A 57,671-nucleotide genomic window follows, 5' to 3' on the forward strand; every position below is an offset into this window, starting at 1 on the left:
GTCGTGATGATGAACGAAGCCTGCGATTTCATTGACAAACACATTATTCCGTTGTGCACACAAACGTCCTAGCAAAAGGCCGAAACGAGATAGCTGAGTTTTTGAAAACGTGGCACAAACTAATTCCAGCGGTGTAAATAGCGGGCAGCTAACCCGCATGATTCACGCTACGGCGGAGGATTTTCAGTTTCCTGTCGCGAAGGTGATTGAATCGTGCATAACGTGTACAACGTACAAAGGCGTACACCGAGCTAGCGCCGTCTGATGCGGCGAAATCCCTGTGTCTTGATGCGATGCGAATTACTGGACTTGCCCTGCTTTTCGACGCCCATGTCGCCCAGATTAAGCAAGGTTTGTCTGGGTGATCCATAGCCAGAGCAAAATTACCAGGGTAAGTACAGCAATGAAGAGTGATAAGCCGCACCCGATGAAAAGTCTGGTTGGTTTCCTATTTTCTAATCTATTGTTTTCGGAATTAGGATATGGATTCTTCCCACTAATTTCTCGTAAAAATGGTAGAAAAGTTCCTGTTTTTAGCGGCAAAGAATAACCCTTAAGTCTAAACCAATATGTGATTATAAATAAAGAAATTGTAAAGAAAACTGCCGTTATTAATCGAGGTATTTTTTCTGCAACTAGCCAAAAATCCGGGAAAAAGATTGCACTTAGCAATCCTCCTGGAATTAAGCCGACGGTGAAAGAAAGAGTGAGTTCAAAAATGAAATACCAACCACCAAATGGATGGTTTTTCAATTCTTTCTCTCGTTCTTTTCGATAGATATAAAGGTAGAAAAAAGACGGAATTATCCCTAAGGATACGAAGATGGTGGGAAGAAAAGACATCTGGGTAATTTTGCTTTTTATTAGAAGGGGACGTTTGGCTTTAGTTCACGTTTTTCTCTTTAGAAGCGATTGTGCGACCTTTGCTCTCATTCGTCAATTTTTACATTTTGCGGCCCCGCAGCGTCTAATAATGCCGTATCCGCCGGACCGTCAATTACAGGCCCAAAAGTTGTATTGAGGGTGTACGGACAAGAATTCGCTTCAAGTATAGGTGGAGGTGTTGCGAAGTGAAAACGCTTACGTGGTAAAAACCGACATGAGGGTCGAACTATCGAAAAGTAATGAGGTTTGTGATTGGTTGAAAGGATGCAAGCTGGTTTCTTTGAACTGCGCTTGATGCTCTCAAACAGATTGATGATGGAACCTGCTACCACTGGAAGGTCGATTCTACGTACATCACAACTACTGCGGCAAAGGCAATTCATAAATGAAATCTCTCTGATTTTTCTTGGTCCTGTTAATGATTTGGTTAGGAACCCAAATCATTGTGTGGGGCTTCTCAGAAATAGTCCTGCAAGGCAGCAATCTAGAGCGTTCACTAAAACTTGACGCTTGACATACAGCCAGCGTAGAAGCATGATTGTCTGAGTCCAACATGTTGCGGCACGCTGATGCGAGCGAAGGTCATGGTGCTTGCGGTGGGTTTGAAGCCAGGCGTTGATAGTGCGTGCAGTAGAAATTAGGACGAAAAAGTGTGGCACAATAACGAAACACGCGGGCGTTCCTTTCAGTTTGATTTTCTTTTGACAAAAAACAACGCTGATAGATCTTTACGCGTGTCTTTCGTTATGGCACACCCGTCAAAGCCCCAAAACTACAGGTCAAAAATTCGCACACGTTTCCCCGGTGAGAAAACCTCAATGATGGGGGCGTACCGAGCTAGCGCCATTTCATGAGGCGAAATCCTTGTGGCTTGACCTGATGGAAATCGCTGGATTTGCTCTGCTTTTCGACGCACGTTTCGCGCAGATTAAGCAAAGTTTGTCTGGGTGATCCATAGCCAGAGCAAAATTACCAGAGTAAATACAGCAATGAAGAGTGATAAGCCGCACCCGATGAAAAGTCTGGTTGGTTTCCTATTTTCTAATCTATTGTTTTCGGAATTAGGATATGGATTCTTCCCACTAATTTCTCGTAAAAATGGTAGAAAAGTTCCTGTTTTTAGCGGCAAAGAATAACCATTAAATCTAAACCAATCCGCGATTATAAGTCCGGAAACCGTAAAGAAAACTGCCGTTATTAATCGAGGTATTTTTTCTGCAGCTAACCAAAAATCCGGGAAAAAGATTGCACTTAGCAATCCTCCTGGAATTAAGCCGACGGTGAAAGAAAGAGTGAGTTCAAAAATGAAATACCAACCACCAAATTGAAGGTTTTTTAGTTCTTCTTCTCTATGTTTTTGATAATGGTGGATGTAGAAAAAAGACGGAATTATACCCAAAAATACGAAGGTGATGGGTAGGAAAGACATTTGGGCAGTTGTCCTTTTATTAGATAAGGTATATTTGGCTTTAGTTCACGTTTTTCTCTTTAGAAGCGATTGTGCGTTGTTTGCTCTCATTCGTCAATTTTTTACAATTGCGCGACCCGTATCGTCTAGTAGTTCCGTATCCACAAAACCGCCAATTACAGTTCCAAAAGGCGTGTTGAGGGTATGTAGACGGAATTCGCTTCAGCCGCAGGTGAAGATGGTGCGAAGTTAGAATGTTTCTGTGATAGAAAACCGACGAGATGGGCGAACTATCGGAAGTTAATGAGGTCCGTGTCTGTCTGAAAGGATGCAAGCTGGTTTCTTTGAACTGCGCTTGATGCTCTCAAACAGATTGATGATGGAACCTGCTACCACTGGAAGGTCGATTCTACGTACATCACAACTACTGCGGCAAAGGCAATTCATAAATGAAATCTCTCTGATTTTTCTTGGTCCTGTTAATGATTTGGTTAGGAACCCAAATCATTGTGTGGGGCTTCTCAGAAATAGTCCTGCAAGGCAGCAATCTAGAGCGTTCACTAAAACTTGAAGACATGGAGCTCTACATCAAGGTTCTTGTCTATACGCTTTTCCCGTTGCCGCTTGCTGTTGTGCTTGCCCGTCGCCTGGTTGAAAAAATAAGACGTTGAATGTAGAGCATCCTGCACAGTTATAAGCGGCAAGGTTGCAGGCGGTAACAACGAGGGCGTTGTTATGGAATCAAGTGATTTTTTATGGCGCCAATCACATTGAAACCGCCAACGGTGTGCCGTCGAAAAGCAAAGGCTTAGGTAATCTCGGCAATGTCTGGGAACATTTACGGGCGATGACGTTCAGGTGCGCGTCTTTTATATTGAAACGCTGACGTTGTGGTGGTTTTGGCATTAAGGTAAAGGCGTCAATCGTTGAACAATGGAGTAGGTAATGGCGTGGTTTAATTCGAAATTGGAAAATCAAGCTTTAGAGGCATTTGACCAGGGTAATCTTGAGTCGGCAAGTGAATTGTATCTGCAGGCGATAAAAGAAAAGCCGCTACGGATCGATTTTTATTACATGGCTGGGTTGTGTTTTAAATATTTGCGGAAGTGGGAGGAATCCTTAACCTATAACCTTCAAGCAATTGAGCTGAACGACGAAATCGATGAGGCCGCCCACTGGAACGCAGCGATTGCGGCGACTGCCTTGGGGAAATGGGATATTGCCCGCAAGGTGTGGAATGCGGTTGGTATGCCGATCACCGAGGGCGAGGGGGAGATTGTTGAAAACTTTGGTTTCGCGGTTATCTATCTGAATCCGTGGGGTGCGGGCGAAACACTATTCGCGGAGCGTATCGACCCGGTGCGGGCACGCATTGTCAATGTTCCGTTCCCTAAAAGCGGGCACCGGTACGGCGATATCGTATTGCATGATGGTGCCCCGATTGGTCAGCGCGAAGCGCAGGGGCAGACGTTCACTATTTTCAATGAAATGCAGGTGCTGGAACGTTCACCGTATCTGACTTATAACGTCACAGTCACTGCTGAATCACCGGAGGATAGCGCTGCGCTCACAGAACTTGTGGAACCCACTGGGGGAATGGCGGAAGATTGGACCCGGACCACGTCTTATTTGTGTAAGAAGTGCAGTTATGGAGTGCCGCACGACGATGATGACCACGACCATGACTTGGCAGCGGAAGACCAGTGGGTTACAGAGCGCGAATTTGGCATTGGCATGGCAAGCCGCGAGAAACTCGACGAGATCCTTTTAGAGTGGGAAGCAAACGGCCCAGGCCGCCGCGTGATTGACATAACGCTTGAGGAGTATCCGCTTCCGGAGCCGGAAGATGGGCAAACTTGGTGGCTCGGGTTGGATGGGGAGCACTAGACATTTCTGGTGCTAATTAGGTTAACGCGGTGAAACGTGTGGACGGTTAGAAGCTTTTCGACACGTGGTGTGTAGGTGCCCGTCCGGGATACGTCGAAAAGCAAACCGCACCGATTGGTGCATCGGTGCGGTAGGGGTTATGTACCTTTCACGTTGAGGATCTGCCGCAGCTTGTGCTTGATCTCAACGAGGTCGGCGGAATCCGCCATGACCTGGTCGATATCCTTATAAGCGTCCGGGATCTCGTCGACCCATGCGTCGCCGTGGCGATACACGATTCCCTTCATTCGGGATTCAAGATCATCCACGTTAAAGCGACGCCGCGCCTCCGTGCGGGAGAACCGGCGACCCGCCCCGTGCGGTGCAGACCGCAGCGAACCGACATTTCCCTTGCCTTCCACAACGTAGGAGGCGGTTCCCATCGAACCGGGGATCAACGCATACCGGCCCTCATCGGCGCGAACTGCGCCTTTCCTAGTCAGCCACACCGTTCGGTTGCAGTGCTCTTCCCGTTCGGTGTAGTTGTGGTGGCAGTTGATCCGCTGAATTTCCTCCACCTTTTCACCCATGAATTCAGACAGGCAGGTGTTAAACCGGTCCATCATTTCTTCGCGGTTTTCAAAGGCAAAACGCTGTGCCCAGTGCAGATCCGTGATGTAGGAATCGAACTCGGGGGTGCCGGTGACGAAGTACGCCAAGTCGTTATTGGAAATCGGAATCCACCACTTAGCCATGAGTTCCTGAGCGATCTCAATGTGCTTACGGGCGATCTTATTTCCAACACCGCGGGAGCCGGAGTGCAGGAACATCCATACGTTATCCTCTTCGTCGAGGCACAACTCAATGAAGTGGTTACCACCACCAAGCGAGCCCAGTTGCAGCCGCCACTTAGGGGAGTGGGACAGATCGACGCCGGTATCTTCGGCCAGTTTTGCCAGCTCACGGCACCGCTTCTCGGCGGAGCCGCCCATCACCCAGCCGTTGTAGTTTCCAGGTGACAGTGGGATCGCCGCTTCGATCGCGTCGCGCAGCTTCACCAGGTCTTTGCCTTCTAAGTCGGCAGCGGTGAACTGGGTGCGTACCGCGATCATTCCGCATCCGATGTCCACACCCACAGCTGCGGGGATGACGGCGTCGATGGTGCCGAAGACGGTTCCCACCGAGGACCCCAAGCCGGTGTGTGCGTCCGGCATGAGTGCTACATGTGGGTAGATGAACGGCAGTTTTGCCAGTTCCTTTGCCTGCTCCATGGTGGAGTCTTCGATTTCGGAAGCGAAACACACCACGTTAGCTGGGGTGTCCTTCAAGTGACGGTTCAAGTAATTGGCATTGGGGCGTTTTGCGCCCTTACCACGATATTTGCGTGCCATTACACGCGTGCTCCTTTCAAGGAAAAAGTTTCAAGTTATCTGTCTGTCACGGCAAAGGCTTGAATAAGGCGTACAAAAAATCGCCGCGGACTACAGACGATGTGCAGTGTGCGGCGATAAATTCTTGCGCTTGACTGTGGCTAATGTGATTGATTCACCAAAGCTTTGGCAGCCACTTGCGGATTGGGTACACGCCGCGAGGGGGACGGGAGCGTCAACTGTTGTTGGCTCAAATGCTCATTGAATAGCTGTTTATGGTCTAACATGTCGTCCCTTCCTTTCTGGTTACTCGCGGGTTTAAAGTGTGCTCGATGCACAATTAAAAACTACTAGTGCAATATGGCATCAACGGCAAGGGCTTTACCCCCGGTGTGTGCCAGGTGTTTTTCGCTTGTCGACGCGCGCAACATGTGCGGCAACTGGGGAAATGCGGCGAAAAACATGAATGTGAGGAAAGCGAAAATTTGGGGCGACAAGGGGTAATTTTTGCGGCCAATTGGATGCTGCGGAAAGCATGACCAACTGCGGTGGCTAACCCCAAAAGGTGGTGTTGCGACCTGGGGCGGGTGGGGCGATGGTAATGTTTTTAACGCACTCAGAAGTGAGCTGGTGAAGCTGAATGTGTGTAAGGCTTCATGGGAATCCGGTGAAAAACCGGAACTGGCGCGCAGCGGTGAGTGGGGACCGCCCCATCCAAAGGCCACTGGCTTTTTACAAGCTGGGAAGGCGTTGGGGGATAAACGGGATGATCCACAAGTCCGAAGACCGACCAGCTCTGACCATCTTGTGGCCCTCGCGTCTAGGTGCTACCTGATTCTCGATGTGTGACTGTAACAAGTTTCGCGTTGAGGGGAGTGGGACGAATGCTTTCGCCCCGATTCACTCCATGCATCAGCATAGGTCCATTGCATTGGATGCCGTCTTGTGCGGTATCGGGTGTGGTGCTCCTGCGTGCTGCCTGTTCAAGTTGGGTGTTTAACGAGTAGCACTCGTCACCGACTGTCAGCTGTGACGATCGTCCCAGCACTCAACTTGTGGGTACCAGTGCGAATGCTTATACCTAACCAAATTTCACTTCAGGTGAGGGTTCGCCGCCAGTAAATACAAGAGTGCTTTTCCCACTCCCAAAGTATTCTTGTAGTGCGGTGAGTTCGTGAAATTTGAGGGAAAGACTCGCATATTAGATGCGCAATGCCCACCAAGGGTGCACAGCGTGGTGAATTGTGAGCGCCACGCCGTGCAGACCAAGGTGGGCATTGTTTTATACGATCGGCTTTTCGGTTATGCCAAAAGATCTGATGGTGGTGTGAAATTGATGGCCAGGGTGTAGTAGCCGGTTTCGTTATCGAAGCAGACTTCTTTGAAACCTACTCGGTTGTATAACTTGTGTGCGCGGGGATTATCTTGCCCCACGCACAACGAAATGCCGCGTGCACCGAGTTCCTTGGCCAACTCGATTGTGTTTAACAGGAGTTTTGTTCCTAGCCCTCTATTTCTAAAACGCTCTTCCACTGCGATGCACAGCTCGGGAACTCCCTCTAACACGTGGCCATAACCATGATTGGTGGCTGTTCCCCATCTAATCCACACCCCGCCGGCGGGGATACGGGTGGTGTCATAAGCGACGAATCCGCCGTTTTCTGGTTGCCACTCGTCGACGTAATAGCGGACATCATCTAAAAACCCCTCGCAGACTTCGGCGGTTTCATCCCCTCGAACATCGGTTATGTAATTCAGCCGTGCGATATAGGTTCGATCCGATTCAGTTGTTTCAACGATAGTGAAGTTTCTGCTGGTCATAATCACCTAGGGTATCTTAAAAATTGCTAAGTATGCAGTTGGTATTTACTCATAAATGTATGCCTATAAATACATCCATTTCCCACCGTATCCACTATTGCTTGCTGATCGATACAATGGGGGTAACCGATTGTTTAGGCTGCCTCACCAATTACATAAGGAGATTATGATGCCGATTCCGGCCAAAGTGCTTCAGAAAACCAGTCCCGACAGCCCATTTCAGGTAGCCACCATTTCCCGGCGTGATCCTCGGCCAGACGATGTAGTAATTGAAATTCGGGCGGCGGGTATTTGCCATTCAGATATTCACACCATCAGAAACGAATGGGGACCAGCCCATTTTCCGTTGACGGTCGGCCATGAGATCGCAGGCGTGGTTACTGCGGTAGGTGAGGACGTTACCCGCTGGTCAGTTGGCGACCGGGTCGGGGTTGGGTGCTTGGTTAACTCCTGTGGCACCTGCGCGGAATGTGAGGCGGATCAGGAACAAAACTGCCTCAACGGTGCGGTTGGAACATACAATTCTGAAGATGTTGATGGCACGATCACTCAAGGTGGCTATGCGCAAAACATCGTGGTGAACGAGAAATTCGTGTGTAAGCTTCCCGATACTCTCGATTTTGATGTTGCCGCTCCGTTGTTATGTGCCGGTATTACCACATATTCGCCGCTTGCTACGTGGGACATTAAACCTGGCGATAAAGTTGCCATCGTTGGTTTAGGTGGTTTGGGGCACATGGGGGTCAAGATTGCCAAGGCACGCGGTGCCGACGTAACAGTGCTGTCGCGTTCCTTGAAGAAAGCCGACGCCGCTGCAGCTCTTGGGGCTGATCGCATCTTGGCTACCACGGAGGAAGGATTTTTTAAGAAACACCGGGGTGAGTTTGATTTCATTCTGAACACGGTGAGTGCCACTTTGGATGTGAACGCTTATTTAGGATTGTTGAAACCGCGCGGGGTAATGGTTGTTGTTGGCTTGCCGCCGGAAAACCAGGAGCTGGGTTTTTATGCCTTGATTATTGGCCGAAAAGTGCTCACTGGCTCAAATATTGGTGGCATTAAAGAGACTCAGGAGATGTTGGATTTCTGTGGTGAACACGGTCTGGGAGCGGAGATAGAAAAGATCGGCGTTATGGATGTCGACGCCGCCTATGAGCGAGTTATCGCAGGGGATGTTCAATTCCGCTTTGTTATTGATACCAGCACCTTCGACGATATTGCTGCTGAATAACTAGATCCGTTAACAGTCGTAGCTGATAATAACTACCGGTTACGGCTGTCTTTTGTTTCTTGCGGTAGCTAGGCGGCCGATTAGCTACCACCATATTTATTTATTCTCTATTGTCGCTTAAAACGGCGGCCGCGACTGCGGTTGCAGCGGTGACAGTTAGAACGGCAGGCCAGGCTCCGATTTTCTTAGCTAATGGGTGGGATAGGCCGAATGCGGTGACGTAAGCGGTGGATAGGGCAGCGGTGAGTGGCACACCACCTTTGGCATACCAAGAGCGTCCCGCCCATGCGCCAGCGGCGGCAAGCACCGCGCCACCAAGTGGTCGAATTCCAGTTTCGCGGGCGCACAACCAGCCACCGATAAGGCCGGTTGCGACAACAGCTGAGGTGGTGACGTCTAACGCAGGTTTTAATTGAATGGTCATGCCATTAACGGTACCGCGTTTGCGGTGAGTGGTGGTTTTTGGTTCTATCCGGGGGCACGGGTATGGGGCATATGGAAGTAGTAATCGGCCAGAAAAGATTGGGTTATTGAAAAACATTTGTTTAGGCTTGTAGATGGGATAGGTTCAAAAGCTCCTATCCCATAAGTTCGTATAGCTAAAGACTTAAGGAGTGGTGTGAGCACACTAGGTCGCAAGCTCGCCGCCCCTGTGCTGTTTGTTGTGCTTCTTGCAGCGATTGCGGTGAGTTTTGTCATCTCCTTAACGTTTGGCTCAGTCGATTATTCCCGTGCGGCAGTTTGGGAAGTGGTGGTAGCGCACCTACAAGGTGGTAACGGGTCTGATCAGGCCGTTGATTCCATCGTGTGGGAATTGCGTGCGCCGCGCGGGATTTTGGCGATTATTGTTGGTGCGGGACTCGCGTTGGCGGGTGTCGCTATGCAAACACTGGTGCGTAACCCATTAGCGGATCCCTATTTATTAGGTGTTTCTTCGGGCGCATCGGTGGGCGCGACGGCAGTAATCACGTTTGGTATTTTCTCTTCCTTCGGCCTCTATTCGCTCTCTGTGGGCGCATTAATAGGCGCGTTGGTTGCCACCGCAACCGTGTATGGAATCACTATGGCTCAAGGCGGACTCACACCGCTTCGGCTGATTCTTACCGGTGTGGTGCTATCGGCAGCTTTTTCAGCATTGGCTAGTTTCCTGGTATTCAAAGGGCCAGATGCCCGCGCCGCTCAAGGCGTGATGTTTTGGATGTTGGGTTCTGTAGCTGGTGGGCAATGGAACAAGGTGTTATTGCCCAGCATTGTCGTCGTGGTTGCGTTCGCGGCCTTGATGTTTTTATCCAATCACCTAGACGCCCTAGCCGCAGGGCCGGATACCGCTGCGGCGCTCGGCGTGCGGGTGGGGGTTTTACGCCAAGTCCTGTTCTTCATCCAGGCGCTCCTGGTGGGTGCGATGGTTGCAGTGGCAGGCGGCATCGGTTTTGTCGGTTTGGTGATTCCGCACTTGGCTCGCATGATGGTGGGGTCGCTGCATAGGCGACTACTTCCGATTGCGATGGCAACGGGTTCACTGTTTTTGATCTGGGTGGATGTGATTGCCCGGATTGCTGCGCCGCCGCAAGAAATCCCGCTCGGTGTTGTCACTGGTGTGTTGGGAGCTCCGCTGTTTTTGCTGTTGATGGCTCGCGGCAAGTATTCCTTTGGAGGAAATACATGAGCCAACTGGAGATTACAGATGTGTCCGCTGGAATCGGGCACACAACTATCGTTCGTGACGTGAATTTTGAGGTTTCTCCTGGCACCATGACCGCCCTGGTGGGCATTAATGGTGCAGGTAAATCTACATTGTTGCGGGCGATTGCAGGGATCACTGCGCCGCATGGTGGCAGTGTGATGTTAGACGGCGTATCGGTTCATTCGATGCGGCCGCGCCACCGGGCTCAACAGTTAACGCTGGTTGGGCAAGAGGAAAGCCCTCCGGGTGATCTGACAGTTTCCGAAATGGTGGCTTTGGGTCGACTCCCGCACCTGAAATCTTGGGAGATCGGCGGCAAGAAAGAGCAGAAAATCGTCATGGATTCCTTGGCGTTAGTCGGTTTGACCGAGGTTGCTGATCGTCCATGTGATCAGTTGTCTGGTGGTCAACGTCGACGCGCTCTTCTTGCCCGTGGTTTTGCACAAGGCACCGATATGGTGTTGTTGGACGAACCTACGAATCATTTGGATGTGCACCATCAATTGCATCTGCTCAAGGTGCTTAAAGAATCTGGTCGCACGATCCTAGCCACAATTCACGATTTGGACTTGGCGATGGCTCACTTTGATCAAGTGGTTGTTTTGCACGAGGGAACCATGCTTGCAGCAGGGGACCCTGAGGAAGTCCTTATCCCGGAAAACCTGCGCAAAGTATTCAATGTGCAGGCATTTTGTGCGAGGTTGCCTGAAATGACTAACCCGCACTTAATTATCGATTCACTGTAGTCGTGCCCTAGCGGCGCGACTGAAAACCCAAGGAGAACACATAATGCGTATCAAAAAGGCAGCAGCCGTAATCGCGTTATCATCAGTTGTACTTTCCGCTTGCTCCGATACTGGTAGCTCTACAGCTACCTCCGCTAGTGGTGAGGCCGGTGCCGCAGGTGGCATCACCATTGAAAACTGCGGTCAAGAAGTAACCTATGAGGCCACCGACGACTTGTTCGTCAACGATGGCAATATCATTTCCATCGCGTTGGCTGCTGGTGCCAAGGACAATATCAAGTACGTGTCCTCGGTCCAGCGGGATATGGATATCCTCAAGGCAAAGTACGGTGCGGACGTCGAAAAGCTTAACGACGTTGCAAAGGAATACCCATCGTTGGAGGAAGTCGTATCCAAGCAACCCGATATCTTCGTTGCTGGCTGGAACTATGGCTTCAACGAGGGTAAGAACCTCACTCCGGAAACTTTGAAGGAACAAGGGATCAGTTCCTACATTCTGACTGAATCGTGCCGTCAAGACGGCACCGACAAGCGGGGAATTGTCGACCCATGGGAGGCCGTGGAGATCGACGTGAATAATCTCGGCGCCATGACCGGCAATGAGGAAACCGCCCAGAAAGTTGTTGCGGATCAGCAGGAACGCCTGGCCAAGCTCAAGGAAGCGCAACAGCCAGAGAAAGCCCCGGTCGCCTTCGTCTTCGATTCTGCTTCGGACACCATTTTCACCTCAGGCAGCTTTGGCGCACCGGAGGCAATCATCACGGCCGCCGGTGCCAAGAACGCCGCGAGCGACATCAAAGACACCTGGACCACCGTCGGTTGGGAACACCTCACGGCGAACACCCCAGATGTTTTTGTGTTCGTGGAATACCCCGGTCAAGAATTTGACGAGAAAGTAAAGATCCTCAAGGAGCACCCAACCACCAAGGATCTGCCAGCCGTGAAGGAAAACCGGTTTATCAACCTACCGTACGCTATGTGGACCTCAGGCCCACTGAACATCGACGCTGCTGAGCACGTGCGCAAAGGTCTGGAGAAGTTCGGCTTGGCTCCTGAATCGGATATCAAGCCGCAGCTGGAATTGCCGGAATCCGTTCCTGGAAAAGAGTATTTCCAGTAACCAACACTTTAAGTACCTAACACAGCAGCCGGTCCCAACTGGGACCGGCTGTACCATTGCGCGCCTAGGCGGGGAAGATTGCCACTGGAAACCGTGATCGTCTTTGCTGGTACTTTGGTATTGTCGCAGCGTCATCGGCGCATCCAATTACGCATTCTTCCGTGGTGTGTCATAGCGACGATTTTCATTAGGAAAGCATCTTTTAACAAAAGGCATTATCATGACCGCATCGTCATCATCCCGTCAGCGTCCGTTCGCTGCGTGGTTATATCTGGGATCGGCGCTGAGTTCGTCGTTAGGCAACTCGGTGGCCAATATCGTGTGGCCGTGGTTGGTTTTGCAGCGCACCGGCGATCCGGCTGCCGCCGGTTTGGTCGCCACCATCATCTTTATCCCGTCGATAGTGTTCGCCCTGGTCGGTGGGCACCTCATTGACACCATCGGCCGCAAGCCTATGAGCATTATTTCGGATACGATTTCCGCCGCGTCGGTGGTGGGACTGATCCTGGTGGATTGGTATCTCGGCCTTAACCTCTGGTGGTTTATCATCATCGGAATCATCGGCGCGGTGGGGGATATCCCTGGTGCTGCCGCCCGGAATGCCCTGGTCGGTGAGGTTTCGGCGACCTCGGGCAAATCTTTGGACTGGCTCGCAGGTGTGAACCAGGGATTGATGGGGATTAGCTTCTTCATTGGGCCAGCCGCCGCTGGAATCCTATTGACCGTGTTGCCGGTGTCGAGCATTCTGTGGATCACCGCTGGCTGCTCCGGGTTGGCCGCAGTACTCACCATGCTAATTCGCCTGAATGCGGTACCAAATACAGATGGAAGCCAAGAAAACGTTTTTCAAGGCTGGCGTGCGTGGCTGACCATTATCGCCGACGCGCCCATCCGACTGCTGGCGATTTCCGGCGGTATCGCACAGATTCTGGTGATGCCATACTTGATGGTGCTGTTGCCTGCCCATTTCGAAAGTATTGATGCGCCAGCTTCAATGGGATTTGCGTTCTCCGCCTACGCGGTGGGCATGGTGATTGGTGGGGTGTGTATCGCACGCGTAGGAACGGCACGCCGCCGCTTCCTATGGACGATAAGCACGGTGCTATACACAATATCTTTCGTGCTGATGGCGTGGCTGCATAATTCCTATGCAGTGATTGCGGGAATGGCGATTGCCGGCCTCGGTAGTGGCTTCCAGGGCCCACTGATCACGGTGCTGGTCACCGAATACGTTGTAGAATCTCTGCGGGGGCGTGCATTTTCGCTATTTACTGCGATTAGTCTCTTCGCGGCACCTATTGGCTTGAGTATCACCACTGTTGCACTTGGATTTGTGGATATCTACGCGGTGGCAATTGGCTGTGCCATACTGTGGGCGATAGCTGCGGTCTGGTTCATCGCGGAAGGTATGCGCGTTATCGCCGATCCCGACCGCACGCCTGAAGCGGTACCCGAGCACTAGTCACATGTGATACGCCATTCTCCGGCGACGGCAAAAACGCAAGTGTTAGGGTTGATGTGTGAGTTAAAAAATCAATGCCAAAGGTTGCATCATGACCGTTCCTGTATCAACCGCCCATCGCCCCGCTGTTGCTTGGCTGTATCTGTTATCGGCGTTGAGCTCCGGGTTGGGAAATGCCGTATCTAATATTGTGTGGCCGTGGTTGGTTCTCCAGCGTACCGGTGACCCGGCCGCCGCTGGTCTGGTGGCGACCTGTATTTTTGTCCCCTCAATCGGGTTCGCCATTGCTGGCGGAAGTTTCATTGACAGGTTCGGCCGCAAACCCATGAGCATCATTTCCGATACGATCTCGGCGTTATCGGTGGTGGGCTTGATCGCGGTGGATGTGTATCTCGGTTTGAATCTCACGTGGTTTATCATCATCGGAATTATCGGCGCAGTGGGGGATATTCCCGGGATGGCGGCCCGCACAGCGCTTGCTGGCGACGTGTCTGCGGCGTCCGGCAAAGAATTGGACTGGTTGGCCGGAGCGAACCAGGCGATCCTGGGGATCAGCCTATTCGTCGGCCCAGCAGTGGCGGGTGTATTGCTCACCGCCATACCGATATCGAGTATTCTGTGGATCACCGCTGGTTGTTCCGCGTTTGCGGCGCTGCTTACCGTGTTTATTCGGCTTCACCCAGGTGCGTCCGACGTGCAAACCGAAACCCAAGAAAATGTTTTCTGCGGTTGGAAATCGTGGTTTCGCATCGTCGCCGACGCCCGGGTGCGGCTGCTTGCCATCTGCGGCTGGATCTTTAACATCCTCGCCATGCCGTTTTTGATGGTTCTTCTGCCCGGGCATTTTGAACGGGTCAACGAACCGATTCCGATGGGCTTGGCGTTATCGAGCTACGCGGTGGGCATGGTTATCGGTGGCGGCATAGTGGCGAAAGTGGGAACTGATAATCGCCGTCGACTATGGACCATCTCCATGTTGCTGACAACCGTGGGCTTCTGTTTGTTAGGGTGGCTGAGCAACTCCTACGCCGTCATCGCTGGAATGGCGATCGCCGGTGTTGGTTCCGGGCTGCAAGGCCCACTGGTAACGGTGATCGTGACCGAGAATATTTCGGAAGCGCTGCGCGGCCGGGCATTTTCACTGTTCAACGCCATAAACTTGGTGGCAGCGCCGCTGGGGCTATCCATAACCACCATCGTGTTGCGGTTTACTGATATTTACCCAACCGCCATCGGTTTCGCCGGAATATGGGCCGTTAGTGTCGTCTGGTTCATCGCAGAGGGGCTGCGCGTTATGGGCACCAAACAACAACAAGAAGAAGCGACAGTGTGAGCGTCGACAAGCGAAAACTACCAACACTAGAACAACTACACAACGGCGAGCGGCTGCTTATCGACGCCCCCACCACGCCCGAAACCACGCCCGCGCGACAGGCCATCGCTGCTGCGTTTGACCTGTGGGAACGAGGTGAAAACGCCGGTGCGCTGGAAACTACCGCTAAGGCCGCACGCCTTGCAGCAGACGACCCGGCGGCAAAGATGCAGGCAGCGCTGTTGCGGGCGTTGATTACATTCGACGATGACCTTATTGCCTGTACGGCTGCCGCCGATGAATGCTTCGACCTGGCAGAGGCGCATGATCTGCCGCAGGTGCAAGCCCAAGCAAAATACGTCAGCGCCAGGGCACACCGGTTCGCAGGCCAACGCACAGGCGCCCCGGAACTTGTGTGCGAGGCGATCACCATATGCGAGGAGGCGCTGGAAACACTTCGGGGTAAAACGGAGTGCTTCGACCTGGAAGCAGAATTCATTGAGGCCTATCAAGACATAGACCCACACGCTGCCGCAACGTATGCCACCACACTTGCCGAGACAGCAACCACGAATGAGCACAAGCAGCGCGCCTTTTTCCTAGCAAGCTGGGCATTTCTTGCGGCAGGGGACGCGCAACGTGCCTTAGGTGCTGCGGATGAACTCGCCGCCGTGGCCCGCACTAGCCTTTATACAGCGCCGCTAGACCGGCAACGCGAAGCCGCCGAAGAACTGTATTCCTGCCTTGAACACGCAGCGAAAATGCGGCGATTCCTCCCCACGCCCATTGCCGATGCGGAGTTTCACACGGCCATGCGGCTTATCGACGAAGCCGAAACCATAACCCAGAGCTACCTCATTGACGAGGATTTCTCCGCAACGCACTGGCAGCGAACCACCGCCACCACGCGGGGCGATCTCAGTTGTCGACTGGGTCGTTACGACGAAGGCATGGCCATGCTTGCCGACGCCGAAGCCGCCGCGATCGCCGCCGACTGCTACCAAGAAGCCAGCCGAATCAACACCATCATGCGTGATTACGCGAAATTACACGACAAACCGGCAACAGTACGAGCACTGGCGAAACGAACATTAAACTACATGTGCCATGGGGGCGAATGCCACGATGACGCATTTTGGGAAACCGCCCAGGCAGAGGCCACCGCTGATTTATCATGGTCTGCGTGACCGACGCGAAACATGGTGGTGAACTTAACTGCGATCCGACAGAATCCCTTCCCACTTCAACGCAATTGCGCGCCGGGATGGATACCTACGACCACCGCGGTGAAGCCGTCGGCACGGATGCCGGACGTCAAGCGGCGTATCAATTATGGCCGATCAGCGAAAAGATGACAGAGTGGCAGGAGATTGAATCGCTGATAAACCGAACACTAGCGTGCGAAACCGCCGATCTGCTAGGAGTTAAAGCCCACTGCTTCGACATTGCGCTATCAACAACCGGCGATACTAACGATTACTACCAGTGGTGGGATACACACAATCACAACTGCATCGATTTTGCCCGCAACCACCAGTTGTGGCGGCTGTATTGCAAGGCTGTGGCGAAACGAATCGAACGCGAAAATGATCGCATCTACCGCCATGCCACTGGTAATACCAGCATTGATCGTGAGGAAATCCTCGCCCGCCAACGCGACATAATAGGCTTCGGTGAGGCGGCATTAGCAACCGCTCCAAGCAATGCCGGATACATTTTTCATTCACTCATTGGGGTTTATCGGTCCTTTGGTGGTAAGCCTGCGCAACGTGCAATCATTGATCGGTGGATTGCTGCGGCGAGTGATCCACGGGAGCTTTACGAGGCCTATTTTTGGGGATTTTTCAACACTGAACCAGATGCGTGTTGGCCATATGCACGTCACGCGGTTGAAATTGCGGAACAGATGGTGCACACCGCTAAACCCGATGACCTTCACGACGCCGCGATGATGCTGTGGCATTGCCACCGGGAAGTGGCAACCAAGAATTGGTTCAACGCTCAGCTACCGGAAAATATGGTGCAAAAATCACTTAGACATTTCGATAAATCGATCACGGTGATTACCACTTATCTCGCCGATTCAGAAGGGTACCTGAGTATGCTGGTGGGCTCCTATATGGAGCGTGGGGATTTTTGTAAACAACATCACCGATACAGTGCCGCGCGGCGAAATTACCGTACAGCGGTGCGGCTTTCGGAAGAGTACGCCCAGGTCATGGCTGGAAACGCTTTAGATGAACACGAATCGTTCAACCTCATAGACGCGTGGCTAAAAATCGCTTATATTGACAAACACCGGAACAAACCACAGCTCGTGGCCCACACCCGATACGTTGCTGACGCACTCATCAACACACTACCTATAGATGAAGAACTACTACCGTTCTACCGTGACAAGCTTGAAGAACTATCGCAATGGTGCGACCAGCACCAATACCCGGCCAAGCGGCCGCGAACACGACAGCCACGGCGCACGAAACACCGGAAAACGAAGAGATAAGAAAGGCTAAGTGCATGGGAATCCCGACCAGCGCGGTGCTAGCAACCGGGGTGCAGCTTTTCGACGAACACGCCGTATCAGTCATCACCGATACACCTGCCACGAACCTAGCGCAGATACACACCACAGGCGCAGATGTCAGCGACGACTGGTCGGAACTGGCAGGGATTATCGCACACAAGACCATCGATCCAACGTCGATTTATCTGCACTGGTTATTTGTGGTTTTCTCATCCGGCCACGCCGACCGGGTGTTCAACACACCTGAAGAAGTAGCAACCGAATTAGTAAAAATCGCACGGGACAAGTCGCTGCCGCACATCAGTGTTCAGCTGGCGGCGGCGTATATCGAAGAAGCAATTAGCCTGCTAGGCCGCAATACAAAAACCTGGTTGAGCGACGTGCTTTGGTGGGGCGACGCAGTTTCGCAGGCGCTTTCCCCATACGCCGATACAGCGGCAGTGCAGATTAACCTCATGGAAATCCGGTGGCGAGTAGCATCTATGGAACCGAATTCGAAACCGCACATCGACACGTGCCTGTCGGACTTAAGGGATTTCGCCAGAAAAATAACCGATACGCAGCAACAATTCGAAGCCTATAAAACACTGGCGATCCTCGCCGACACGGAAAAGCGAACTCGACTAAGCCAGACAAGCGCCAACGCCGCGTTCGGAATAGCATTTAACCTGCTTAACCGGAGTAAAAGCGATACAGGCAAAGCAAAAGCCGCCGAAACAGTGTGGGATTACGCCCGCGAATACCTAGACATGCGTTGTTTTCAACCGCTGACCCCTTCCGCCACTTTCGATCACACCACGCACATATTCCGTAAAGCATACGAAACAGCGTTACGCCATCTCGTGCCCGCGACATACTCCGCAACCGAACTTCAGGCACACTATGCCAACGACATGGCAAGCTTCCATGCCAGCCACCGCCGGTGGAGATCCGCCGCCCGTTGGTATGAAACCGCCGCACAACTATATGCCGCCTGCGGCGATACGCGTGGAATCGCCAGTGCGAAAACCGAGCTCATGCTCATCAAACGCAAACACGGCATTGTAGCTGAAGCGGAAAAACTAGCTGCCGAAGTGCTGGAGATTCTCACAATCAGAAACAACCAACGCCACTGGGGCTATCACCAGGCCATAACAACCCAAGCTTGGTGCCGCACAAAGCGGCGGAAGAAACGGGCGGCGAGTGGGCGTCGAAAAGCAAAGTCCTATTAAGCGGCACACACTAGGGGGTTCCATGACGCAGGAAGAAACGATGAGCGAAACCACGTTAAACGCCGAGTATATGCAGCTTATGCCGCACATTACCGCAGATCACCATGCGCCGTTACCCACCACCGAACAACTTCGCGCCGGGTTGGAACTGTTTGACCAACGCGGCGAGGCGGTAGGTAGTGATGCGGGGCGGCTGATGATTCGCGGGTTGTTCCACATCCAATCCGACGCGGTGCGGGAGAATTTTGAACCGGCAGTGAAAACGGCGTTGGCGGCACCGACACGTGACCCACTTAGTGTCCGGCTGCACGCACTCTATCTCCTGGCCGAATATTGGTCCTTCAATTTTGCCCACCATTACGCCGACGACGACCAACAGACATTTTCACTGTGTAATCCGCCCTATTGCTACGTGAAGGAATGCTACGAACTCGCGGCGGCTCAAAGAATGTGGCAAGTTGCTGAGCATGCGTTAGTAAGCCTCATTGATCACGTCATCATTCAGGATTCCTTCGCCCCTAATCGCCTAGCCACCAGCGAGCTTATGAAAGCGCAGGAATTCATCGCTACAGCTATGGAGCACGTTGGCGCTGATGTCTCCGTCGTCTTAAAAATGTCCTACCTGAAAGTAGTCAGTCTGATTGACAACACAAACCCACGCATCGAACTGGAAAAACTAGCCTGCGCTGCGCACACAGACTGGCAGAAGCTACTTGTCACCGTCGAACTTGCCACGTGCAGGCTCGACGATAACAAGGAAGCAGCTGCCCTCGACGCGGCCGAATACGCCCTCATTCTCGCGACTCGGTGGGCACAAACCGCCTATATCCACGATAAACATCGCGCTGTCGATCAGCTGTGGCCGTTAATCAGCAGAATAACCGAGATAACCCGCCGAAAATTCAACGACCGGGTGATCAACGTTCTCACCACATACTGCGACTTGTGGCTTAATAACCCAGATCCAAGCCGTGAAGTTGAACCCCAGGAAACTCGTATCTGGCTTTGCCTCGAAATCGCGGACTATTACCTTGCCGCTGGGCAGAAAAGAAAGGCGAAGCGACAGCTCTACCAGATGTTGAAAACCCTTCCCGTGGAAAAACCGTCTTACAGCTTGTGGCACTTGACTCCCCAAAAAATAGTGGAAAAACTCCTCACCTTGGAAACCTCGGACGGCAACAGTGCTGCCGTCCAGACAGTTGTGGAACTCGGAACCCACTTCGCCGCAGATGATGATGTTGAATACACGGCCCGACTTGCAGCCGCGAGGGCATGGTGTGCTGCTCAGCAACACCGGTGTCGCCGACACAAACGCCGTAATAAGAGGCGCCGAAGCACAACCTAGCCCGCAGCCGGTTATCAGAGGTTAGAACGACACACTAAAGATCACGTGCTGACCAGCGGAAGCCGCTTCTGTATAGAAATCGCGCAACCCAGAAAGCCAACCGAGACTGTACTCCAATTCGTCGGGACCGTACTCAAGCTCCCGGAGATCTTCAGGCATTGCCTCATAAAGCTTAACGAACTCCTCGTCGCTTAAGCCCTCCAGGTATTCCGAGACAACGGACACCTCGCTGGGATTGAGGTGAGTTACCCAGCCAAGATCGTTATCGTCGAGGAGACTACGTGCCCCGCCGATAACTCCCTTCGGCCCCAAGGGTTCGTCTTTATCCTCGGGATTGAGGGAACAATTGATGGGGTCCCATGCTTTATCAATTTCGCAGGCGAAATCCCAGTATTCCTCCTCCATTTCGCCAATCAATTCCAGGAGATCCTCACCATCACCGGTGAAATTAAGAAGTGGGGCAACCTGTTCATCTGTGAGCCGGAAAAATAATCCTAAAGACATGTGAGCACCTTTCTGTATGTGTTTTTGGTAGTTGGGTTGTGTGTTGTGGGGGTTAATCCCACCAGAACGACCATGTGGTGTCCTGCACTGTGGGGAAGTAGACAAAGAAGTCTTCGCCACTTTGTTCAATATTGTCGGGGCAGAAAAGGTAATGCTCTAATGCGATGAGCCTGGATTTCTGTAGCGACAATGTGTGCTGTGGTCGTACAACGGTGAGATCGGCGAAATTCAAAATTCCAAGAACTGCGCCAAACCGGTCTTCCCAACTGCGCAGCACGGCACTGATGTCGCCGCCAGAAAAACCGTAATTCACAGCACCATCCCACCCAAGAAGTGCGGGGGCATCGGCAGGACGTTCGACAGGCAGAACAACGACAGCATGGCCGTCGTTGAGCTCCCATTGAGGTTTCGATGGTGGAACCGATTCCTTCGTATCGAGGTTGTTAAGAATGTCGTCTTTCAGTTCGGGGGTTACCGAAGGGATGTTCAGCTTGGCAAAAACCTCTTTAGCGTCATCGTCCTCGTCGTTCGAGCTTAGGATATCGTCGATGGCACGGGTGAAAAAATCGCGAGCTGAGCCGATGTCCTTGGTGGTTTCAAAAAGCTCATCCGCCAACCAGGGTCGATGGAGATCGCCGTTTAGCCCCTCGGTTTGCAGGGGCCACCACGATGTTTCGGGAAACCTCCGAAGCAGCTCTGAATAGACTTTAGTCAAACCTTCTTGCGGGGTGAGAAAAAATCCGAGGGTTTGTTCGGGGTTGGGTGCTTCCTCCGAGCGGATGGCTGAAAACTCTAGACCGGTGCTTTCAAGGAATCGTTCTAGTTCGTTCATTGAATGTGAATTCATGGAACAAGTGTACGACAAGGCGTGGGGCGTTGGGGTTGTTTTTCTTAAAAGTTTTTCTGACATTGACTCTTAACATTTCAAGCTTTCACCGTGCGCGGTTGTAGTAAAAGCCTTATTGCCAAGACCAGCCAGATTGATGAGGGTCAACTCCTAATTTTTCGCAGGTGCACCGTACAAGCGCCTCAGTGCAAGTTTCTAAACCTAACGCAACATCCCAGGGTAAGGGCAGTTTATGGAAGATAGCGATGTCCTTGGACATCTGATAATTAGGGGGCGAATAGTTGAAAAGGCACGGAACTTTTCCTAAGTAATTATCGGCAACAGGAGCGTTACGTGCTTGATTAAGTACGTTGTAAGGCATACGCAGGCGCTCCCACGCACGGACTGTGGCGTTCCAAGCGGTGATATTGGCACCAGATGTGACATGGAAATTCGCTGCACCCCAGTAAGGTTGCCACAGTTTCTTCAACCGGGTAGCCAGCCGCTCAAGGTGAGAGCCGTACACCGCGATAAGGTGTCGAATGGCAGCGGGGGAAAGAAACGACACAAGGCGCGGGGTGCAATAAACATGGGCGATCATTTCGTGATTGCAGGTGGGATCGTTGAGTGCGCGGTCAAGGAGCAGATGGGCGAAGGGATCAAGAATCGTGTCATCTGTCCAGTACCACGGGCGCACTGCAAGAAGTGAGGAAAAATAGGCCGTAAAATTGGCTGTACCTGGCGAAGCTGCGAAGTCTGCGGTAGGAATTTCGGTGGCAAGGCGGGTTTTGCTGATGGTGACGCAGAGGTGCTGTGTCAAGACTTCTTCTGCAACGTAGGTTCGTCTACGCAAGTGAGCAAGGGCGCGTACCGTAGCCCGATAGTAATCGCGGGATATTTCCGGGTAGTGCGTGGAAAGTTCCATATGACTCCAGCTCTGCTTGCTCGATGAACCTAAAAACTCAAGGCAGGTGTTCGCCCAGGTTCGAATTGCACGCGGGGCAGAAACATCGTGGGGTGGGACCGGTAGATTCCCAAAACCCCGCACCAACCGAGTAGCTGTACTCAATGTGCGCGAAAGATCCGGGTTCGGGACGGATTTTGTGGGTAGGGCGGGTAGACACACACCAAGTGTGCGGAACCCCTCCATGCGGATTTCAGGTGGCAGCGGTGGGGTAGAGCTAAGCAGTGTCTCAATCACCGTAGCGGGGTCTTGGGGCAGGCTGTTATAGAGCGAAATATCCACCGGTTTGCAGCCAAAATGTGGTTCCGGGATCTCCGAAAACGCATCCACCAACTGGAAATCCACTCGCACGATTGTTGTGTCCTCGTTGATAGGCGTTTCCCAATAGTTTTTCTGGCTTAAAGGCTGCTCCCATTCCCTGCATGCCCATTTCTTCCACTCATCGAGGTTATCGGGGCCGAAGGTGTGCGTTATGTCTGTGGGTGAGAGCGTTCGCAATGTGTATGACTTCACAGCTAGAATATCAACGGCACAGACTGGGGTGCCATGCGAGTCCGTGAGAATGGCATATTTTCCGGGGTAATCGAGAAATTCCAGTGGTCGGTACCGACTTTTTGGGGTAGGAAAGAAAATACTGGTCACCTGTGCGGAACGGATCTGTGCCACGCGGTTGTCGTGGCGTGCGGCAGTTTCAGGATTATTCGGGGTTGGGTCTGCGAGGATGAACCGGAAAACCATGCTCTTAACCTAGTACATAGGGCGGGGAAGAAGCCCAAGATTCGAACTTAAGACCCAACTGTTCATGGGTGATACAGCCGCTCTGCCATTGAGCTACTTCTTCCCCACACGAAATCCTAGCAGCACGCGGAAACAGATAACACAAAGATCAAGCCAGCTCAGTCGCGGTGTGCTTCACTTTAAATCCGGGGCAGCAACTAAGGTTCAGTCCATATCGAATTCGCCGATGTACACCAGCCCGTTGCGATCGGTAAAAGGAATGTCGGAATGAGAAGAATCAGAAAGCAAACATACTGCTGTGGCATGGGTGATGCCGTTTTCTAGACACGAGGAAATGATCCTAGGGCGTTCATCTTCGGAGAGATCAGTTTCTTCGAAAAGGTCCTCGACGGGTGTGTTGAGACCGCAGTATTGAAAATGGGCGAAATCTGGGTCGTAATCATCCATCCCCGCATCCTGGGTGAATCCTTCCGGTTCAGGTTCAGGTGCTACCCCCTCTAATTGCTCATCTGTCCATTCCGGGGATTCAACATAGTCATCGAATTCGTCACAATCTAGTGGCGTGAGCAAGAGCCATAGGTGGGCGCGGTCATATTCATTCTCAGGTTCCATGTGTTGAGTATCCTTCTTTTACATCCAGAGGGTGTACATACGAAGCCTAACCCACAGTTAACGGTGGGGGTTAGGCACTATCGAAAAAGTTTCCTTAAGGCAATCCCAATTCCAGGACTGCCAACTAACTTACTGGCTATAGTGAGTCCCGGATAAAAAGAGGAGACAACTATGCACTACTGTGACGTCGAAACGCTGCTTCGCTTCGCCTACGACCATCCGAAGGGGATATATGCGGTTGCGGCGTGGCAGAAGATCGCCGACCGTGCCCACCTGGCGCAGAAAGCAGACATTGAGGCTGAGGCGCTGATTAACCTCGCCGAATCTTACCTCATAGCGGCACGCCCACTTGATGCAGCGTATGCTTGTCGACGCCTCCGCCTACTCGCCGACACCAATCCCGGCATCTTGGACGAAAGGCAGCAGAAGATTTTGGATGCCTGTGAGCAGGAGATTAAAAACCCGCCGGAAAGTAGCCGGGCGCAGCTGAAACTGTGGCTGGAAAACGGGGAAAAAGAACGCGCCCTGAAAGAGTTTGCAACTGAGAACGAGTGGGATGGTTCCGCTGTGCGCTGCGCCGATTGGGCGTGTGAGTGCGAATTTTTGGTGGCCTTAAGCGGCGTCGATAAGCATTATGCAGGCGATGCGATCAGGTTTGCGCTGACAGGCATGCCCGGATGGCCTGATGCGGAAACCCCAGAAACGTTGCGTGACTGCGCGGTCGCCGCCGCACGTGCGCTCCAGTTGCATCCAGATAAAAAGGCGCGTGTTCCTTCCTGGTTGATTGGCAGCGACTTGCCGTGGGTAAACTCGCCTGACCTGCGCGAACCTACGGTGGGACAGGCGATTGCGTGGTGTGAGGGCATCGCGATGCAGCTCGATGAGACGGTTGTCATTGATCCCGTTGAGCCTGTCGATCACGTTCCAGATGTGAGCACACCGTATCCAGCTAATTCGTGGATAAACACCGTCTACGCAGCGATTTTCCGCGCCCGACAAGGCGCTGTGGCGGGCTATAGTGAGGCACTTATCGAGCTTGACTACAGCCAACAATGGGCGCTTCAGCGGCGAATAATCGCCGAATGGGTTGCCGCTGTGGAAAAGGAAGATGCCGATACGGTGTGCGCGGTTGCGGGGACTTGCGCGCAAGCAATGCTGCCGGGACGAGGAACATTGGGGGATGAAGATTTTTCGTTGTACCGCGACCTGCTGCGGCGAAAATATCAGCTGGAAACTGGCGATGACCAGCGCACACACCGCGCCAACTTCTGCCTCGATTTTGGTACGGGGGCGCGGTACTTAGCACGCTACGGCGAAGCGCTAGCTCACCTTGTCGAAGCCACCGAACTGTATTGCGCACTAGGGGAGTGGGAGGACGCACACGTAGCAGCACGCCGGTTTGTGGAAACCACCGAATACTGCGAGAAGGCGTACCACGCGCAACTACAGCTGCCTAAATACGTGGAAAGATTGCGCGTGGTCGCAGGAAATCTACCCGCAGACGTGCAGGAATGGGTGAAAAATTACAGCTGAGAAGCCGAAAGTCCGTGCGTTAGAAAACAAACTCTGTTTTTACCCCCGTAGTTTTCACTGAAGAACACATCTAAGGAGTCGCCATGGGAGCAATATCACTTCGCGCTAGACGTCGCGGCACACTTAGCGTGGATTTTCAGCAGGAGGATGAGGAGTTTAGGTTCCTGGAAAGAAGCTTCGGCCAATGCACGAGAAACGTGAGGTTTTATGACACGTCGATGAAGTTCGCCCACGTTCTTGCCTCGCGTGGCGATCACCGTAATACGCTGATCGTAGTTGATGGTGCCCTGGAACAGGCCTGCGTTGATCTTCGCGATGCGGCGCGCGTGGTGGAAGCGTTTTCTTATCTTTGCACGTTGGTCAAAAACTTTCCCGAAACTGTCGCCGAATTAGAGTGGGACGTACCAATACCCGATTATGGGATGTACATCCATGCGCTGCTGCAACTACCCGAAATCCCACACGATGAGGTCGATGATGCGCTTGCACGCATGAAGATGTGGGCTGGAAATAGTAAGGGCGAATTCTGTAATCGTCGGAATTTTTTAACCACCAAGTTTTGGGTGCACCACCTGCGGGGTGAGTCGCACCAGGCGGCGGAAACTTTCACTACCTGGGAGGCGGAATTATCCGCGTATTCCTATGAGGTAGCTTCTAGGGTTGTTGTGTGTGAGATACTCATGCTCAACGCGTTGGGTCGGTTCGAGCAGGCTCTTGACCATGCTGGCGATCCCGATGAGCGATCCAACGATGTCAACGTTGCGCTCATCAAAGCGTACACCAGCACAGGCAAGCTTATCGACGCCGCCACGTGGGCGTTGTATAGCCTTGGGGATAGAGAACACGACGATTTCTTCTATCAATATGCACATATCGCCCGCCTTGTTCCCCTCTTGCCAGAGGATTTGCAGAAATACCTCCAATTTGCGGCGCGTTACTTATATGGACATGGGGATGTTTCCGCGAAACACTTAAAACAATTGCGTGCTATTTATGCGGGCGTGGCGAATTTTGGGCCGCTTCCTGAATTAAGTGAAAACGACATGACACATGAAGCGGCTAGGCTTTTCGCGGCTGCGTTTTATGTGATTTCGCGCCCAGACGCCAGCGTCGAAATGAGGGCGGACGTGTGGGACAAGAGAAAAACCTATGGTGATGAAGAGGGGTTGTTTCTGTGGCGGCCACTCGTGGTGTCCCTCATACGCGACACCCAAGGGGATGATCGTGAGTATTGGTTCTCCGAAGCCAGCGATGCATGCGCGGACCATCCGCAGCTCATTATGGATGTGGCTAGGTGGTGTGTGGATAACGCTGGGGTAGGTCAGGAAAGTCGCACGTTGTGGCTCGTGGGAAACCTCTTCACGGAAAATTGGGTACTTGAAAATTCTGACCTGCCTTTTACCCGTGAGGTTTATCAGCAGTGCGAAAAGTGGATTCGTTACGCGGCGGAGCTTGAGCACAAAGCTGATCCGGAAAACCACGCAAAGATTGCTGGAAGAATGTGGTTTGATCTGGCACGGATTGCTTCTGCACGAAAAGACTGGGAGCAGTCGCGGGAATACCTTTTCCAATCACTCACACATCATATTTCCCCTGAAAATATTCATGATTTAGAATCTGAACTTCAGCGCAACCCCCTTGTGAAAAAACCCAAACCTGATGCTTTAGATGAAGCTATTGCCAAATATAGCGGCGCGGGGGATTGCGCAGAACTGTGGCGCATTTACTGCTGGTCAAAAGCGCGCATGAACCTCGAATACCAAACTGTGTGCTTGCAGGAGATCGTTGAGGTACAAGGGTTAACGCAGTTACTTTTTGGAATAATTGAGCCATTTCAGATATGGGTGGATATTATTGCCAGCTACACGGATGAATTCCCCAGAGATTTCCAAGAATGGTCCATGATGACAATTTTTCCTTGGTATATGTGGGCACTTTATGAGAACCCTTCCACCACAACGCAGGGATTGTGTGAAGCACTTGACTACTACGAAGCTATAGTTTTGCACAACGAGCACGAGTATTCCTCTGCTTTATTAGCGCTGGCACGAACTTTCATTGCCTACCGATACCACGACAAGGAAACTGCGCGTGAGCAGCGCACAATCTGGTGTGCCCCCGACGAAAATATGTGGCTTCCTTTGCGTGACGTGGAAGCTGTTTATTGCATTGATGAGCTGACTAGGGCGGGGGATTACGAGGAGGCGATCACCTGGGTTCGACAATCGTGGGGTGAAGCCGAGTTCGCCCCGTGGCTGAAGGCTGCCTTGCTGGAGTCGGTTCTTCGAAGCGGGAACGCGCACCTAGCAGCCGAATGGTTTCAAGAGCTGAGTGACTTTTCCCTCGCCCATCAACTGGAAACCGCTCAGCGGTGGCATGAGAAGTATTTAGCGGTCGCCGGTGAGGTGGGTATTCTGCGGTATTTGCTGTGCCTTGTCGCCCACGGTGAAGTACACCACCGCGAGCTGGTACGGAGCCGGGTGATGAGTGTCCTTGTAGTCTGGGAGAAGACATTCAGCCAAGGCGAACAAGAAGCCAGGAAGCGTCCGGTTTTTTATCCGCGGAATGTGGGCAAGATCGCATCTGTTGTGGCGCCTGCGTTGCGGATGTGTTTTGCAGCTGATGAAGCTATGAACGTCACTGTGAGGGTGGGGGACAACGAGTGGCTGGGCGTTCCTGATGTCGCTGCTCCGACCGCTGAAAAAGCTGCCGAGTGGTTCGAGGAAATTCAGCATCAGGTGGAGCGGCTTTTTCACCCGGATCAAGCACAGTTTTCCCATCATGCGGGGATTTATGTCACTGATCTCGATGCAGTGTTCGAGTTCTTCGACAAGTATTTCCCCGTGGATTCGGTGGGGCTATATGAGAACCCAAGGACACAAGTTCGCTCCCATTACCTCATGTTTGATGATGGCAGCAAAAACTTGGTGTATTACCATAGCCCCAGGTTGGAGATTCTCAGTGATCCCCATCGTGACTGTGCACAAAACACCTCGATTCGGGATTTTTGCCTTCACGTGGAAAACCGCGAACAGATGCATGAAATTGTGGAGAAACTTCGTAAAGATGGCTACCAGATTCTCACCGAGCCGCACGAAACCAGCGACGGGAAATGTGTGTGCACTGTGCTGGGAATCGAGAATATTTCCATCACAATGAACACCTAAACATCAACAACGAAAGCCCCACCACGATACACATCCAAATCTTCAAAGGACTCACAATGAAAATAAGCCCGAAGAAGCCAATGAGTTTCGATATTGATTCACGCTTCAGTACTGAAGATTTGGTTGAAAAATCCTACGGCTTTTACTATCCCACTCCTGGGATTAGCGGACTTCTGGTGAAAATGGCACGAATCGTTGAATCCCGAGGGGACTGTGACCAGGCGCTGACACTTGCACAAGCCGCGTGTGAACGCGTTGAAATAGAAAACCTTGATGCCTCACATATTGTGGATTCCTTCGAGTATTTTTGGGGTCTGAATAAGAAATATGGTGAGGAAGAATTTCGTTTTCTCGATCAAGTGGAAACGTTAGATTATGGGGTTTATATCCATGCGCTCGTGCAGCTTCCTTATTCCGACGATTCCCGCATACGCTATCAGCTTGCCTGCATAAATCAGGCGGTGGCTCACAGGGACTGCAACCCCGCCACAACAAGACTCCTGTTGTGCGCAAAATTCTGGGCCCACCATATTCGCGGGGAATCGACGCTAGCGGGGGAGGCTTTCACCGCGTGGGAGAAGAGAGCGACAGAATCGACGAAGCCGGAAAGCACCGTGGCGCTTGCCTACGAAATTCTGATGCTCAACGAACTGGGTCGGTTTACTCAAGCACGAAACCATTCCACCGGCGAGGATGATGTGCGCATTCACATCGCACTGATTGAAGCGTATGCGCACACAGGGATGCTTGACGACGCCGCGTCGTGGGCGTTGATGTGCTTAGGGGGTGTGGTCGGTGGCAATCTCGTAGGACACTACACCGCCATTGCTAGGATTCTTCCACTCTTGGCCGATGAGGTGCGGTGCTATGTTCAGTTTGCGGCGTATCTTTTGCATCAATCAGGGATGGTTCCGCAGGCCCAATGCGAACAACTGCGATCAATCTTTGCAGCGGTATCGGAGTTCGATGTGCTTCCCGAATTATCGCAAGCCCATCAAATCTCCGAAGAGGCACAGCTGTTTGTGATGGCTTTGAAGATATTTTCAGAGCCTGATCCCAGTGTGCGACTCCGGCGATCGTTGGTGCGCCGGTTGGACGATCACAGGGCCAACCATTCTTATGGTGGTGTGGGGGAGTTCCTGTGGGCACATATCATGGCATCATTGGTGCGCGACACGAAAGGGGCGCAGCGCCGATTCTGGTTTTCGCGTGTGTGCGACTTTTCGCACCACATACCTTGGCTGGCGGTAGATTTGGCCCAGTGGTGTGTGGATCATGCGGAACCTGGGGATGAGGTTGAGGCGTTGTATTCAGCCGCGAAGACGATTGTTGCGAATAAAGATTTGGCGCTCGTGCCGGAATTCTACGAGGCGTGCAGGCGGTGGGCTGGGCAAACAAAGCACCTGGAAAATGACAGGGTCAGTACTGCGCGAGGGTATTTTGAGCTTGGGCGGCTGGCAACTATCCACAAAGACTGGGAGACTGCACGTAATGAGCTTCTCACCTCCATCACGCTCCACATTTCTGGGGATTGGATTCGGGACTTGGAGGACGCGCTGTGCGAAAACCCTTTGATTGAAGATGCAGAATATGACGAGCTAGACCACGTGATGCTTGAGGCTGAGACCTCCCTTGACCCAGCGGATTTTGAGCGTGTTTACCTTTTGGCGTGTGACTGCCAGCACGAGGTGTACCAGATGGCGTGCCTGTACCACATTGTGGAAAACAGGGTGATGGGGACGCATCTTTTCCAGTTAATTGAACCTGTTCGGGCGTGGATTGACCTGTGTATCCATAACGATCGGCGCAGACCTCAGGACATTTTATTCGGCCACCTGATTAAGAACTACCAGTACTACATCTGGGCGTTATGCGAGCACCCCGCCACCACGGTGGAGGATTTTCGGCAGGCTGTTGAACACTTCGAAGCCATGCTCATTGCCAAATCCTTTTTAGGTATCCAATTGGGGGATAGCTCACCAGATATTTCGTGGCGGTTGGCGTTATCCCGAACGCTTATCGCCTACCGGTTCTGTGACCTCAACACAGCACATGAGCAGCGTAAAATCTGGTGTGTCCCCGCCGATAAGCAGTGGATTGGTCTTCGAGAAATCGAAACAATTTATTGCATTGATGAGCATGTGCGAACTGGGAATTTCGAGCAAGGCCTTGCATGGGTGCGTGAGTCGTGGGGTGAGACTGAACTCGACACTTGGTTGAAAGCAGCGCTTCTCGATCTCAGCGTGATGGCCCACGAACCGGATCAAGCTGCCCAGTGGTTTTCTGAGCTGGGCGACTTCTCTTTGGCGCAACACGTGGCTTCACAATGCGGAAAGTATCAGCTCTATATGGCCGTGGCCGGGGAATATGGAGTGCTTCGCTATCTAGCACGGCTCGTTGAACAGGGGGAATCGCAACTCCAGCCAGTTTTACGTGACCGGGTGTTCAGCGTGCTGTCGGTGTGGAATCACGTGGATTTGCCGCGAAACATGGGGTGTCTTTCTTCAGCCTTGGCGGTGGCAGTACGCGTGGGTTTTCACCACGATGAGCTGATACCCCTCACCCTGAGTGTTGTGGGCAATGAATGGGTGGATGCCCAAGAGCTGTTCAACCCCACAGCCTCCGACGCCGCGAAGTGGTTCGAGGAAGTCGCGCACGCTATCGGGCGATTATTCGAGAGTGGACACACACCGCACGGGGACTCTGGGGCCATCTATGTTTCCGATTTGGAGGCGGTGCGGGAATTCTTCGTGGAATACTTTGATGCGAAAACGGTGGGGCTTTATAGAAATTCAGCAACCGAGGTCTGTACAGACTATGTAGTTTTCGAGGACACCTGCAATTCAATCGCCTACCATTGTGGTTTGTGCATCGAGATCATCCAAACACCAGAAGGCCAAAGAGCAACAAACGGTGTGACCATTCCCCTCGAAAACTCCAACAACGTGGACAAAATAGCCCAGAAACTCCGTAGAGATGGCTACGAAATCCTCATCGAACCGCACGAAACCAGCGACGGAAAATACGAGAGCACGGTTCTAGGAGTTGAGGAAATTCCCATCACCCTAAGCGCGGGGCTGCGGTGAGAGTGCGGCGTCGAAAAGCAAAAAAGGAACTCATGATTTTCTACCCAGGTGAAACCGACGACGAACTGCGGGAACGCCTCGCCTTCTTCTCCCTTGTCACGCCCGCGGCCTGCGATTTTCTGCTGGAAGCTGCCGAAGAACTCGGTGACGCGGAGTCGGTGAAAAAGGCGTGTGACATCGCGATCGCGCTGCTCGACCCAGTCCGTGTCATCAACTCATGCGGAAGCGACTGCCTGGACTATTTTCACGCGCTGGCGTTGTGCCCAAGCATCAACGATGCGGACTTAGCGGCGCAGCTTCGGCTTCTTGAAAGGCAGCCGGCGCGGGCTAAGTGGTGCACACAATTTTGGGTTTACCACGCCCGCGGCGATGAAGGTTCCGCAGCTTATGCGTATGAAAAGTGGTTGGAGTGCCCGCGTAAGCCGGACCATAGCAGCAGGCTTTTCGGGTTCTTCCGGTTTTAGGTTCCTTCGCTTAGCTGTGTGTAGTAGATATTTGTGGGAACGATGGGTATCGATGTATTAGAAACCATGTTTTCACCGTGATGCCGAGTCTGGTGCACTGTAAAAAGTATTCCCGGTGAGAAAATCTCAATTTAGAAGGAGTAGTATTAAATGCTCCCCTTTGAGACTCCTCACTGGTCGTAGTGTGCCAAAGTTTTCAAAGATATGCATAAGCTAACAATCTAAGAAAAGCCAAGGTAGCATCATTTTCGTCAGTAATTTTTTCAATCACTGCCTTTTTCTGCTTCGATAATTTTTATAGCCTCAGCTATAGACATGCCGGGGTTAGCTCGACGGAGTTCGATTACCGCTTCGGAATCTATATTCGCAAATTCGATATTTGCATCCTTTAGCTCATTAGTGAAATCACGAAGGCCGGATTCAAAGTTAGAAAGGATCAAAGCTACGCCCGCAAGCGCGATGATGGTGGCAACGATAGGTATATCAGCAACGATCGTGAGGATAAACGCAGCTATACATGTTATAAGTGCGATGTGTTGCAATAATCGACTTAACCTTGGGTTCATTGAAAACAGTTCCTTTGTATTTGGTCAATCCCGGATAATTCGCCTGCGAGTACGGTCAATGTTCCGCCTGCTTTTCGCATCTTTTCGTACTTAAAGCTGGCACCCCACATCGCCCGAACTGCCTCTGAAACGCCACCCGGCTCAGCGATAAGACGTTTCATTTTCAGTAGTTTTGCTGCACCAATCAGTTTTCCTCCGATCATTGAAATGATTGCGCCGCTGCATTCCCAGAAGCTCGCTTCCCCTACAAATGCTCCGGCTTGAGTGTTTTCCTCAAACCAAGTTTGCATTGCTTCATCGCACTCAAGTAAAAACCTCATCAGGAATTGAGCTGATTAACTCAAGGGCATTTTCCAGATCTTACGAGTCGGCTGCGAGTGAAGAGTCACGTTCGTGAGCAGTTATCTGAAGGTGGTTTTCGACCGGACTGGCGTTTGCCGGCACAGAAAAACCCGCAGAAAGAGTGATCCGATGAGCTCATTCCTCATCGTTGCCTCCTAAGTAGATGTTCAATGCTTGACTCGCTACGTCAAGCAATCCAATGGTTGATTGGATGCAATCAACTTTAGGCGCCCATGAAATTTCAGCCAATGGTTTGATGATTCTAGGTACTTAAGTACCTTTATCATTGGATGCGACCTTTTTATGTGCACAATCCAACAGGGGCTGCCCTTGGTTGGTGGACATTGGATTAAGGCGGATTTGATGCCCGTTTGAAAATGATGTTTATTATGGGCCAATGTAGACGTTGTAGCCTTGAGTTTCGTCGTGAGGCGGATCTACGTAAAGAGGTCGCCCGTTTACGCAAGGGGTTAGCCGAAGGAGATGGAAAGTATTCAAACACGCGCGCACACCAGTTGGGTGCTGGATCGAAGAAGTCTACAATCGACAACGCAAAACATTTATCCCTTAGTATAACAACCCCTGTAGACTACGAAAATCAACTCAACCACCAAAGTCGCATAAATAACCGTTCACAACTTGCGGGCAACCCCAGGAAACCCCACGCTCACGGCGCGCCAATAGGTGGGCGGTGAGTGGGGCGTCGAAAAGCAAGCGCCACGACAAGTCAACGCGAATGTTTTACTCAAAGCACGATTATTTTTTCCTAATAATCGCGGTCGGCGTTGCGTCAGCCTAAGCTTTCCACAAATCAGAAAATTGGGGTGCTTGCGGTGCGACTCAAGGGCAGGTGGGGTGCATATTTGTGTGCTTTTCGACGCCGCGCCGGGCCCGCATAACTGGATGCGGGAGGGCGTTAATCGGCGTTTAAGCGTGGTTTAATTCAAGACTAAAACCCTCGGAGTAGCACGAAAACGGACTAGGGTAAAACAGGAGAATACCTTCCATTTTCTTTGAACAAAAGCAGGTGTGTGATGCCCACTTTTTCTTTCCGCACAACCTTTTCCTTGATTGCTGCGAGCGTGCTCATGGTTGGGGTGAGTCCCGTTGTTTCTGCGCAGGAGTTGGCGGGTTCGACGTTGCAGCCCACGGTGCTGGTGCTGGACTCGTCAGGGTCGATGCTAGAGACAGATGTTGATGGCCGCTCACGGATGGACGCGGCGAAACAGGCAGTCGGCGAATTTATCGACCAAGTACCCGAAAACGCCCCGCTCGGGCTAGTCACTTACGGGACCGGCACGGGCAGCAGCGAGGAGGAAAAAGAAGCAGGCTGCCGCGATATTTCGGTGATTGCCCGACCCGGTGAGAAGGACAAGCAGGCGCTGAAAGATGAGGTGGCGCGTTTCGAGCCGCGCGGATACACGCCGATCGGAAACTCGCTGCGCACAGCCGCGGAGTTGCTGCCTAAGGAAGGGGCACGTTCTGTTGTTCTGGTCTCGGACGGCATTGATACCTGCGCACCACCACCGGTGTGTGAGGTGGCGAAGGAACTCAAAGACCAAGGCACAGACCTCGTAGTACACACCGTGGGTTTCAAAGTTGATGAGGCGGCACGCGCCGAACTGGAGTGTATCGCCCAGGTCACTGGTGGTACCTATGCGGACGCATCAAGCGCGGAAAGCCTGAAAGCATCACTGACCACCGTCACCACCCGCACCGCAGTCGGGTACCAACTTCCCAGCACACGAGTGGAATTCAGCGCCGACAAGGACAAAGCACCCACCCTGGACGTGGGCACACTAGAAAACCCTGCCCGCTACCACGTAGTAGCGTCAACAACGGAAAAGGAACCAGCACACTTCACACTAGATGTGCCCGAAAACCACACGCTACACATAGCGATGCGCACCGTCCCACCAGTGGGGACCAAAAAATTCCTTGAGGGGCACTACGGGATCACCCTCTTCGCCGAAAGTTGCTCCGGCGAAACCCTAACAGCCAGCGACATAACTGCTGACAAGCCCGCATCGGGGTACTTCATTGCTCAGGATTGCACGGGTGAACAACGTTTCAATCTGTCTTTCGCCGACTCACCAGTGAAAGACATCGATTTCACTGTGGTGGCTGTCCCCAAACCCACCGACCTTGGGGACGATTTCAACAAAACCCCCTCCACAGGACGCAGCAGGGAGGATTTGGGGCAACCCGCCCCAAGTGAAAACCCGCAGAAAGTTACCCCAGCTTCGCAACCCGATGAATCTGCACCACTTATCGACGGAACAGTGGAAGCCGAAATTGTGGAAGGCGAAACCCAGTTTTTTGCCGTCCCCATTGAGTGGGGCCAAGCCCTCGACGTGACCGCCGAGGTTTTAGAGGACACGCTTACACAAGGCGATGACTTCGCCACAGGCCTTCAACGAAGTCTCGACGTTTCTTTCAGCAATGCGATTCACGAAAAAGTAGCGAGTGAAAACTCGGGGCCACTGTTCACCAAGGATATTGGGAAGCCGGAAGTGATAGGAACAACATTCCCCATCTCTTACGCGAATGCGGGTGGTGCGGAACATGCGAGCCACTCGTCGTGGTTGGGTGGCACCCACTACGTCCAGGTCAGTGCCCGAAGCCATGGGCGCGACAGCAACACAGATGCCACCACGGAGCTTAAACCCATCAAGTACCGGCTAACCGCAACCCCCGTGGGGCAAGCAGTGAAGGGGCCAACATTCCCGAAAACTGCTGCGCAAAGCCCCAAAACATCGTCCACCGCAGCGAAAGCAGACGAGTCGCCCAGCGCGGCAACCGAGGAGAAAGACAGCGGCTGGCTGTTCCCCGGAGCAATCATTGCCCTGGTTATCGCGGCGATAGCGTCTGCAGGCTACGCCCTCCAACGCAAAAAGTAAACATACTTCAAAGCCTGACGCCCCCTTCCTCACAGAGGGGGCTTCCCTGCTTTTTGAAGGGGTTTCTTTCCTGCTCATAGGGTGTTTTTGGTCTGGTGTTGAGGTGGGAACTCGACTTTTGGTCTCTTGTGGTGTGGTTTTCTGGGGTGTGGGTGGTGCATTGGTCGAGTTGGGGTGGGTAGCCCTTCAGTCAGATTTGCTCCCGAAGCGGGGCAGTGTTGTGGCAGAATCTGCCAAGGAACCCCACCGAAAAAGGAGATTGAGCAACACCAGTGTCCATTGCAACCCTGTTCTTTCCCAGCATGCGCCCCCACCTTGCGCTTTTTAGCCCAGACTTCCAACGCTTCGAGCTAGACCCCTACTTTGCTGTGTCCCGTATGTCGTGGGATGGGGTGGAATATGTGCTGGTGCGGGAACGGCGGGAAACTGTCAAGCGTCATGTTTTTGTGAACGGTTGGCGTCGTGTTTTTGCGCGTTTGTGGGGGTTTTGTGGCCAAGCTCTACGGATTCAACAAACCGAACCCCAATCGTGCACAAGGTTTGCATCTCCCAAAACCGCTCCGCAGGAGCCTTCAAGTAATCTATTGCAAAACTTGTCTGACCCCTTGAAATTACAGGGATTTCAGGCCGCGGCGGTGTCTAAAAGGGCGGGCTTCAAATGGTAAAATCGGACTCAACTGCTGTTTGCCTACTCACGGGAGTCGCAATGTCGGAGCTTGACTACATCGAAGTGCCATCAACCACCCCAGATTTAAAGTCTGAGGCCGCACAGAAACTGCAGGAGCTGTTTCCTGAAACCATCCAAGATGGCAAGGTCAGCTTCGAAGCACTTCAGACAATTCTGGGTGAAGACCTTGGTGGTCAGCGTGAGCGCTTTGGTTTGTTCTGGCCTGGCAAGACCGAGGCAATCCGCGCAGCGCAGACCCCTTCAACCGCAACACTTGCGCCAGACTTTGATGAGTCTGTGAATTGGGATGAAACCCAGAATATTTTCATCGAGGGTGACAACCTTGAGGTGCTCAAGATCTTACAGAAGTACTACTACGGCAAGATTAAATTGATCTACATCGACCCGCCGTACAACACTGGTAAAGATTTTATTTATGAAGACGACTTTGTTGACGGCATCAAGTCTTATTTGAATTGGTCTCATCAAGCAGATGATTCTGGACAAAAACTGCATACAAATACCGAAAATGAGGGCCGATATCACTCAAATTGGCTCAATATGATGTACCCACGTCTTCACTTAGCACGCCATTTACTAAGTGAAGATGGGTTCATAGCAATTTCAATTGATGAAAATGAAGTCAACAACCTAACTCTTATGTGCGACGAAATTTTTGGAGCGCATAACCGTCTTTCTACCCACCACATTCAAGTCCGCTATTCGAACAAAAGCCTTAACGAAAAGAAACCTTTCCAAGAGGTAGTTGAATATATCCTCCTTTATGCAAGAAACGTCGAACTTTTTACACCTAAGCAACCTAGCGAACCTTACTCATTAGAAAAGTTTGTATGGGAAGTTGTAGAAAGCGATGAATATCAAGAAGAAGTAATAGGCGGTAAACTCACAAAGATTTTTAAGAAGGGGCAGTATAAACTTATTAAGCATAAAGTTGGCCGCATTGGACTACTCAAAGAAACCTGGGCATCTGGGTCAGTGGTGAAAGGCAATGCGTCCGGTAAGTTTTTTGAGTCTCATCTAAAACCTCGCCGCGACCTAGACGGTTTAGGGACTTTGTACAAGGTTGAAGGTATTGGTGAAGATGGATTAGGTTTCCGCTACTTCACAGGCGCGAACAAGCCAGATGCAACACAAGGGAAATTCTTGTCAGGTGTCCCTACTGAGCGTGTGGCTGAACTTGAATCCGGGTCTTCGGAAAAAAAGAGGCCAATCGGCAATTTCTATGATTACGCTGGGGACGTCGGAAATATTCGCAACGAAGGAGGAATACCGTTCAACTCAGGAAAGAAACCCGTTAGGCTTTTGAAGCAGTTATTAAACTATCGCCTAGATGACGATTTCTTAGCGATGGACTTCTTTGCGGGATCTTCTTCCTTTGCCCATGCCGTTCTTCAACTGAATAGTGAAGATGGCGGAACAAGAAGGTTTTTGCAGGTACAGCTTCCAGAAGTCGCAAAAGACTCCACTTTTTCTACAATTTCCGAGCTGAGCAGAGCACGCATAAGGAACGTTTTCTCCGAATTAGACAAGGGTCAGTCCGATTCACTGGATCTCGGCTTCCGCGCTTACAAGCTCGTCGACACCAATTTCTCAAAGTGGCAGTTGAAGTCTGATTCTTCACCTGAGGCGTTGCTTGATGCTATGGGAGAGTTGGTTGATTCTGCTCGTGATGAGGCTACTCAGGAAGAGTTGCTCACTGAGGTTTTGTTGAAGATGGGCTTCTCGCTCACTGAACAGACTCAAAGTTTCGAACTTGGCGGATTGCAGGTTCAGAGTGTGAATGATGGTTTGGTGCTCGCTTATCTGAATGAGCATGTGAAGCCAACGTTGGATCAGCTTCGCGCTCTCGTCGCAGAGCGGCCTGCTCAGTTGGTGCTTCTTGAGGATGCGCTCAAGGGTGACGACGAGTTGAAGACTAATCTGGTGCAGGAGTGCCGTACCCGTGACGTTCAGCTCTGGACCGTGTAAGGCGGTTTGGTGATGAAGTTTAAGTTTGACGCTCACCAGCCCTACCAGCAGGAAGCCATCAACGCGGTTGTTGGGTTGTTTCAGGGGCAGCCTGCCGATGCTGACCAGCTACGCGCGGCGCTAGAAACGTTTGAGGCAGCACCGAACCAGCTGGACCTAACTCTCGAAACCGGTTCTGTTGGCAACAATTTGGTTCTCGAGGAAGAGACCATCCTTGAGAACCTGCGCGAGGTGCAAAACCATAACGGTATTGAGCTCTCTAATGAGCTGGCTGACGGTTTGCAGTTTGATATCGAGATGGAAACCGGTACCGGTAAAACTTATGTTTACCTGCGTACAGCTTTTGAGCTTGCCCGCCATTACCGGTTCACGAAGTTCATCATTTTGGTGCCATCGGTTGCCATCCGTGAGGGTGTGAAAACCAGTATCGAGTTGATGAAGAACCACTTCCGTGAACTCTATCCAGAGTTGCAGTTCGATCATCTGGTTTATTCCGGTGATCGTGCAGAAGAAGTGCGTGATTTTGCTACTGCTACTTCCGTGCAGTTCATGGTGATGACCATTGACTCTCTCCGCGGCGATAAGAACACTCGCATCATGCACCAGGAGCGGGACAGACTGAACGGTTTGAAGCCGATTGATTTCTTGGCTGCTACTCGTCCGATTGTGATTATGGATGAGCCGCAGAACATGGAGTCCGAGCTGGCTCAGTCTGCCGTGGGTGAGCTCGACCCGCTGTGCGCGCTGCGCTATTCAGCTACTCACCGCACTAAGCGAAACCTGGTTTATTCGCTGGATCCGGTTGATGCGCATGATCTTGGTTTGGTGAAGCAGATTGTTGTGGCTGATGCTACTCAAGAAGGTTCTGCTGCGAAGCCTTATATTCGTCTGGTTGAGGTCAAGCGTAATCCATTCGTCGCTCGGGTTGAGCTGCTGGTGAAGAAGAAAGACGGCTCGGTAGCGAAGAAAATTGTCAACGTTAAAGACGGTGATGATCTGGAGCTTAAATCGAACGGCAACACCGCTTATTCGGGTAACTGGCGAGTTTCAGGTATCAGTGTTGCGCCAGAGATGATCGAGCTGACTAACCATGGTGAGCTGCATATTGGCGAAGAAATTGGTGGCAACCAAGGCGCCGTGTTTAGGGAGATGATTCGCGAAACCATCCGTGAGCACTTCCATCGTGAAGCACAGCTCTATCCACAAGGCGTAAAAGTTCTCTCCCTGTTCTTCATTGACAAGGTTGCCTCTTACCTGGGAGATGGTGTAAACAATCTTGATGCGAGCGGTGACTTCTCGCGCTGGTTCGATGAACTATACCTTGAAGAACTCGAAAAGCGTGACCTTCCCCATCTGCCAAAAGATCCTATTGATGTGCGCTCCGGGTATTTCGCCCAAATGAGCAAAGGCAGCGGCAGGAACAAAGTCATCACTTTCAAAGACACGACTGGCAAGACTAAAGCTGATGATGACGCCTACGAGCTGATTATGAAAGACAAGGCGCGTTTGCTGAGTCAGGATGAGCCTGTGCGGTTCATCTTCTCGCACTCTGCATTGCGTGAAGGCTGGGACAACCCGAATGTGTTCCAGATCTGCACCCTGCGTGACATGGCATCAAACACTGAGCGCAGGCAAACCATTGGCCGTGGCCTGCGCCTACCGGTGAACAGTGATGGTGAACGAATCGCGGATCGTGGTGTCGCGCAGCTAACCGTGGTGGCAAATGAGTCATACAAGCAGTTCGCTGCAGCGTTGCAGGATGAGTATCAGCGCGCTGGTGTGAACATTGGTTTCGTCCGTTCAAGCGAGTTCGCGAAGCTCACCCAAACCGTAGATGGCAAGGAAAAACGCATTGGTACTTCAAACTCTGCTCTAATTTGGCAATCACTGAAGGAGCAAGGTTTTATCGATTCTTCTGGTCAGGTGCTGCCTGCATTTGAGCCAAACACGATCGACTTCATTTACGCACCGCCGGTGAAATTTGAGGGCTTGTACAACGAGATCGTGCAGACGGTTTCGAAGTGCAAGGTTGAAACCATCATTAAGCCCAAGCGCTCTCGTGTGGCTCGCAAACTCAATAAACAGTTGTACTGGAGCCAGGAGTTTGAGGACTTCTGGGATCAAATCTCCAAGCGCACCACCTATCGGGTAACAGTGGATCGCGATGAGCTGGTTTATCGCTGCGTTTCGATGATTAAACAGGCACCGAAGATTGACCCGATTCAAATTCGTGTGAAGCGTAACGAAATGAAGATTACGCGTGGTGGGCCTAAACAAAGTGAGCTTGGCTCACGAACCCAGTTGATTACTGACGGCTACGTCCTGCCAGACATCATTAGCCAACTGCAAGAGGCCACTTCTCTCACACGCCGCACTATCGTTGAGATTCTGCAAAAGTCTGGGCGTATGGAAGAGTTCCTGCACAACCCGAATGATTTCATCGTGATGGCGAAAAACGCTATCGAAGGGCAACTCTCTGAGCTGCTAATTGATGGTGTGCAGTATGAGCCCATCGGTGGGCAGATCTACGAGCTTCGTGAGTTGCAGGCTGACGGGCAACGCGAGAAGGACCGCTTCCTAGACAACCTGTACGAAGTGCGCAACAAGGAAAAGACTGACTTCGATTACGTGGTTTTTGATTCCGCAGTTGAGCGTGAGTTTGCTGAGCTTTTGGATAATCGCCAAGACATCACGATGTTCATGAAGCTGCCCGACCCGTTCAAGATCCCGACTCCGGTTGGCCCGTACAACCCTGACTGGGCGATCGTAAAGAAGGATGAAGACGGCAGGGATCACTTGTATTTGATTCGTGAAACGAAGTCCAGCCAGGATCCGATGAAGCGCCGCCCAAGCGAAAACGCGAAGATTCGTGCAGCGGAGCGGCACTTTGAAGCGATTGGTCTGGATTACAAGGTGAGTGCTCCTACGAGGTGGGAAATCTAGATTATGGTGCAGGCTGGGAACTACCAGGCAAAGTTGTATGCACATGAGCTCGACCGCTCTTATGCATCAGATCATGTGGGCAAACTTGCTGGGCTCCTTTTTGATGCTCAGGTAGAGCCCAAGCCGCACCAAATCGATGCAGCGCTGTTTGCTTTGCAGACCCCGTTTTTTGGATGGCCCGACTTGGCTCATGGGTTGTGTTTCATTTCGGACTTGACACTGTGAGCTTGGGGTTTTCTTTGTGGTGGGTTAAGATTTTTCCGCACTAAGGGGGTGTTTTGGTGGGGTAGTTGTAGTGTGATTTTGTATGAGTGCTTATGTGCGGAAAGTTTCTACTGGTTCTGGTGCGATTGCGGTTCAGGTTGTTTTTTCCGAAAAGCAGGGTGCGAAGAAAATGCAGCATGTTGGTTCAGCGCATTCTCCTGCTGAGTTGGCGCTGTTGGAAGCGCGTGCACGTGTTGTGACTGGTGTGGTGGAGAGTGTGTCGTTGCGGTGGTCACAGGGTTTTTGTGTGATTGATGGTGTTGATTTTGACGCTTCGGAGTTTTTCTTTGCGTGTTTTCCTGGGCGTGGTTTGTCGAGTCCGCGGCGCTACCAAATCTGGGATGAGGCGCGCACTGTGGCGTTGACGAGGAGTTTTAGTGGTAGTGGTTTGTCGGCGTGGGATACGCTGACGTGGTTTAATCCTGAGGTGGAGTCGTATCGTCGCAGCCCTGAGTTTTTCCGGGAGGGGCGGTTTGATGCCGCGCACATGGTGGAGGGTTATCTTGATGAGTGCATGTGGAACTTGTTGGATTCGCGTGCGCCGCTTGAGTGGGATTGGGTTGTGGCGCAGTGGCCACGCATCAGTGGGGATGGCGCTGACCGTGCACGCACCCTTGTGCTTGACGACGGCCGGTTCCAGCTCACCCACACCGATTCGGGTGAGGTGTGTTCCCTGACTTAGGTGGCGCGGAAGTTTTTGCGGGGCATGGCGAGGGAGTAAGAGTCGGGTTTGACCTGTCGGCGAAATAGTTTGGGGTTGCCGTTGAACACGTAGGCCAGTTCGGTTTCTTTCCCGCCGCGCTGAAGATACTCCACGACAAACGCTTTGCGCAGGGGGCCGGTGACTTCGGTGATGTGGCGTAGTTGAAGCTGGGTGAGGGTTTCGGCGACTCGGCGGTCGGCGGCTGCAAGGAGCGGCTGGACGGCCTCGTTCAGGTCGGCGATGAGGGCACTGATGTCTTGGTACATTTCGTCGGGCACATCGTGGATGAGGTCGGTGATGGTGTCGTTGACCCATGCGCTGTGGACGTCGGTGGAGGTGAGCGCGGTGAGTTTCTTGTGAAGTTGCAGGTAGTTGGCCTGTTTGATTTTTACTAGGTTGCCGGTGGTCCGGCTGACTACCACGAGTCCTTCTTGCCCTGGGCGGGGTGGTTTTGCCACGGCTTCGGCGAAGGTGGCTTCGGGGAAGATTTCTACACGTTCGCCGTGCCAGCCGGAAAGCCTAGGGTCGTCGACGAAGACGTGTTCACCGGTCTCGATGACGATTCCGCCTAGAAGGACGAGGGATTCTTGTTGCCCATAATCCACGATGACTCGGGTTTCGGGGTGGATGACCTCGAAGAAAGGGGTGATCCCCGCAGGTATCCATGATTGACCACCAGGTACTTTTTGCAGCAGGTCATGTGTGAGGTCGACGAGTTCGGATTCTAGGACGCTGCGGGTGGCAAGCCGCAGCTGCCCGTCACGCGGGTATCCGATAGCGAGCGACCCGTCGACTTTGTCCATGGTGACCACCGGCTCCGACCATGCGAGGGTGATGTTTTTCTCCACCTGGTAGTTGAGCATCTTCTTGACTGGGCGGGCGAGGATTTCGGTGGTGGCCGTGTCGAAAATGATGCCGCGTGCCGCGGTCGTCACCTCGCCCCATTTGTGCAGCATTTGGCACAGTGGAGAATAGCCCACGATGGATAATCCCAAGTGAGGGTAGCTGCGCAGTGTGAGTAGGCCTTCGTCCAGGCAACGCTGGTATTCATTTTCGGGGAAAAGATCGAAAAGTTTCATATAAGGTATGTGAGGGTGATGTGTTAGGGGGGCGTGTTTATCGTAACTTTTTCTTTCGTCGCGCAGAGAAAAACTGTTCTAAAACTACATTTTTCTGACAGAGAAATTGTTTTTGAGGGACTAGATCGTTGAAGAACAAACACCCGCAGAGTTAAGCAAAAGTTGGGCGCGCTGCATGAGATGACGGTGTATGAGCCAAAAGTTGAGCTTATCGACGGTTTACCTCAAGCCCACCGTACTACTAGGCGCATATGTATAAGGGGAAACATTGGCTAAAACGGAATGTGAGTGGCTAAGGGGGCGTCGAAAAGCTCAAAATACAGCTACTAGATGTAAGGAAGACCCTTGGGGTACAGTTGCCACATTCGGTGTGCGCCACAAAATTTAGAGTAGGGTATGTTTCCAAAAAAGCTGATTCTTCGGTTTCGCGCAGGTTGGTCCGGTAAAGACAGAAAATTTAGTTTCACTTTCACCACACTATGGGCAGCCCAGTTTGTCCTCCTGCTGGCGGCACAAGGCAGCGCAATGGCGATCACGTTGACCGGTGTATGCTGCCGGAAAATCGGCTGCCTTGTTGGGGGTGATGATGGCCATCACCTACGGCACGATGATCTATTTGTCGCCAGTGATTGGGGCGTTGCTAGATCGGTATTCCCGCAAGATGGGGATCATATTTGCCGACTCCGTTGTTGCGATAAGTAGCGTAGGTTTGGCGGTGGCGGTGTCTCACGATGCGGATATTCCTGTGGTTCTTACGTTGGTGTTTGTTCACAGTTGTGGCATGAGTGCCCAGCAGTTGAGCCTGCAAGCAAGTGTTCGGGAGCTTCGCACGGAGGAAAATCTGACCAGTGCAGCCGCATTGGTGGCGCTGATTGACAATATTCCGCTGTTTCTGGGGCCCATTGTTGGGGCCACAGTGTACACACTTGCGTCCCCAGCGGCTCTGTTTGCTGTCGAAGCCATTGTGGCAACTGTTGCGGTTGTTACTGTGGCATTTCTTCCTTTCCCGGCGCGGCAACACCGAAAGATTTCTGGCGGTGTGACTGTAGGATTTCGTTTCATTCTGGCGGAACGGGATCTTCGCCAGGTTCAGGGTTCATTTGCTGTTCTGAATTTGGCTAATGGGCTGGCATTACCAGCGTTACTTGCTGTGGTGATAAGTGCGGAATCGACGTGGCCGGAGTCGTTTCGGCTTAGTGTGTACAATATTGCGAATGCTGGCGGCCTAGTGGTGGGTGCGGCATTGGTCTTGTGGGTTGGGCGTTGGCTTCCTCGGTCGGTAATTGTGCTGGCAGGCATTGTGGGTGGGGCGGTGTTTGGCCGTATGGTGTTGCCGTTGGTTCTGGGTGTTTTCGCGTTGGTGATTTCGGCGAGTTTCGTGCGCAACGTGTCTGCTCAATGGGCAAATACTCCGTTGACTGCGTTATGGCAGGAGCGCACTCCTAGGGATATTCAGGCATCTGTGTTTGGTGCCCGTCGGTTTCTGGGGCAAGGGGTGTATCCGCTAGCGCTGTTGGTGGGTGGCTGGTGGGCTGATTACGGCAGTTTGGGGGTGCTTTTTATGGCGTGTGCCGTTGTGGAGCTCGCTGTAGCGGGTTTCCTATGGCGAAGCAGGGTACTGGTGTAAGTAGCCTAGTGCATGTGTGTGCAGAAACGAGGTGGATTCGTTAGTGGCTAAGTAGTTCGTTAACTCTTGTGCTAGGGGGTGGCTGCGGCAGTAGTCATTTTCAGGAAGTTGCATGAAAATCCTCGTGTGAGGGGAAGGAGAAAGAATAGAATCTTCAGACTGGGTCGTCTTTATTTCCCATAGCTAACAGGCATCGGGGGCGGCGTTTTGTGAGAAAGGATTTTTGATGGAGAACCGTATCGCACAGGCGGAAGCTACTTTAGGGTGCCTGTTGCCCGCAGACTACCGGGAGTTTCTCCTCAACCCGGCCAATGCTGACCATGAGATCACCCAGTATTTTTGTAACTTGGATGAAGTCATTGAGTGGACTCAAGATTTTCCGTTCACTTCCGACCAGCCGGTTCGCCAGGAGCCAGAACCGATGCGGAATCTTCAAGGTGAGATGGGCCCTGGCGACGTCGAAAAGCTTTACGACGCTCTCGTTGCCTACACCACCGAACACTACGAAAAACCCGCACACCACGGTGTGGTTCTTCTGGATGGAAGCGTGCTCGGCCCGCATACCGTCCTCGTGCTGCGTGGTCGTGCCCACGGGGAAGTATGGAACTGCGAAATCGACTACGAGTGGGTAACCATCGAACCGCGACTACACCCCATCACACACCAACCCCTCGACTTTGCGCACTGGCTTAAGCTTCAACAAGACCCCTACCGGTTGACGGCGCTGCCGAAGAAGCAGGTAACAGAGCTGAGCTACCCCAAAACTAGCACTGAGGGGAAGACCGCCATGCGGTACCACCTGCACCGAGGCGAGCTGAAAGGAATAGGCGAGGCTGAAATCGCAGTGCTGAAGAAAATCGCCGAAATCCCCGAAAACGCGCAATTCCTCGACCCCTACACAGGCACATGGCAACCACTGCGCGAGGGATACCCAGTGGCGTGGTCGTGAAAAGACGAGAAAGAATTAACACAAGGTGAACAACCACTCCCCACTGACGAAGAAAATCTGGCGCGCCTTGAAGGAAGCCGACAGTGAACAAGCCCAGCTAGAGCTCATCGCCAGCTACCCACAAGCCGCAGACATAGCCGCCGCCTACGTGGCTAGGTGTACCAGTAATGAAAAGTGGAGCGGCCAGCACACCTACACCCCAGGTGGGCGGCTATCGGTGGTGCTGGTGCACAAATACGCACTCCCCACCCCTAAAAAACGCCAGTACCTGCACAATTGGGCCATCTTTATCAAAAGCGCCCTTGAAGAGAACTACCCCGACCGCGATGTCTTCCTCCAGCGGTTCCCCGAGCACCTTCACCACGCGTTTTCTTTAGGGTTGCCCGCTTTCGGCCCCATCGGTGCCGCGGTGATCGCTGCCTTGGAGAAGAACGTCCTTAGCCGCGAGAAGGCACTTGAGTACTTGTGGCAGGACCTTGCCAGACCCATAAGGCCCAAAGACCGCAACCAGTGGGCCCACATTCTTCAGTCATGTATCCATCCCACGCACGAGGAAATGCTGGCGCACCTTGGGATTATCCGGCAACTGGTGGGAACCGGCGAATCAGCAATGCTGGAACTGTTTATCCCACCGCTTCTGACACACCTAAGCCCTGAAGAAGCCGGTGACCTTGCCCTCGCAGGCCTGTACGCCAACACGAAAAAAGCCAGGCAAGCCGTACTCGACGCCCTCGCCGATGCCCCCAGCGTGGTAGGTGGCGCCGTCGACAAGCTTCAAGAGCGCATCGCCGAACTCACACACGCACCCAACCCCACCACGGCGACCTGGAACAAACCCCCACCCCTATGGCAAATACAGCCCCTGACGTGGAAAGAACCCACCGCAGACACCCTACTCGCAGCACTACGCGATGGGGAGGCTGAGCAGGCGCGGGCATACGCGGTACAGCTTGCCTACACAGACTGTGAAGCCGCACGCCGGGTGCTGCGCGGGTCGGGGTTGTGGGAAAAATGGGCGAAAAACCCAAGGATTTCGTGGGCTACACCTGGGAAATGGCACACCATCAACTCGCTTTGTGACGACGCCCTCGAAGCACACCTAGGGAAGATCCCCACGATGCTGTCTGCGCCCTCGTTTCCCGATCTGCGGATCACGATCGACGATCTGCTCACGCGACTTGGCCGTTACGAGGAAGCTGAATGCGACGTACTCGCACCCGACCTACTGCTTGCACTGTGCCGACTCGATGTTCGGGGCGTATCAAGCGCGGATCTGCTAGAAAGCCCCGTCATGGTGACAGACCGCGCCAAGAACCGGTGGCCCGCAATCGAAACCACCACGGCCTACGTGGACGATCCGTTCGTGGAACCGGAACTCACACTGGGGCGAGAGAGATGGAAACCCGAATCGGTGCAGCTTCCTAAGTCGCTTGCGGCACGCTTTACATTAAGCCCCAGTGTGCTGGGCGACTCGCTCACCCCGTTTACGTTCCCGCACTTCGGCGACGCCTGTTGCACGCAATTATGTTACTCCGGTTTCGTGGACCCCAACCCCGTACCCGTTGCGGAGCAGCTTGCCCACCGCGCCGAACCACTGGGGGTCGGGGCACTGATGAACATGGTGGGGATTCAACGCGCGCTCAAACCAGCACTGAACGAGCGGCTGATGCAGGCGATTAGCCAAGCGTGGGAGCGCGGACTTGTGCGCCCCGAACGGGTCGACGTGGCGTACCTCGACTGGAAGCCCCATGGGTGGGCGCAGATTCCGGCGCTGGTCACGGCGATGCGGGAGCTTGTCGACGCCGGAATGCTGTCGCTGTGCTGGCCCATCTGGGACGGAATACTTACGTCCATGGCGAAGGAGAAGCGGCTACCCGCCGGTGCCACGAACGTGGTGGCGGCCATGACCGACTACCTGCCTGCGGTGATCGCTGCACACCCAGACGCAGCACACCAGATCCCAGGGGTCCAGGCCATGGCTGCGCGTGGCGGAAAGTCCCAAGCCGTCGTGGGTGCGGTGAGCCTAGCTGCGGCGCTGGGTGTTAAGGCTGCACCGGAACCGGTGAAAGAAAAACATGTGGAACTTCCCGTCCAACGCCCAACCGAGGCGGAACTAAACAAACTGTGGCCGAAGACAATCACAACTTTGGCCGAATACCCAGACGGCGCCCACTACCGCCTCGAACTGGTTCCCACCACAACCACACAGAACCGGTTGGACACAATCATCACATTCCCACACGATGAATCCAAGTACCGGTTTAACCCAGACTCCAACCTTATTGTTGCCATGTGCTCGTGGGGGTACGCGCCCACCGCGACGGAAACCCACTTCCTGTTCGTCGAAGGTGAGAAAGCGTGCCTAGCCGACACACCCCGACCGTGGAAACAGTGGAAAGCAGACGGCAGGGAAGGGCCACTCCACCTGCCTTTTACAAACTCCATGGTGGCGCTGCTGCTTGTGTGCGCCACTGGGGATTTCGCTCGTAGCTATGCCCAAGACCAGCTCATTCATGTGGCATCCCAGAGGCGGATAAGCCCTAAGGCCGTGGCAACAGTCATGGCCGAGGTTGTGGCGCTGCCAGAGTTCAATCCTGGAAAACTCGTCCCCGCGATCACCGACACAACCGTGGCGTGCCTGTGGCCGATCCTCACCGAGTCACTTAACCACGCCGCCCTAGAAAAACCACCACGGTGGTTGGGCAGAATAGTAGGTGCTGTGGCCGAACACCTTGGCCTGCTGGTGGCGGCCACTCACACTGGCCGTATCCCTGCGGCCGCGTGGGCGGGGCTCCATGCACTTGCCGCGCAGACTAAGAAAACTGCCGCCGTGAAGAAAGCACAACACATCGCGCCTAACCTGCGCGTCGATCAGTAGAGGGAGCACACTATGGGTAGGGCGAAACGGCAATTATGGTGTGAGGATTTCTGGGGGCACATGGATTCATACCACCGGTTCATTAGAAAAACGATCTCTTTATGTTTCCAATTAGAATAGATTTCCTAGTTTGCTTGAGATCCTTTCCCTATGAATGGTTGGATGCTTTGCAGAATTGTAACTAAGTCGGCGGCGTTAGTTGGATCGCTCTTCGATTCTTTTTTGGTGAGTTGGGGCTGGCCAAATGCTCTTTCGATGAATTTGACTTTGGCATCATCTGCCAACTTTTTGTCACCAAGACCTGCGAGAAATGGGTTGATAGCACGCAATTCGAGTTCAATGCGCTTTGAACTTTCCGATTGTGCAAAGAACTGCCGCGCAAAAGCGAAACTAACAGTTGAACCAGCAGAGATTAAGAAAGTCAGTGTTAGCTTTAACGCAGTCCATTGCCAAGATGTAGGAGTGTGCGGAGAAAGCCCTGCCATAGTTTGAAAAAGCACACATACTGCCACCAAAATACCTGCCAGGCCAATACAAGCAGATAAAACCCCTGATACCCAATCGCGTAGAGCATAACTGTTGTAGTCCTTGGCAAGTATTCCCTCAACAGCTTTGCCAGAGACTTCTTCAACCTCGTCTCTAAGGACTTTCATCGCATCGAGAGTTTCTTCCCCCTCCTTTTGTTGACCACGAATTACATCAAGCTCTTTCTCAACTGCGTTTCCAAAATGTTCACCTCGTTTATCAAGCCATTCTTGCCACAATCCCTGGCGTCTTTCTTGCGCCTCCGAAAAGGTTTCGTTGTGTTTGGTTGATAATTCAGAAATTATGTTTTCTTGGTCCTCAATACCATCGTCCACCGCTTCAAGCTGGGCTTCAAGATCACGAATTTTTTCCTGGAGCTCCTCTAAACTCGCAGAGTGACTAGCATTGAGATCGGCAATTTCCTGATTCTTGGTGTGGATTTCTTTTTCTAAAAATTCCATCCGTTTTTGCAACATGTCAGCCAGATTCTCAAAACTGGTTACTGCTGCTTGTACTGCCCCGCCTTTTAGAGCGAAGGTCGTTGGCCACTTTGCATGCCGCTCAATAATGACATTTACATAGTTTTGGACTGAATCAATGTAGTTTGAGCCCTGATTGCTTAGGTCTAGGTAATGAATTAAATTACTCCAAGCATCAAGCATCTCCGATAGTAGCGAAGGCGAGTAGAGCGCAGAGGAGTTTCTCTTGTGACGCAACACCGCTTCAGCTATCGAGGGGACTTGACTAAACACAACATCCTGCTGTTTCTTATCAAGCGGTCGGCTAAATTCCTCTACAATTTTCTTTGCTTCTTCAAGCTTTTTCCAAAGCTCATGTGACTTGAACTCGTCTGCAATCATGATACGGAAGGCCTTTCTTCATTGATCTCTTTAGCAACTACATTGACGACTCACCTCAGTGTTAGCTCGGTGTTCGGTATTCCGCCATATTTTTTGAAGGATCAAAGGGGGCATATACAAATTTGGGATAATAGCTGCTCCCTTCAAACCAGCTCATACCAATTCCGTCAGTCTCCCAGAGCCAATCTGGATTATTGAAATGCAGCTGATCGCCAGCTAACCAAGCATCTTGATAGAAAAACCCTTCACCCCAGATAGAAGCACATTCTGTATATGGAATTGAGGCTAAGGTTACCTGCTTAAGATCTTTACCAGAGATATTCCTGAGCTCGACACAGTACGAATCGTTAATGGTTATCTCAACAGGTTTTGTTGGATCAGCAAGATATCGTGAGAACCTGCTGTTACGAACATCGAAAATACGTCGTCGCTGTTCGTTGTGTTCGATTACAATGCGTAATTCTTCTTCGCGGCGATGGCTCTCGTCCAGTTTGTGCTTTAGCTCGGCGATCGCGGCTGCGTTAGCCTTAGCCGATTTGCGGTGGTAGAGGTGTGTTAGCATCCAAGAAAGGAATCCTCCGGCGCCTGTACCTATCGCAAGGGATAACCATTCATTCATCAAAAATCTGCTTCCATATTTAATAGTGGCTTCTGTTTGGATTTATATTCTCGCATTGCTGCGGGCATTAACACCTTGACAATTCACAAAATCAGCGCGGTTGAGTGCAGTTTGAAATCTTCGTTCTTCAGATTTCTATTCTCGCTGTTCAATCGGGCAAAATGGTTTGCTTCAAATCTGTTATGTTCAAAATTGTAAGTCCGCTACGACCAAAATTGTAAATAGGGAAGCTAAGCACCGTCACGCTAAGTTGCTGTGAATAGCATTGGGACCTTTCCCGTAGGGAACCATGGTTAACTGTGGGCACTGTAGTTATTCTGAACTTTAAGTAATGCGGCAAATATTCTTCAGGTGATACCCCAATGAGACACAGCGGTACGAAAAAACACCACCACGAAACAACGAACACACGTAGGAGGCTGAACTTTTGAAGGGGACAGGTGTCGGCGTCGACAAGCTCACAAGTGCAGAAGAAACCCTCACAGTACCGCTGCCTGACGAGTACCGTGAATTCTTGATCACCCCAGAAAATGCTGGCAGCGAAATCGTGGCACGGTTTCACGCGCCGGGCAATGTCGATTGGTCGCAGGACTTTCCCTTCACAGCAGAGACACCCGTATACTGTGACCCGCTCACGGACAATCCTGCGGCGTGGGAGGATAACACGCTTGCGGAAGAAGCGACGAAACCGCTGTATGGGCAGCTCATGCGGGGGATCGTCTTTCTTGCCGAGGAAGGCTATGGCCAGTGGAGTGTGCTGGTGTTGCGCGGTGCGGCGCGGGGACAAGTGTGGGCGTTGTGTCCCGAATGGTGGACGGGAATGGAAGCGTACCCGCGGCGTCACCCACTCACCGGCGAAATTTTGGGGTTCGCGCAGTGGCTCACGTTGCAACAAACGCCGCTGAAGTTCCTCCACCTCACCAAGAGGGAGCGGCAGGGTTTATTGTGTCGCAATGAGCAGTTTTCTTCATTGTGGATCAAAGCGGCACGTCAGCTCATTGCCAGTGGGGAGGTGACGGGGATGACCGCGGAGGAGGTTTCGGGGATTCGCCGCAAAGCGGATGTGCCCGAGGCCGCGCTGTTTCGCGACCCGCGGTCAGGGGACTGGTTTCCGTTGGCACAGGCGACGGTGGTGGAATGGAGTAAGGGGAACAAAGTTTTGCCTGTATGGAATGTTCCAGATGAAGAGGAATCTGAAAACTAGCCAAGAATCACTGCAAAATGTCCTGCTCGACGCGTCTTTTTTCTACACTGTGAGAGATAAATGAGTCGAAGAAAAGAATGGCGATGGATCTCACTTTGCTTTCGGAACCGAACTACAGTTCTCTCCCTAATGATGGGCGGCGGCAGGCGCTAACGGCGATTGCCGAAAAATACGGCGCCACAATCAGCGAGTTTATCCGCTTTGAGCGCTTCGGGCGACACCTTGACACTGCCATCTTCATCGTGGGCGACAGCGAGTTCGTGTTCGTGCCCGGTGCCGAGGTGAACTTGGGTTGGGACGGGTTTGTTACTCCACCAAGCATGGACATGTGGGTGGAGCTGGCCGAGTGGTTCACGTGCGAAGAACCACCCGAAGAAGGCGACTTAGAAGTGAGGAAACGGGCTCAGGAGGAAGCATTCCAACAGGACACAATCGATATTTTTCGGGAGCAAACCACACCTAAGGGAACCTTTACTATTGGCCCTATGTTGGTGGAACGCCGCGTGATTCAGCCCTGCTGGAGGGATATTCCCGCTGAGGACGTGGAAGTGCGTGCCGATGTTCAGGAATTGATCCGTAAAGCCATTGACCACCACGTGGATGTGTACACCCTGCGCAATCGGTTGGAGGTTTCGCAGTCCAACAATACTGCGCATTGGCGGGCGCGAGAGTGGGAAGACCTCACATTTGACCAGCTGAAACAACAAGTAGAGGCGGCGGGATTCTCACTGCCGACGATGCGCGAGTGGGAATATTTGGCGGGCGGTGGCTGTGAAACCCTCGCGGTGTGGGGTGACAGTCTTGAGCACAATTCTTTTCGCACCGCAACGCCTGGGTTCACAAACGATGTCCAGGCGTGGGAGCACCCTAACTTTTTCGGCCTGACCATTGCCTTTGATCCATTCAAGCGTGAGATCGTTACCACCGACGATGGTTTTATGTTCAAGGGCGGGGACGGTGGCTGCAACAGCCACGGTGGTGCCGGTTTTTCGTGGGCAGTAGCGTTCCCAACGTCCCCTTATTTTGAAGAAACCGAAATGTTGAGGGATGGCCCCAGCGATCGCTTCGACTTCTACCGAAGGGTTATCAGAATTGATGGATAAAACAAAGCTCTCTAAGCCCACCTACGCCGCGCTTTCCCGCGATGAGCAGGTGAAACTCCTGCGCCAGATCGCCGAGCACACGGGGACTACGCTCATTGAAACCCAAGAGTTTTCCCGTTTTGGACGTTCAACATTCACGGGCATTTTCCGCCATCCCAGAAGCCTAGACAGCGAGTTCGTGTTCGTGCCCGGTGCCGAGGTGAACTTGGGTTGGGATGGATTCACCGAGGAACCGCGGGAGGAAATGTGGCTGGACTTTGCACGAGACAATGGCGCGGGAACAGATGAAGAAATTCGCGCCGCTGCTGCTAGCCCTGAATTTCGCACAAAGATAACCGAGTTACTTCGTACTCACACCACGGCTATGGAACACTGCACGATTGCGCCGATGCTGGTTGAACGCGCCGCACGTGTTCCGTGTTGGCGGGAAGCAACTGCCAAAGAGGTGGCGAATGACCCTGAAATTCAAGAATTGATTGCCGAAGCCGAGAAAATGGGGGTGGTGAGTAGCGAGCTCGACGAGACTGTGTTAATCACCCGTGATGATAAATCGGCGCCGTGGCGAATAGAGCTTTTTGTGGAACTTTATTACGACGAACTTCAAGAAGCGGCAGAAAGCGACGGGTTTTCCCTGCTCACCTTGCGTGAGTGGGAGTACCTTGCCGGTGGTGGGTGCCGGACCCTTGCGCCGTGGAGTGAAAGTCTTGATTTTGAATCCATCACAGGAATCAGACCGGATGGGGAAAATTACCCTTCGAGTGCTTTTCTCTCGACGGTGGAGGAGACACTGATCAAACCGAATTTCTTTGGCCTAGAAATCGCCTATAACCCTTACCGCTACGAGCTTGTGAGTGATGGGATTGATGTGGCACGAAAAGGTGGCGATGGCGGAACCGGTTACTGTGGTGATGCGGGTGTGGCCTGGTCGTTCTTCCCAGTCACGCCTTATTTTGTGGATTACACTCATGAAAAAGGTTCGGAGGAGAACAATTTTGTGACCTCTTACGACACCTACCGCCGAATCCTCAGACTTGCCTAATCCCACAACGACAGAAAGAATACCCACCAATGACCGCAACAGCGAACCTCGTTGCCGCACTCGACATTTACAAGGGACTCGGCTGGGCCACGATCACTAAACCGCAGGATATTCTCACCCTGCCGACCCCTACCGATGAGCAGAAAAATACTGCCCAACTGGGCATTAAAGCCTTGGGTACCCTCGACTGGGATTCCCACGAGTGGGAAGAAAACTGTGGCCATCAACCGCGATACCTTGGGATTTTCGCCATCGTCATGGGTGTAGATGCGACAACCGCGGCACGGATGACTAAGGACCAGCACCCGAAAGTCGTCGCAGAATGCGTTGCGCGCCGGGGCGAGCGGTACGTGCGGGACTACGTGGTGGCGGCGTCGACAAGCGTACGGCCGCTGGCGGATACACTCCTTGACACCAGCTGCGTGGCTGCGGTCCGCCTTGTTGCGGGCGTGGGTGGGGTACACATTGCTGTGCCGGAAAGCCTCGACTACCTGCATTATTGGGGCGGGGTACTCGCAATCCAGGCGGGGGCGACTGCCGTAAGGGAGATACTGAGTAAGGAATATCCGGGCTGCTTTCCCACACGTGAGCAACTTTTGGCGCGTTACGAGGAGCACTATTCGGTGGCAGAGTCGATGCAGGCGGAGCTGCACGCAACCGTGGGGCGGGGGCTGGTCGCCGGTGTGAAAGCTGGGGCGGGCAACCGCGATGATCTGCTTGCGTGGATCGCCCGCGATCTGGAAAAATGCTCAAAACCGAAGCAGCGCCGACGCCTACTGCAAATGCTCACCGAGGATCTTGAACTTAGCGACGCCGACATCACCCGTAACCTAGGTGTGCTGGCAAGCCAGATCGCGGCGAGCCACGCCGACTGCGTGAAGGCGTATGGCCTGCGGCTTCTCGCGCTTATGCCGGAGCCTGAGCTTGCCAATACCGCACTCGGCGCCCTGTATGTGCCCACACTAGCGGGGCTGAAGTCGGTGCTCACCACGCTGAGCAAGCGCAACGATCTCACGGAGCAGACGAAGCAGCACCTGTTAGCGCGACTAGAAGAACTTTATACCCACGACGATCCGAAGGCAGCGGCACTTGCGGGGAAACTGCTCGCAGCGTGGGGTAAAACCCCTGCACAGCGGGTAGAAACGGCGCCTGCGCCAGTGGGGAATTGGTGGCAGCCCACGCCAAGCTTTACCCAGCCGGGGCGCTTCGAGGTGGGCGAAGTGACCGTGGCCAACCTTGCGGCGGCGTTTGCGCAGGCCAACTACGGTTTTAACCCGGAATCTAACCACCATATCGAGCGGTTTTGGGCGCTTGCGACCCAGCTTGCCTTTCATGACCGTGACCAGGCGGTGCGAGCGGTGCAGGACGCAACAATGAACTGGGGAAACGGCATGTTGGGGCTTGTGTTTGATGAGCCCAACGGGGGCTGGTTCGAAGACTATGAGCAGTCGTCGCTGTTCTATGCCCGTGAGGTGCGACTGGTCCAGAATTTCGGTGAGATCCCCTGCCTGCTGTCTACCCCAAGCACCATGGATTTCGGCATCGATTTTGCTGACCTCATTGCACGTCTTGAGGCGTACCGCGCAGCAAACGCGAGCGTGAGCGAGGCGGACTTGCAGATCGCACTCATGCGGCTGAAAACTTCCGAGCTGGATTGGTCAGCGGCGGCGGATCAGGCACGCACCTTCGACCTTCAGTTTATTGAAACCTCACAGCCGGTCACCGTGACTGTGGGCGAGGTGATCGCCGACTATATTTTCGACCAGATCGACGATCCCGGCCTTGTAGCTGACCCAGAGGTGGGGGAGTTTGTCGCCCAACCTGTCGCAATTCCGCACTGCTTGAGTGTGTTCCCGGACCGTCTCAATGCGCCGCGTGGCGGGGTTGATCCTACGCTGTTCCCCACCTGGGCGGATACCCCGCACCTGGGTTTGCGGGCGACAAAGAAGAGTAGCTGGTTGCGGTGCGCCGCGCACGCTGAGACCGTTGCCCAGGCTGAGCATGTGCTTTCCCCAGGTGTAGCCATGAATCTGCTGGGTGCGCTGCGGATCAGTGACCCTGAAATCTTCGCCCGCGTGCATGATGCCGTCACGCTAGCTTTTCGACGCGGAATCCTACTCCCCGGCACCGCTAACGTTGAGTTTTTAGACTGGCGCACACACGCCACCAGTTTCACTGGGTTAGCGCAACCACTCAAGGAGCTGGCCGGTGACGGTTTGCTTTCGGTGGTGTGGCCGATTTTTGACGATGTGTGCCGCATAGCCGCCGCCCGTTCCGCCACTACCCCAGGTGCGGTGGAAGCAGTGCAGGCCATGGCTGATCTTGCACCCCATGTGTGCGCCGCCGTGAAAGAAGGCGTAGCGCCGAAAGAGGCACTTGATGTGCCTGGCCTTCGGGCGTGTGCGGCAAAGACGGGCAAGTCAAAGCTGGTCACGGCGGCGCAGAAAGCGATGGGCACCTTGGGTGTGGATGCGCCGAAGCAGGAAACTGGTGCCGGGAAGAAGGTGGAAACTCTCAGCGAGGAGGAGTTCGCAGCCCGGTGGGGTGAAACCTTCGCCCCCGCACGCATTCATGACTCGCAGGTAAACGTGGAGGTTGGTTTCGGCAAGTCTGATTCTTCTGGGGAAGACCTGTGGGTTGTGCTCAAACTCGGCGAGGACGAAAAATCCCAGTACGTGGTGAACGCCCCATTGTGCGTGGAAACCTGGAACGAGGACGCCACCCTGGTGGTTACCCGCCGCTCACTGATAGATGATGAGGATGCGGAAGGCAGAACCGTTATCCTCGCGTGGCGCCGCGGTGCTTGGTTCGAAACTGATGATTGGGACATTCAAGCAAGCGACCCCATTAAGGATATTCCCGCGCTGATGGAAGTCTCCGTTGCGCTCGTGGCGTTTCTGGGAAGCTACGGGAAACCGTACCCCGTGTCCCTGGCGCAGCAGGTAGTGTTAGGGGCGATTAGCCACGGCAGACTACCTTCAGAGCATATCCGCCACGCGGCACGCATGCTTGCCGAGGTTGCAGAATGGAACCTCGCTAAAGCACTGAAAATTCTGGACAAGCACCCCACCGCCATTTCCGCCTTGTGGCCCCTTATAACAGAAAGCATTCGCCTAGCTGGCGAAAACAAGACAACAGGAAAGCTACCGAAGTGGCTCAACGGTGCACTGAAAGTAGTGGAACAACATCTCGACGTGTTGGTGGCTGCGACTGCCCGCGGGATCATCCCAGCAACGGAATGGGCAGGCCTCACAGTGATTGCTGAGGGGAATGCGACAGGGGCTACGCAGAAACGTGCGAAAGCACTTCAAGCAGCCTTTGCCGAACTATAAAAATTGTGGAAGGTTCTTAACATGGTTCATACTCTCACACCAAAAGTCACGCCGGATCGGCTAGCACAGGCAGGAAGTAGGCTGCCTGGGTGTGTGGCGTATCCGCTGAGCCCAACGAGTGCGTGGATTGAGTGTGAGCAATTCGCGTTGGAGGTTGTGCTCCATGAGAACGCAACGTTGCTGGAGTTTCGTACCACATGGCC

At 52.8% G+C, this 57,671-nt stretch carries 42 protein-coding genes, 1 tRNA gene and 1 riboswitch (2 of these 44 cut by a window edge); of the genes, 28 read left to right on the top strand and 15 right to left on the bottom strand.

Annotated elements, in window-relative coordinates; genetic code table 11:
- Positions 1-72 carry the 3' end of a hypothetical protein gene (locus CMUST_RS06445; protein ID WP_144414141.1) on the top strand. 834 nt of this gene lie to the left of the window's left edge, so the window shows 72 of its 906 coding nt (coding positions 835-906); its start codon lies off the left edge, out of view; the stop codon is at positions 70-72.
- Between the two features lie 270 nt (positions 73-342).
- On the opposite strand, the gene CMUST_RS06450 is transcribed toward CMUST_RS06445, so the two are convergent.
- Complete coding sequence (locus CMUST_RS06450) at positions 343-843, bottom strand: hypothetical protein (RefSeq protein ID WP_047261827.1); 501 nt, start codon at positions 841-843, stop codon at positions 343-345.
- Positions 844-1,813: 970 nt separating this feature from the next.
- A complete protein-coding gene (locus CMUST_RS06455; protein ID WP_047261828.1) occupies positions 1,814-2,314 on the bottom strand; it encodes a hypothetical protein in 501 nt (166 codons plus the stop codon).
- A 924-nt stretch (positions 2,315-3,238) separates the two neighbouring features.
- Between CMUST_RS06455 and CMUST_RS06465 the strand changes: the two genes are divergently transcribed.
- Entirely contained in the window at positions 3,239-4,180 is a 942-nt protein-coding gene (locus tag CMUST_RS06465) for a tetratricopeptide repeat protein (RefSeq protein WP_047261829.1), read from the top strand.
- Positions 4,181-4,317: 137 nt separating this feature from the next.
- On the opposite strand, the gene CMUST_RS06470 is transcribed toward CMUST_RS06465, so the two are convergent.
- Both CMUST_RS06470 and CMUST_RS06480 read right to left on the bottom strand, forming a co-directional pair.
- Entirely contained in the window at positions 4,318-5,550 is a 1,233-nt protein-coding gene (locus tag CMUST_RS06470; RefSeq protein ID WP_083987443.1) for an RtcB family protein, read from the bottom strand.
- A gap of 590 nt (positions 5,551-6,140) precedes the next feature.
- Positions 6,141-6,338: riboswitch (cobalamin riboswitch) on the top strand.
- 493 nt (positions 6,339-6,831) lie between these two features.
- Complete coding sequence (locus tag CMUST_RS06480; RefSeq protein WP_047261831.1) at positions 6,832-7,350, bottom strand: GNAT family N-acetyltransferase; 519 nt, start codon at positions 7,348-7,350, stop codon at positions 6,832-6,834.
- Between the two features lie 169 nt (positions 7,351-7,519).
- Here CMUST_RS06480 and CMUST_RS06485 point away from each other — a divergent pair, with 169 nt between their 5' ends.
- Positions 7,520-8,581 (top strand): NAD(P)-dependent alcohol dehydrogenase, encoded by a 1,062-nt coding sequence (locus tag CMUST_RS06485; RefSeq protein ID WP_047261832.1) that lies wholly within the window; start codon positions 7,520-7,522, stop codon positions 8,579-8,581.
- Between the two features lie 100 nt (positions 8,582-8,681).
- On the opposite strand, the gene CMUST_RS06490 is transcribed toward CMUST_RS06485, so the two are convergent.
- The gene (locus tag CMUST_RS06490; protein ID WP_047263440.1) at positions 8,682-9,005 is read right to left on the bottom strand and encodes a hypothetical protein; all 324 of its coding nucleotides are present in this window, start codon (positions 9,003-9,005) and stop codon (positions 8,682-8,684) included.
- A gap of 195 nt (positions 9,006-9,200) precedes the next feature.
- Here CMUST_RS06490 and CMUST_RS06495 point away from each other — a divergent pair, with 195 nt between their 5' ends.
- The 9 genes from CMUST_RS06495 (at position 9,201) to CMUST_RS06535 (ending at position 19,985) form a co-directional block, all read left to right on the top strand.
- Entirely contained in the window at positions 9,201-10,247 is a 1,047-nt protein-coding gene (locus CMUST_RS06495) for a FecCD family ABC transporter permease (RefSeq protein WP_047261833.1), read from the top strand.
- Positions 10,244-11,011, top strand: a complete 768-nt coding sequence (locus CMUST_RS06500) for an ABC transporter ATP-binding protein (RefSeq protein ID WP_047261834.1) — start codon at positions 10,244-10,246, stop codon at positions 11,009-11,011. Before CMUST_RS06495 ends, CMUST_RS06500 begins: the two co-directional genes overlap by 4 nt.
- A gap of 43 nt (positions 11,012-11,054) precedes the next feature.
- Positions 11,055-12,131 carry an ABC transporter substrate-binding protein gene (locus CMUST_RS06505; RefSeq protein ID WP_047261835.1) on the top strand — a complete coding sequence of 359 codons (1,077 nt, stop codon included), beginning with the start codon at positions 11,055-11,057 and terminating at the stop codon, positions 12,129-12,131.
- A 220-nt stretch (positions 12,132-12,351) separates the two neighbouring features.
- The gene (locus CMUST_RS06510) at positions 12,352-13,593 is read left to right on the top strand and encodes an MFS transporter (RefSeq protein WP_047261836.1); all 1,242 of its coding nucleotides are present in this window, start codon (positions 12,352-12,354) and stop codon (positions 13,591-13,593) included.
- A gap of 91 nt (positions 13,594-13,684) precedes the next feature.
- Complete coding sequence (locus CMUST_RS06515; protein ID WP_047261837.1) at positions 13,685-14,926, top strand: MFS transporter; 1,242 nt, start codon at positions 13,685-13,687, stop codon at positions 14,924-14,926.
- Positions 14,923-16,092 (top strand): hypothetical protein, encoded by a 1,170-nt coding sequence (locus CMUST_RS06520; RefSeq protein ID WP_047261838.1) that lies wholly within the window; start codon positions 14,923-14,925, stop codon positions 16,090-16,092. Before CMUST_RS06515 ends, CMUST_RS06520 begins: the two co-directional genes overlap by 4 nt.
- Positions 16,089-17,408, top strand: coding sequence for a hypothetical protein (locus CMUST_RS06525; RefSeq protein WP_144414142.1), 1,320 nt, complete (start codon positions 16,089-16,091; stop codon positions 17,406-17,408). Before CMUST_RS06520 ends, CMUST_RS06525 begins: the two co-directional genes overlap by 4 nt.
- A 14-nt stretch (positions 17,409-17,422) precedes the next feature.
- Positions 17,423-18,640 carry a hypothetical protein gene (locus tag CMUST_RS06530; RefSeq protein WP_047261840.1) on the top strand — a complete coding sequence of 406 codons (1,218 nt, stop codon included), beginning with the start codon at positions 17,423-17,425 and terminating at the stop codon, positions 18,638-18,640.
- Between the two features lie 22 nt (positions 18,641-18,662).
- Positions 18,663-19,985, top strand: coding sequence for a hypothetical protein (locus CMUST_RS06535; protein WP_047261841.1), 1,323 nt, complete (start codon positions 18,663-18,665; stop codon positions 19,983-19,985).
- A 21-nt stretch (positions 19,986-20,006) separates the two neighbouring features.
- On the opposite strand, the gene CMUST_RS06540 is transcribed toward CMUST_RS06535, so the two are convergent.
- From CMUST_RS06540 to CMUST_RS06555, 5 genes are all read right to left on the bottom strand, one after another.
- Positions 20,007-20,489: a YfbM family protein gene (locus CMUST_RS06540; protein WP_047261842.1), complete on the bottom strand. Its 483-nt coding sequence runs from the start codon at positions 20,487-20,489 to the stop codon at positions 20,007-20,009.
- Between the two features lie 52 nt (positions 20,490-20,541).
- A complete protein-coding gene (locus CMUST_RS15910; RefSeq protein WP_158408202.1) occupies positions 20,542-21,336 on the bottom strand; it encodes a DUF4253 domain-containing protein in 795 nt (264 codons plus the stop codon).
- A 112-nt stretch (positions 21,337-21,448) separates the two neighbouring features.
- Positions 21,449-23,017 (bottom strand): hypothetical protein, encoded by a 1,569-nt coding sequence (locus tag CMUST_RS06550; RefSeq protein ID WP_047261843.1) that lies wholly within the window; start codon positions 23,015-23,017, stop codon positions 21,449-21,451.
- Between the two features lie 25 nt (positions 23,018-23,042).
- Positions 23,043-23,120: transfer RNA gene (locus tag CMUST_RS16695), tRNA-OTHER, on the bottom strand.
- A gap of 101 nt (positions 23,121-23,221) precedes the next feature.
- Positions 23,222-23,629 (bottom strand): immunity 22 family protein, encoded by a 408-nt coding sequence (locus tag CMUST_RS06555; RefSeq protein ID WP_047261844.1) that lies wholly within the window; start codon positions 23,627-23,629, stop codon positions 23,222-23,224.
- 171 nt (positions 23,630-23,800) lie between these two features.
- Between CMUST_RS06555 and CMUST_RS06560 the strand changes: the two genes are divergently transcribed.
- The 4 genes from CMUST_RS06560 (at position 23,801) to CMUST_RS06575 (ending at position 31,879) form a co-directional block, all read left to right on the top strand.
- The gene (locus CMUST_RS06560) at positions 23,801-25,162 is read left to right on the top strand and encodes a hypothetical protein (protein WP_047261845.1); all 1,362 of its coding nucleotides are present in this window, start codon (positions 23,801-23,803) and stop codon (positions 25,160-25,162) included.
- Positions 25,163-25,245: 83 nt separating this feature from the next.
- Positions 25,246-28,329, top strand: coding sequence for a VOC family protein (locus tag CMUST_RS15915; protein WP_144414143.1), 3,084 nt, complete (start codon positions 25,246-25,248; stop codon positions 28,327-28,329).
- Between the two features lie 56 nt (positions 28,330-28,385).
- A complete protein-coding gene (locus CMUST_RS06570) occupies positions 28,386-31,415 on the top strand; it encodes a VOC family protein (RefSeq protein WP_144414144.1) in 3,030 nt (1,009 codons plus the stop codon).
- Between the two features lie 32 nt (positions 31,416-31,447).
- The gene (locus CMUST_RS06575) at positions 31,448-31,879 is read left to right on the top strand and encodes a hypothetical protein (protein WP_047261847.1); all 432 of its coding nucleotides are present in this window, start codon (positions 31,448-31,450) and stop codon (positions 31,877-31,879) included.
- A gap of 263 nt (positions 31,880-32,142) precedes the next feature.
- Here CMUST_RS06575 and CMUST_RS06580 read toward each other — a convergent pair whose 3' ends face one another.
- Together CMUST_RS06580 and CMUST_RS06585 are read right to left on the bottom strand one after the other, a co-directional pair.
- On the bottom strand, positions 32,143-32,445 hold the full coding sequence (locus CMUST_RS06580) for a hypothetical protein (RefSeq protein ID WP_047261848.1): 303 nt from the start codon (positions 32,443-32,445) through the stop codon (positions 32,143-32,145).
- Positions 32,442-32,735 carry a hypothetical protein gene (locus tag CMUST_RS06585; protein ID WP_158408203.1) on the bottom strand — a complete coding sequence of 98 codons (294 nt, stop codon included), beginning with the start codon at positions 32,733-32,735 and terminating at the stop codon, positions 32,442-32,444. Before CMUST_RS06585 ends, CMUST_RS06580 begins: the two co-directional genes overlap by 4 nt.
- A gap of 1,086 nt (positions 32,736-33,821) precedes the next feature.
- On the opposite strand from CMUST_RS06585, the gene CMUST_RS15920 reads away from it, so the two are divergent.
- The 4 genes from CMUST_RS15920 (at position 33,822) to CMUST_RS06615 (ending at position 42,232) form a co-directional block, all read left to right on the top strand.
- Positions 33,822-35,687: a vWA domain-containing protein gene (locus CMUST_RS15920; RefSeq protein ID WP_052844566.1), complete on the top strand. Its 1,866-nt coding sequence runs from the start codon at positions 33,822-33,824 to the stop codon at positions 35,685-35,687.
- A 706-nt stretch (positions 35,688-36,393) separates the two neighbouring features.
- Entirely contained in the window at positions 36,394-38,343 is a 1,950-nt protein-coding gene (locus CMUST_RS06600) for a site-specific DNA-methyltransferase (protein WP_047263444.1), read from the top strand.
- Between the two features lie 12 nt (positions 38,344-38,355).
- Positions 38,356-41,286 (top strand): restriction endonuclease, encoded by a 2,931-nt coding sequence (locus tag CMUST_RS06605; RefSeq protein WP_047261851.1) that lies wholly within the window; start codon positions 38,356-38,358, stop codon positions 41,284-41,286.
- Between the two features lie 307 nt (positions 41,287-41,593).
- Positions 41,594-42,232 (top strand): hypothetical protein, encoded by a 639-nt coding sequence (locus CMUST_RS06615; RefSeq protein ID WP_047261853.1) that lies wholly within the window; start codon positions 41,594-41,596, stop codon positions 42,230-42,232.
- On the opposite strand, the gene CMUST_RS06620 is transcribed toward CMUST_RS06615, so the two are convergent.
- Complete coding sequence (locus CMUST_RS06620; protein WP_052844568.1) at positions 42,229-43,332, bottom strand: RNA ligase; 1,104 nt, start codon at positions 43,330-43,332, stop codon at positions 42,229-42,231. The genes CMUST_RS06615 and CMUST_RS06620 overlap by 4 nt on opposite strands.
- Positions 43,333-43,876: 544 nt before the next feature.
- Between CMUST_RS06620 and CMUST_RS06625 the strand changes: the two genes are divergently transcribed.
- The 3 genes from CMUST_RS06625 to CMUST_RS06635 all read left to right on the top strand — a co-directional run bounded on the left by CMUST_RS06625 (position 43,877) and on the right by CMUST_RS06635 (position 48,786).
- The gene (locus CMUST_RS06625; protein WP_047261854.1) at positions 43,877-44,959 is read left to right on the top strand and encodes an MFS transporter; all 1,083 of its coding nucleotides are present in this window, start codon (positions 43,877-43,879) and stop codon (positions 44,957-44,959) included.
- Positions 44,960-45,185: 226 nt separating this feature from the next.
- Positions 45,186-45,908, top strand: a complete 723-nt coding sequence (locus tag CMUST_RS06630; RefSeq protein WP_047261855.1) for an SMI1/KNR4 family protein — start codon at positions 45,186-45,188, stop codon at positions 45,906-45,908.
- Between the two features lie 25 nt (positions 45,909-45,933).
- Entirely contained in the window at positions 45,934-48,786 is a 2,853-nt protein-coding gene (locus tag CMUST_RS06635) for a hypothetical protein (RefSeq protein WP_047261856.1), read from the top strand.
- A 125-nt stretch (positions 48,787-48,911) separates the two neighbouring features.
- Here CMUST_RS06635 and CMUST_RS06640 read toward each other — a convergent pair whose 3' ends face one another.
- Together CMUST_RS06640 and CMUST_RS06645 are read right to left on the bottom strand one after the other, a co-directional pair.
- Entirely contained in the window at positions 48,912-50,171 is a 1,260-nt protein-coding gene (locus CMUST_RS06640; RefSeq protein WP_047261857.1) for an AAA family ATPase, read from the bottom strand.
- 61 nt (positions 50,172-50,232) lie between these two features.
- Positions 50,233-50,790 carry a hypothetical protein gene (locus CMUST_RS06645; RefSeq protein WP_047261858.1) on the bottom strand — a complete coding sequence of 186 codons (558 nt, stop codon included), beginning with the start codon at positions 50,788-50,790 and terminating at the stop codon, positions 50,233-50,235.
- Between the two features lie 427 nt (positions 50,791-51,217).
- Between CMUST_RS06645 and CMUST_RS06650 the strand changes: the two genes are divergently transcribed.
- The 5 genes from CMUST_RS06650 to CMUST_RS06670 form a co-directional block, all read left to right on the top strand.
- Entirely contained in the window at positions 51,218-51,994 is a 777-nt protein-coding gene (locus CMUST_RS06650; protein ID WP_047261859.1) for an SMI1/KNR4 family protein, read from the top strand.
- A gap of 83 nt (positions 51,995-52,077) precedes the next feature.
- Positions 52,078-53,097 carry a hypothetical protein gene (locus CMUST_RS06655; protein ID WP_047261860.1) on the top strand — a complete coding sequence of 340 codons (1,020 nt, stop codon included), beginning with the start codon at positions 52,078-52,080 and terminating at the stop codon, positions 53,095-53,097.
- A complete protein-coding gene (locus CMUST_RS06660; RefSeq protein WP_047261861.1) occupies positions 53,090-54,136 on the top strand; it encodes a hypothetical protein in 1,047 nt (348 codons plus the stop codon). Before CMUST_RS06655 ends, CMUST_RS06660 begins: the two co-directional genes overlap by 8 nt.
- A 29-nt stretch (positions 54,137-54,165) precedes the next feature.
- A complete protein-coding gene (locus CMUST_RS06665) occupies positions 54,166-57,468 on the top strand; it encodes a DUF7824 domain-containing protein (protein WP_047261862.1) in 3,303 nt (1,100 codons plus the stop codon).
- Positions 57,469-57,489: 21 nt separating this feature from the next.
- A protein-coding gene (locus CMUST_RS06670) for a hypothetical protein (RefSeq protein WP_047261863.1) crosses the window boundary here: on the top strand, positions 57,490-57,671 show its start. 670 nt of this gene lie beyond the right edge of the window; the window shows 182 of its 852 coding nt (coding positions 1-182); its start codon is at positions 57,490-57,492; the stop codon falls past the right edge of the window.

Source organism: Corynebacterium mustelae (genome assembly GCF_001020985.1).
Taxonomy (GTDB): Bacteria; Actinomycetota; Actinomycetes; order Mycobacteriales; family Mycobacteriaceae; genus Corynebacterium; species Corynebacterium mustelae.

Coding starts and splice junctions, on each gene's coding strand:
- CMUST_RS06605 (WP_047261851.1), top strand. CDS start 38,356: ATGAAGTTTAAGTTTGACGCTCACCAGCCCTACCAGCAGGAAGCCATC.
- CMUST_RS15915 (WP_144414143.1), top strand. CDS start 25,246: ATGGGAGCAATATCACTTCGCGCTAGACGTCGCGGCACACTTAGCGTG.
- CMUST_RS15910 (WP_158408202.1), bottom strand. CDS start 21,336: ATGAATTCACATTCAATGAACGAACTAGAACGATTCCTTGAAAGCACC.
- CMUST_RS06510 (WP_047261836.1), top strand. CDS start 12,352: ATGACCGCATCGTCATCATCCCGTCAGCGTCCGTTCGCTGCGTGGTTA.
- CMUST_RS06620 (WP_052844568.1), bottom strand. CDS start 43,332: ATGAAACTTTTCGATCTTTTCCCCGAAAATGAATACCAGCGTTGCCTG.
- CMUST_RS06665 (WP_047261862.1), top strand. CDS start 54,166: ATGACCGCAACAGCGAACCTCGTTGCCGCACTCGACATTTACAAGGGA.
- CMUST_RS06585 (WP_158408203.1), bottom strand. CDS start 32,735: ATGCAAACTTGGTTTGAGGAAAACACTCAAGCCGGAGCATTTGTAGGG.
- CMUST_RS06540 (WP_047261842.1), bottom strand. CDS start 20,489: ATGTCTTTAGGATTATTTTTCCGGCTCACAGATGAACAGGTTGCCCCA.
- CMUST_RS06450 (WP_047261827.1), bottom strand. CDS start 843: ATGTCTTTTCTTCCCACCATCTTCGTATCCTTAGGGATAATTCCGTCT.
- CMUST_RS06515 (WP_047261837.1), top strand. CDS start 13,685: ATGACCGTTCCTGTATCAACCGCCCATCGCCCCGCTGTTGCTTGGCTG.
- CMUST_RS06455 (WP_047261828.1), bottom strand. CDS start 2,314: ATGTCTTTCCTACCCATCACCTTCGTATTTTTGGGTATAATTCCGTCT.
- CMUST_RS06490 (WP_047263440.1), bottom strand. CDS start 9,005: ATGACCATTCAATTAAAACCTGCGTTAGACGTCACCACCTCAGCTGTT.
- CMUST_RS06615 (WP_047261853.1), top strand. CDS start 41,594: ATGAGTGCTTATGTGCGGAAAGTTTCTACTGGTTCTGGTGCGATTGCG.
- CMUST_RS06660 (WP_047261861.1), top strand. CDS start 53,090: ATGGATAAAACAAAGCTCTCTAAGCCCACCTACGCCGCGCTTTCCCGC.
- CMUST_RS15920 (WP_052844566.1), top strand. CDS start 33,822: ATGCCCACTTTTTCTTTCCGCACAACCTTTTCCTTGATTGCTGCGAGC.
- CMUST_RS06600 (WP_047263444.1), top strand. CDS start 36,394: ATGTCGGAGCTTGACTACATCGAAGTGCCATCAACCACCCCAGATTTA.
- CMUST_RS06645 (WP_047261858.1), bottom strand. CDS start 50,790: ATGAATGAATGGTTATCCCTTGCGATAGGTACAGGCGCCGGAGGATTC.
- CMUST_RS06580 (WP_047261848.1), bottom strand. CDS start 32,445: ATGAACCCAAGGTTAAGTCGATTATTGCAACACATCGCACTTATAACA.
- CMUST_RS06505 (WP_047261835.1), top strand. CDS start 11,055: ATGCGTATCAAAAAGGCAGCAGCCGTAATCGCGTTATCATCAGTTGTA.
- CMUST_RS06485 (WP_047261832.1), top strand. CDS start 7,520: ATGCCGATTCCGGCCAAAGTGCTTCAGAAAACCAGTCCCGACAGCCCA.
- CMUST_RS06640 (WP_047261857.1), bottom strand. CDS start 50,171: ATGATTGCAGACGAGTTCAAGTCACATGAGCTTTGGAAAAAGCTTGAA.
- CMUST_RS06465 (WP_047261829.1), top strand. CDS start 3,239: ATGGCGTGGTTTAATTCGAAATTGGAAAATCAAGCTTTAGAGGCATTT.
- CMUST_RS06555 (WP_047261844.1), bottom strand. CDS start 23,629: ATGGAACCTGAGAATGAATATGACCGCGCCCACCTATGGCTCTTGCTC.
- CMUST_RS06550 (WP_047261843.1), bottom strand. CDS start 23,017: ATGGTTTTCCGGTTCATCCTCGCAGACCCAACCCCGAATAATCCTGAA.
- CMUST_RS06480 (WP_047261831.1), bottom strand. CDS start 7,350: ATGACCAGCAGAAACTTCACTATCGTTGAAACAACTGAATCGGATCGA.
- CMUST_RS06470 (WP_083987443.1), bottom strand. CDS start 5,550: ATGGCACGCAAATATCGTGGTAAGGGCGCAAAACGCCCCAATGCCAAT.
- CMUST_RS06530 (WP_047261840.1), top strand. CDS start 17,423: ATGGGAATCCCGACCAGCGCGGTGCTAGCAACCGGGGTGCAGCTTTTC.
- CMUST_RS06560 (WP_047261845.1), top strand. CDS start 23,801: ATGCACTACTGTGACGTCGAAACGCTGCTTCGCTTCGCCTACGACCAT.
- CMUST_RS06535 (WP_047261841.1), top strand. CDS start 18,663: ATGACGCAGGAAGAAACGATGAGCGAAACCACGTTAAACGCCGAGTAT.
- CMUST_RS06575 (WP_047261847.1), top strand. CDS start 31,448: ATGATTTTCTACCCAGGTGAAACCGACGACGAACTGCGGGAACGCCTC.
- CMUST_RS06500 (WP_047261834.1), top strand. CDS start 10,244: ATGAGCCAACTGGAGATTACAGATGTGTCCGCTGGAATCGGGCACACA.
- CMUST_RS06630 (WP_047261855.1), top strand. CDS start 45,186: ATGGAGAACCGTATCGCACAGGCGGAAGCTACTTTAGGGTGCCTGTTG.
- CMUST_RS06570 (WP_144414144.1), top strand. CDS start 28,386: ATGAAAATAAGCCCGAAGAAGCCAATGAGTTTCGATATTGATTCACGC.
- CMUST_RS06655 (WP_047261860.1), top strand. CDS start 52,078: ATGGATCTCACTTTGCTTTCGGAACCGAACTACAGTTCTCTCCCTAAT.